Origin of the sequence: Paenibacillus sp. 102 (assembly GCF_039549175.1) — a bacterium.
Taxonomy (GTDB): domain Bacteria; phylum Bacillota; class Bacilli; order Bacillales; family Bacillaceae_G; genus Bacillus_A.
Genome location: NZ_JBCGHT010000011.1, coordinates 114,700 through 157,656, shown reverse-complemented (window position 1 = coordinate 157,656; position 42,957 = coordinate 114,700). Strand labels below are relative to the sequence as shown.

The 42,957-nt window shown below is 34.1% G+C and carries 45 protein-coding genes and 3 other annotated features (1 of these 48 only partly in view); of the genes, 38 read left to right on the top strand and 7 right to left on the bottom strand.

Going from position 1 to position 42,957, the window contains the following annotated elements; genetic code table 11:
* Positions 1–289 precede the first annotated feature (289 nt).
* Positions 290–670: a VOC family protein gene (locus tag AAIE21_RS20800; protein ID WP_241816274.1), complete on the top strand. Its 381-nt coding sequence runs from the start codon at positions 290–292 to the stop codon at positions 668–670.
* Positions 671–817: 147 nt separating this feature from the next.
* Here the strand turns inward: AAIE21_RS20800 and AAIE21_RS20795 are convergent, their stop codons facing one another.
* Positions 818–1,402: an HAD-IA family hydrolase gene (locus AAIE21_RS20795; RefSeq protein WP_343268533.1), complete on the bottom strand. Its 585-nt coding sequence runs from the start codon at positions 1,400–1,402 to the stop codon at positions 818–820.
* 227 nt (positions 1,403–1,629) lie between these two features.
* Between AAIE21_RS20795 and AAIE21_RS20790 the strand changes: the two genes are divergently transcribed.
* Positions 1,630–2,382 (top strand): phosphotransferase family protein, encoded by a 753-nt coding sequence (locus AAIE21_RS20790; RefSeq protein WP_343268532.1) that lies wholly within the window; start codon positions 1,630–1,632, stop codon positions 2,380–2,382.
* Between the two features lie 137 nt (positions 2,383–2,519).
* Here AAIE21_RS20790 and AAIE21_RS20785 read toward each other — a convergent pair whose 3' ends face one another.
* Positions 2,520–2,900: a VOC family protein gene (locus tag AAIE21_RS20785; protein ID WP_343268531.1), complete on the bottom strand. Its 381-nt coding sequence runs from the start codon at positions 2,898–2,900 to the stop codon at positions 2,520–2,522.
* Between the two features lie 306 nt (positions 2,901–3,206).
* Here AAIE21_RS20785 and AAIE21_RS20780 point away from each other — a divergent pair, with 306 nt between their 5' ends.
* Both AAIE21_RS20780 and AAIE21_RS20775 read left to right on the top strand, forming a co-directional pair.
* On the top strand, positions 3,207–3,698 hold the full coding sequence (locus AAIE21_RS20780) for a nitroreductase (RefSeq protein WP_343268530.1): 492 nt from the start codon (positions 3,207–3,209) through the stop codon (positions 3,696–3,698).
* 39 nt (positions 3,699–3,737) lie between these two features.
* A complete protein-coding gene (locus AAIE21_RS20775; protein ID WP_343268529.1) occupies positions 3,738–4,301 on the top strand; it encodes a GNAT family N-acetyltransferase in 564 nt (187 codons plus the stop codon).
* Positions 4,302–4,398: 97 nt separating this feature from the next.
* Here AAIE21_RS20775 and AAIE21_RS20770 read toward each other — a convergent pair whose 3' ends face one another.
* Together AAIE21_RS20770 and AAIE21_RS20765 are read right to left on the bottom strand one after the other, a co-directional pair.
* Positions 4,399–4,866, bottom strand: coding sequence for a GNAT family N-acetyltransferase (locus tag AAIE21_RS20770; protein WP_343268528.1), 468 nt, complete (start codon positions 4,864–4,866; stop codon positions 4,399–4,401).
* 40 nt (positions 4,867–4,906) lie between these two features.
* The gene (locus AAIE21_RS20765) at positions 4,907–5,326 is read right to left on the bottom strand and encodes an SgcJ/EcaC family oxidoreductase (RefSeq protein WP_343268527.1); all 420 of its coding nucleotides are present in this window, start codon (positions 5,324–5,326) and stop codon (positions 4,907–4,909) included.
* Between the two features lie 202 nt (positions 5,327–5,528).
* Here AAIE21_RS20765 and AAIE21_RS20760 point away from each other — a divergent pair, with 202 nt between their 5' ends.
* Positions 5,529–6,065 carry a GNAT family N-acetyltransferase gene (locus tag AAIE21_RS20760; protein WP_343268526.1) on the top strand — a complete coding sequence of 179 codons (537 nt, stop codon included), beginning with the start codon at positions 5,529–5,531 and terminating at the stop codon, positions 6,063–6,065.
* A 20-nt stretch (positions 6,066–6,085) separates the two neighbouring features.
* Entirely contained in the window at positions 6,086–6,610 is a 525-nt protein-coding gene (locus AAIE21_RS20755; RefSeq protein WP_343268525.1) for a cysteine hydrolase family protein, read from the top strand.
* A 132-nt stretch (positions 6,611–6,742) separates the two neighbouring features.
* Here AAIE21_RS20755 and AAIE21_RS20750 read toward each other — a convergent pair whose 3' ends face one another.
* The gene (locus AAIE21_RS20750) at positions 6,743–7,180 is read right to left on the bottom strand and encodes a YndM family protein (RefSeq protein ID WP_343268524.1); all 438 of its coding nucleotides are present in this window, start codon (positions 7,178–7,180) and stop codon (positions 6,743–6,745) included.
* 186 nt (positions 7,181–7,366) lie between these two features.
* Between AAIE21_RS20750 and AAIE21_RS20745 the strand changes: the two genes are divergently transcribed.
* From AAIE21_RS20745 to aroA, 6 genes are all read left to right on the top strand, one after another.
* Entirely contained in the window at positions 7,367–10,855 is a 3,489-nt protein-coding gene (locus tag AAIE21_RS20745) for a DUF4020 domain-containing protein (protein ID WP_343268523.1), read from the top strand.
* A 121-nt stretch (positions 10,856–10,976) separates the two neighbouring features.
* Positions 10,977–11,209: a binding site (T-box leader), on the top strand.
* Between the two features lie 56 nt (positions 11,210–11,265).
* Positions 11,266–11,499 (top strand) — a binding site (T-box leader).
* 139 nt (positions 11,500–11,638) lie between these two features.
* Positions 11,639–12,715, top strand: coding sequence for a bifunctional 3-deoxy-7-phosphoheptulonate synthase/chorismate mutase (locus AAIE21_RS20740; RefSeq protein ID WP_343268522.1), 1,077 nt, complete (start codon positions 11,639–11,641; stop codon positions 12,713–12,715).
* A gap of 9 nt (positions 12,716–12,724) precedes the next feature.
* Positions 12,725–12,959 (top strand) — a binding site (T-box leader).
* Positions 12,960–13,012: 53 nt separating this feature from the next.
* The gene (gene aroC / locus AAIE21_RS20735) at positions 13,013–14,185 is read left to right on the top strand and encodes a chorismate synthase (protein ID WP_343268521.1); all 1,173 of its coding nucleotides are present in this window, start codon (positions 13,013–13,015) and stop codon (positions 14,183–14,185) included.
* 16 nt (positions 14,186–14,201) lie between these two features.
* Positions 14,202–15,302 carry a histidinol-phosphate transaminase gene (gene hisC / locus AAIE21_RS20730; RefSeq protein ID WP_343268520.1) on the top strand — a complete coding sequence of 367 codons (1,101 nt, stop codon included), beginning with the start codon at positions 14,202–14,204 and terminating at the stop codon, positions 15,300–15,302.
* Positions 15,295–16,395 (top strand): prephenate dehydrogenase, encoded by a 1,101-nt coding sequence (gene tyrA / locus AAIE21_RS20725; RefSeq protein ID WP_343268519.1) that lies wholly within the window; start codon positions 15,295–15,297, stop codon positions 16,393–16,395. The genes hisC and tyrA overlap by 8 nt, the downstream gene beginning before the upstream one ends.
* A gap of 16 nt (positions 16,396–16,411) precedes the next feature.
* Entirely contained in the window at positions 16,412–17,701 is a 1,290-nt protein-coding gene (gene aroA / locus AAIE21_RS20720; protein WP_343268518.1) for a 3-phosphoshikimate 1-carboxyvinyltransferase, read from the top strand.
* Between the two features lie 267 nt (positions 17,702–17,968).
* On the opposite strand, the gene AAIE21_RS20715 is transcribed toward aroA, so the two are convergent.
* Positions 17,969–18,376 carry a hypothetical protein gene (locus tag AAIE21_RS20715; RefSeq protein ID WP_343268517.1) on the bottom strand — a complete coding sequence of 136 codons (408 nt, stop codon included), beginning with the start codon at positions 18,374–18,376 and terminating at the stop codon, positions 17,969–17,971.
* A gap of 467 nt (positions 18,377–18,843) precedes the next feature.
* Between AAIE21_RS20715 and AAIE21_RS20710 the strand changes: the two genes are divergently transcribed.
* The 5 genes from AAIE21_RS20710 (at position 18,844) to AAIE21_RS20690 (ending at position 26,495) form a co-directional block, all read left to right on the top strand.
* Positions 18,844–20,016: a GNAT family N-acetyltransferase gene (locus tag AAIE21_RS20710; RefSeq protein WP_343268516.1), complete on the top strand. Its 1,173-nt coding sequence runs from the start codon at positions 18,844–18,846 to the stop codon at positions 20,014–20,016.
* A gap of 129 nt (positions 20,017–20,145) precedes the next feature.
* On the top strand, positions 20,146–21,771 hold the full coding sequence (locus AAIE21_RS20705) for an ABC-F family ATP-binding cassette domain-containing protein (protein WP_343268515.1): 1,626 nt from the start codon (positions 20,146–20,148) through the stop codon (positions 21,769–21,771).
* A gap of 505 nt (positions 21,772–22,276) precedes the next feature.
* A complete protein-coding gene (gene ltaS, locus AAIE21_RS20700; RefSeq protein ID WP_343268514.1) occupies positions 22,277–24,244 on the top strand; it encodes a lipoteichoic acid synthase in 1,968 nt (655 codons plus the stop codon).
* A 201-nt stretch (positions 24,245–24,445) separates the two neighbouring features.
* A complete protein-coding gene (locus AAIE21_RS20695) occupies positions 24,446–24,613 on the top strand; it encodes a transposase domain-containing protein (RefSeq protein ID WP_343268513.1) in 168 nt (55 codons plus the stop codon).
* A gap of 202 nt (positions 24,614–24,815) precedes the next feature.
* The gene (locus AAIE21_RS20690) at positions 24,816–26,495 is read left to right on the top strand and encodes a DUF6044 family protein (RefSeq protein ID WP_343268512.1); all 1,680 of its coding nucleotides are present in this window, start codon (positions 24,816–24,818) and stop codon (positions 26,493–26,495) included.
* Positions 26,496–26,875: 380 nt separating this feature from the next.
* Here the strand turns inward: AAIE21_RS20690 and AAIE21_RS20685 are convergent, their stop codons facing one another.
* The gene (locus AAIE21_RS20685; RefSeq protein WP_343268511.1) at positions 26,876–27,703 is read right to left on the bottom strand and encodes a peptidoglycan-N-acetylglucosamine deacetylase; all 828 of its coding nucleotides are present in this window, start codon (positions 27,701–27,703) and stop codon (positions 26,876–26,878) included.
* 243 nt (positions 27,704–27,946) lie between these two features.
* On the opposite strand from AAIE21_RS20685, the gene AAIE21_RS20680 reads away from it, so the two are divergent.
* From AAIE21_RS20680 to AAIE21_RS20580, 21 genes are all read left to right on the top strand, one after another.
* Entirely contained in the window at positions 27,947–28,957 is a 1,011-nt protein-coding gene (locus tag AAIE21_RS20680; RefSeq protein ID WP_343268510.1) for a S66 family peptidase, read from the top strand.
* Positions 28,958–29,058: 101 nt separating this feature from the next.
* Positions 29,059–29,724 (top strand): hypothetical protein, encoded by a 666-nt coding sequence (locus AAIE21_RS20675; protein ID WP_343268509.1) that lies wholly within the window; start codon positions 29,059–29,061, stop codon positions 29,722–29,724.
* A gap of 295 nt (positions 29,725–30,019) precedes the next feature.
* Positions 30,020–30,721 carry a nucleotidyltransferase domain-containing protein gene (locus tag AAIE21_RS20670; protein WP_343268508.1) on the top strand — a complete coding sequence of 234 codons (702 nt, stop codon included), beginning with the start codon at positions 30,020–30,022 and terminating at the stop codon, positions 30,719–30,721.
* A gap of 14 nt (positions 30,722–30,735) precedes the next feature.
* The gene (locus tag AAIE21_RS20665; RefSeq protein ID WP_343268507.1) at positions 30,736–31,290 is read left to right on the top strand and encodes a GNAT family N-acetyltransferase; all 555 of its coding nucleotides are present in this window, start codon (positions 30,736–30,738) and stop codon (positions 31,288–31,290) included.
* A gap of 62 nt (positions 31,291–31,352) precedes the next feature.
* Entirely contained in the window at positions 31,353–31,853 is a 501-nt protein-coding gene (locus AAIE21_RS20660) for a GNAT family N-acetyltransferase (protein ID WP_343268506.1), read from the top strand.
* Positions 31,854–31,875: 22 nt separating this feature from the next.
* Positions 31,876–32,001 carry a hypothetical protein gene (locus AAIE21_RS20655; RefSeq protein ID WP_343268505.1) on the top strand — a complete coding sequence of 42 codons (126 nt, stop codon included), beginning with the start codon at positions 31,876–31,878 and terminating at the stop codon, positions 31,999–32,001.
* Between the two features lie 15 nt (positions 32,002–32,016).
* Positions 32,017–32,166 carry a hypothetical protein gene (locus AAIE21_RS20650; RefSeq protein WP_343268504.1) on the top strand — a complete coding sequence of 50 codons (150 nt, stop codon included), beginning with the start codon at positions 32,017–32,019 and terminating at the stop codon, positions 32,164–32,166.
* 134 nt (positions 32,167–32,300) lie between these two features.
* Positions 32,301–32,819: a DinB family protein gene (locus AAIE21_RS20645; RefSeq protein WP_343268503.1), complete on the top strand. Its 519-nt coding sequence runs from the start codon at positions 32,301–32,303 to the stop codon at positions 32,817–32,819.
* A gap of 93 nt (positions 32,820–32,912) precedes the next feature.
* Positions 32,913–33,851 carry a DMT family transporter gene (locus AAIE21_RS20640; RefSeq protein ID WP_343268502.1) on the top strand — a complete coding sequence of 313 codons (939 nt, stop codon included), beginning with the start codon at positions 32,913–32,915 and terminating at the stop codon, positions 33,849–33,851.
* A 57-nt stretch (positions 33,852–33,908) separates the two neighbouring features.
* Positions 33,909–34,142, top strand: a complete 234-nt coding sequence (locus AAIE21_RS20635; RefSeq protein WP_343268501.1) for a hypothetical protein — start codon at positions 33,909–33,911, stop codon at positions 34,140–34,142.
* Positions 34,143–34,443: 301 nt separating this feature from the next.
* Positions 34,444–35,172 carry a histidine phosphatase family protein gene (locus AAIE21_RS20630; protein WP_343268500.1) on the top strand — a complete coding sequence of 243 codons (729 nt, stop codon included), beginning with the start codon at positions 34,444–34,446 and terminating at the stop codon, positions 35,170–35,172.
* Between the two features lie 147 nt (positions 35,173–35,319).
* The gene (locus AAIE21_RS20625; protein ID WP_343268499.1) at positions 35,320–35,721 is read left to right on the top strand and encodes a GNAT family N-acetyltransferase; all 402 of its coding nucleotides are present in this window, start codon (positions 35,320–35,322) and stop codon (positions 35,719–35,721) included.
* A gap of 129 nt (positions 35,722–35,850) precedes the next feature.
* Entirely contained in the window at positions 35,851–37,065 is a 1,215-nt protein-coding gene (locus AAIE21_RS20620; protein ID WP_343268498.1) for a GNAT family N-acetyltransferase, read from the top strand.
* Between the two features lie 205 nt (positions 37,066–37,270).
* Entirely contained in the window at positions 37,271–38,077 is an 807-nt protein-coding gene (locus AAIE21_RS20615; protein ID WP_343268497.1) for an AAC(3) family N-acetyltransferase, read from the top strand.
* Between the two features lie 3 nt (positions 38,078–38,080).
* Positions 38,081–38,794, top strand: coding sequence for a phosphopantothenoylcysteine decarboxylase domain-containing protein (locus AAIE21_RS20610; RefSeq protein ID WP_343268496.1), 714 nt, complete (start codon positions 38,081–38,083; stop codon positions 38,792–38,794).
* Positions 38,795–38,867: 73 nt separating this feature from the next.
* Positions 38,868–39,062 (top strand): HAD family hydrolase, encoded by a 195-nt coding sequence (locus AAIE21_RS20605; RefSeq protein WP_343268495.1) that lies wholly within the window; start codon positions 38,868–38,870, stop codon positions 39,060–39,062.
* On the top strand, positions 39,046–39,519 hold the full coding sequence (locus tag AAIE21_RS20600) for a tetratricopeptide repeat protein (RefSeq protein ID WP_343268494.1): 474 nt from the start codon (positions 39,046–39,048) through the stop codon (positions 39,517–39,519). Before AAIE21_RS20605 ends, AAIE21_RS20600 begins: the two co-directional genes overlap by 17 nt.
* A gap of 14 nt (positions 39,520–39,533) precedes the next feature.
* Complete coding sequence (locus AAIE21_RS20595) at positions 39,534–40,601, top strand: hypothetical protein (protein WP_343268493.1); 1,068 nt, start codon at positions 39,534–39,536, stop codon at positions 40,599–40,601.
* Positions 40,602–40,883: 282 nt separating this feature from the next.
* The gene (locus AAIE21_RS20590; RefSeq protein WP_343268492.1) at positions 40,884–42,359 is read left to right on the top strand and encodes an aminotransferase class I/II-fold pyridoxal phosphate-dependent enzyme; all 1,476 of its coding nucleotides are present in this window, start codon (positions 40,884–40,886) and stop codon (positions 42,357–42,359) included.
* A 33-nt stretch (positions 42,360–42,392) separates the two neighbouring features.
* Positions 42,393–42,749, top strand: a complete 357-nt coding sequence (locus tag AAIE21_RS20585) for a CidA/LrgA family holin-like protein (protein ID WP_343268491.1) — start codon at positions 42,393–42,395, stop codon at positions 42,747–42,749.
* Positions 42,750–42,772: 23 nt separating this feature from the next.
* Positions 42,773–42,957, top strand: the start of a protein-coding gene (locus AAIE21_RS20580) for an LrgB family protein (protein WP_343268490.1). Its footprint extends 487 nt past the window's final position; only the first 185 of its 672 coding nucleotides appear in the window; it begins with the start codon at positions 42,773–42,775; its stop codon lies off the right edge, out of view.

Here is a 42,957-nt window from a genome sequence, read left to right as displayed (position 1 = left end):
TAAAGATAACTCTTGTTTTTGATGCATATTCATAAAAAGCACGTCACCCTTTCTCATTAACATAAGAGAATAGTAACGTGCTTTTAACTTCAAAAATAGTCTAAATCCTTAAGTTGATGGATGTGGGATGCTACCCCTAAAAAATAAGAGATAAGAAATACATAAAGCCTCTAGAAACATTAAAAAATGTTAGAAATCTAAAAAATTTTTAATCATAAAAACACTTTGAAGAGAATGCTAGGTCGTATATACTGAATACAATTGAAGTAGAAGAAGGGAAGAAAAGATGATGATTCATAAAGTCGGTCAAATTATGTTATATGTAAACAATCAAGATGAGGCTATACAATTTTGGACAGAAAAAGTAGGATTCCACTTAGTTTCCGATGAAAATAACGGTCAAGGGTTTAGGTGGATTGAAATTGCGCCAACAGAGAAAGCTGAAACGAGCATTGTGCTACATAATAAAGAGTTAATTGCAAAAATGCAGCCTGAATTAAACTTGAATACACCATCCATGTTGTTTTTCACCCAAGACATCGATAAGTTATATAAAGACTTTGTAGGGAAGGAAATTACAGTCGGGGAAATTGTAAATATGCCGTCTGGTAGAGCTTTTAATTTTGCTGATCATGAGGGGAATTATTTTGCAATTATGGAGAAAAAGTAATTGTCGATTGGAAATGATATTATGTCGTTTTAAAGAATGTTAAGATCCTGCTTTACAGGGTCTTATTTTATTAGGCTCTGTTAATGAATTATGTTGATAATAATACAGTAAAAGAACCAAACTTTAGTCCTTTTACTGTATATATTGTTAATCGGCCACTTGTTTCGTTAACGAAATATCAATATTAAAAAACTCTGAGTAGTCCTGTAAATGATAATCAGCTAAATCACTTTGACTTTGAAATATGCATGTTGAAATTCCTAATTCTTTAGCGGGTAATAAATCTAATTCTCTGTCTCCAATAACTAAATCGATTCTGTGTTTTGTGTGTAAATGAACATATGCTAATGGATTGGGTTTTCGAGGAAAACCATCGTCAATCGTAACCATATCAACGAAGTATTTATCCCATCCGTAGTACTTTAATATGGCTAAAACTCCGTCCCTATGCTTATGGGTCATAATTACATTTTTATTTGCGAATTTTAAGATTTCTTCTACATTATCAAATGGTTTCATCTCTTTTGGAGATAGTTTCTTCTGTAGAGTTTTTATTTCTTTTTCTTGATTGCTGGAAATGTTATAGTAATCAATTGCATGGGAATACGAAATTTTTAACTTTTCATAGATTTCCTGTTTATCCACCTCATCTCCTAAAACTTGAGAGAGTATTTTGGTATACGCAGGATAAGTATCAAATAATGTGCCATCAAAATCCCATAAAATGTTCAATTAAACCACCCTTTTTATAATTATATCAGTATAAATTCGTCAAGCTAACGTAAACTCCTTCATTTATAAACCTACTAGAATGGACGAATAGGGGATAATCCCAATTTAAGCTCAAATGTAGATATTCTGAGTTTAATATAAGGGGGAAGGTTTTCACTATAATTACATCGAATTTATGAGATGTAATGTAGGACATTATTGTAATTTATCTTAAGGAGAGGGACTAATTGAACCTAGGTAATCCAATAGCTATAGGAAATACAGCTCAGATATATCTTTATGATAATAAAATTGTAAAAGTGTTTAAAAAACACTTTCCAAATACAGAATCTTTATATGAGGCAAAGAAACAAGAATACGCTTATTCATGCGGGATTCACGTCCCAAAGGTATTTGAAGTTACAGAGATAAAGGATAGACAAGTGATTATAATGGAATATGTAAAAGGGAAAACAGTAGGTAATCTCTTAATTCAAAATATGGAACGAGCTGAGCATTACATAAGTATTTGTGTTAATGCACAACAAAAGGTGCATGCTGTTGTTTCTGAATCGGATTTACTTGAACCGATGTCAGAAAAGCTACGTCGGCAAATTGAATCAGCACAGAATTTAGATGAGAAACAAAAGAATAAGTTGTTAAGGAAATTAGATTCAATAGTATTTGAACCTAGGCTATGTCATGGAGATTTTCATCCATTTAATTTGATTATGAGTAAAGATAACATGAAAATTATTGACTGGGTTGATGCTAGCTCGGGAGATATTTGCGCAAATGTATACCGAACATATTTATTGTATGCCCAGTCTTCAGTAGAATTAGATGAAATGTATTTACGTATATATTGCAAAAATGCTGGACTATCAAGGGGTGAAGTTTTGGAGTGGGCTCCTATTATTGCTGGAGCAAGATTGTCAGAAAAAGTGTCTTCAGAAAACATAGAACAGCTAAAGAGTTTAGTAGACCAGTATTGTCATTAAGGAAAATGATAGAACTAGCATTTCTGTAATAATCAAGCTTTTTAATGTGACAGTACTAGATAAAAAAACCGTTCAAATTTTTTGAACGGTTTTTTTATTGTTATTTTATTTTTTAACTTACTTATTAACAAGTCATGCTAGATAGTTATTTCGATTTGATTCCCTTCTGGATCACTAATTACACTCTCATAATAGCCATCTCCAGTGAAGCGTGGTCCATTTAACACGGGGTATCCAGCTTCATGTAATGTTTTTGTTAGCTGATTCACATTTTCTTCACTGCCAACGGAGAAAGCGATATGGGCATATCCAATTAAATCAGGAGTAGGCTTGTTTTCTATTCCTTTTTTTCGCATAATTTCGAGGCGTGCTCCAGATTCAAATGTAATAAAATAAGATTCGAAGTGTTTGGCTTTATTGTGATATAAAGAATTTGCTTCTCCATTAAAATATTGTGTATAGAAAGTGCGCATTGCCTCTAAATCATTTACCCAAATCGCTATATGTTCAATTTTCATTTGTTTCACCAGTCCTATTCTTATGTAAATTTAAATAAATTTAGCCTAATATTTATGGGCTAATAATAATTAGTGGAGATGAAAAACACCGATTAGAGTTTCACTTTATGAAATTTGAATTAATATGTCAAAAAATAAGGATGGATGCTGGAAGAAATCAATTGTAAATATAGAAATGAAAAAGTTATTTAGCAAAGATTTATGTTAATTTTCTGATGTGGGAATACATAGAATTTGTAATAAAATGAGTCTTTTACATAATAATAAAAAGTTTCTGGTAATTACAAGTGAGGAGGGAGAGAATTTATGGGTCAATATGAACAAATGTTATTAGTCGGAGCAATTATGTCTATTATACTATCAATTATGATTTTAGGGTCATTATATTATAATCCTCGTTTATGGCTAAATGACTATCCTAAGGATATTCAAAAAGCTGTTCTGCCAAAAACAATTGATGAAAAAAGACAAACTTTATATTTTGGAATTGTATATAATTTAATTCTTTTCGGAACACCGTTGATTTCAACTTTTTTACTAAATCAACATGAGAAATTATTGTTTATAGATGCTTTTTTGCATTCTTTTGGAATATTAATGATTTTTAATTTGGTGGATTTACTCATTATAGATTGGCTGATATTTTGCTGGATTACTCCGAGATTTGTTGTTATTCCTAGTACAGAAGGAATGAAGGGTTATAAAAATTATAGGATGCATCTAAGAGGAGCAATGATTGGTACCCCTTTTCTAATAATAGTTAGTTTATTCATTGCAGGAATTGCTATGAATATTTAGTATGAGGAATATATTATATTTTATTTAGAGGAGATAAGAATGGCCATTTTGATTAGAAAACTAGAAATAAAGGATTTGAATGAAACCCCTGAAATTGATGATAGTTTTACGGTTGATTCTAAGCTAGTTCTTTCATTAAGGGCGATGGATCAACGAATAGAATACACAGTGCAAGAAATAACAAGCTATGAGAAAAATTATTCAGAAGATAGATATATGGAGGATCAAGAGGGTGATTTAGATTATAGGGAATATGTTAATCATCCAGATAAAATAATTTTTTTGGCGTTTATGAATCACGAAATGATTGGAATAATTATATTAAAGAGGAACTGGAATGGTTTTGCTTACGTGGAAGATATAAAAGTAGATAAGCAGTTTAGACAGCTTGGAGTTGGCAGAAAATTAATTGAGCGGGCGAAACATTGGGCGAAATCCTGTAAAATGCCAGGAATTATGCTAGAGACACAGAGCAATAACGTTAGAGCATGCAAGTTTTATGAGAGTTGTGGATTTGTTATAGGAGGCTTTGATTTTTTTGTATATAAAGGCATGAATGAGCAAAGTGATGAAGTTGCGATATATTGGTATTTGAGATTTTAAGACAGTCCGATATAACCTATAGTACTCCACAAGAACAAAGAGTGTCTTTAGGACTTTTACTGGCACTCTTTGTTTGTTATCATGCTCAATAAAAACTCTAAATGTACAAGGAATATGTTAATTCACCGTATGTGAGAATTTCATCATCAGTGAACCCAAGATTTGAATAGAATTTTTTACCTGAATCATTTTCAGGGTGCACAGTTAAACGAATGCGATGACAAGATGGATGAACGGTTTTTATATGGTTAATTAATTCTTTTATTGCAGTAGCTCCAAACCCTTTTCTTTGATATCCTTTGTCGATAAAAAAATGAAACAGCCAAAAGTCCTTTTGACAATCCGGTTCGTAGTGCAAATTAAAGAAACCAACCATTTTCTCATTATGATAAATTCCAAAAGGTTCAATCATCCTATCATCCGGCCTAATATATGCTTTAGCAAGTGCAATCGCAACAGGTGGTGTAACTTCAGAAACGAACCTTTGTTGTTCAAGATTTACAGAAAGATTAAGAGCTTCTCGCCAGTTTTTAGAAGTTATTTTTTTTAGATTTACGTAAGGCATGAGTCGTAACCTCCAGTTTAAATAGGGGGGATATGAAGTTCTATTGAACGAGCGTATTTTGCCCAGCAGCAATTTTCCATATTTCTTTTTCTTTGACCATCACATAAACAGCAAGACTGCCTTGCTCACTTTCTATTATTTTCCCTTCAGAGGTTGTTGAATATTGTCTAATATGTGCGACAACTACGTCGGAACGTATAAATGTAATACTTTCAACTACATAACAAGCATATGAATCACGAAGAGGTCCCGCTAAAAGAACTTTGTGCGTCTCATTGATTTGCTTCCAACCTGATAGTTTTTTGCCAAGCACATTGACCCATGTGGCATTTAAAGTGAAGTGACGATCTAATTCATCCGCATCATGTGCATTAAATGCACTCTCCATTTCGGCGATCGTTTGCCGGATTGCATGTATTTCTTCTTGTTGTTGTTCTTTTGAATCAAAAGCTTTAGACATATTTATTCCTCCTATGTTGGTTTGATATCTATAGATTACTAAATTAAAGTTTTTGTAACATCCAGCAAGAGTAGTATTTTTTTTGAATAAAAACTGATACGAAGGTATGATGGCAAGGCGGTGTATCGTATTCACTGTCTAATAAAAGGAGTAAACTCAATGAGTCTAGAATATTATAATGTTATGAATAAAGAGGTGAAATATGTTATTTCAAAAAGGTGAATTATTGATTAGATATGTTATAGAAGATGATGCAAATACCATATCAAAATGGCTAACCAATCCCGAAGTTTTACAATACTATGAAGGACGAGATAACCTACAATCTTTAGAGCAAGTACGCAAAAAATTTATTTCTTATTCAATAAGTGATGTGAAAAGATGTTTAGTAGAATATGCAGGGAAACCAATTGGCTATATACAAATTTATCCCGTAGACTCAGAATGGAAAAATCTATATGGTTACGTAGAAAATCAAAATATATGGGGGATGGATCAATTCATTGGAGAGCCAACATATTGGAATAGAGGAATTGGTACAGAGCTTGTGAAAGCTGCGATTACATATATCATCGATGAATTAGAGGCAGAAGCAATTGCGATGGATCCAAGAGTAAGTAATGAACGAGCGATTCATTGTTATGAAAAGTGTGGATTCCAAAAGGTGAAAATTTTAAACGAACATGAGCTGCATGAAGGGAATTTAGAAGATTGCTGGATGATGGAGTATAAAAAATAAGCGGCGAGGAGTTGTGTGGAATGAAGAAGGCACTTTTAGTAATAGATGTGCAAGAAGGTATGTATACAGCAGGTGGACCAGTATACAAAGGGCAGGAGTTATTAGAAACGTTGCAAGAGTTAATTCAAAAATGTCGATTACATAAGATTCCTGTTATATATGTACAGCATAATGGACCCAAAGGTCATCCGTTAGAAAAAGGAAAATCGGAATGGAATATTCATTCTGCTATTGCACCGAAAGAGTGTGACATCATGATCGAAAAAGAAACACCAGATTCTTTCCACAATACGGACCTTCGTAAAGTACTACAGGATAAGGCGATTGAGCATTTAATCATTTCAGGAATGCAAACAGAATACTGCGTGGATACAACAACTCGCAGCGCTTTTAGTGAAGGGTACAGAGTAACTTTAATTAGTGATGCACATAGTACCTTTGACTCGGAGCAATTGCGTGCAGAAGAAATTGTTAAGCATCATAATGCAGTACTGGGTGCATTTGCTGATATTGTGGATTTAAAAAATATAAAGATAGAAGCATAAGATCGAATGGAGAGGAAGTAGTGACAACGGGTGGCGGAATGGTTCCGCAATTTGTTATGAAGCAATATTACGACAAGAATAGTTAATGAAAAAGAAGGATGTCATGATATAGATTGTGACATCCTTCTTTTCTTATTTTTTCTTATCTTTATCTAAGATGTTTTGTTCTTCAGCAAATTCAGTTCCGTATGCGAATCGGCCATTCATATTAATTCGTTCACCTTTATGTCTTTCATGCGTATGAGAAAAACGATGCACAAATACTTCAGATAATGTAAAGATAATCGCGGATAGAATACTCCCCCATGCGATTTGCATGTAATTGTCCAATAAAATGTTACCGAAAATCCACACGCTTAAATAGGTCAACAAAAAGTCGGCCATAATCGCAGCGGAATTGCCAACGCGGTCCAAAATAATTTTATCAACAAACATATAAGAAACAATTGTTACAAACAGGCTAAAGGAAATAACATCAACAAATGTTGCATCGAAAAACAAATCAAGTCCAATAGCAAAAGCAATGATACACGAAATAAATTTGATTAGTACAATTGTAAAATTGCTCAAAATGCACACCTCCTGTTTTTACATAGTTTTGGTATAAAACGCGAAGTTCATACATTTCTTATGGAAGTACATGAATGTAAATAAATTTTTTCACGTTAAACATCTTGTCAAAATATTAAAAAAATAAACAAAAAATGTTATAGTAAAATGAGAGCGTATGACATTTTTAGGTAAGGGGGGATCCAAATGTGGATTACTTCAGAAGTAGAAATTCCAGATGAACTATTTGATAATCTTGAGCAAGGAAGGCTTGTATTATTTGTCGGAGCAGGAGTTTCTATGAAAGGGAAATCAAACTTACCAAATTTCGATGATTTAGTTGATGAAATTGCGGAAGCTTTATATGTTGAAAAGCGTGAAAATACGGAACCGCATGATTATTATCTTGGAAAAGTTGCGAAGACGAAAGATGTACATCAAGTTGCACAAGATCTTGTTGATGTGAAAAATTCGAAACCGAATCCATTGCACTATGCAATTCCACGGCTTTTTTCAGATGATATTGATGTTCGCATCGTTACTACAAATTTTGATCAGCATTTTACAAGTGTAATTCGAGAAATGAATCGAGATATCAATATATATTACGCACCTGCACTTCCAACAGGTAGAGCGTTTAAAGGTTTAGCGTATATACATGGCAATGTAGAACAAGAAAAAGAAAATTTAATATTAACGGATGGTGATTTTGGAAGGGCTTACTTAACAGAGGGGTGGGCAAGAAGATTTTTAGTTGATTTATTTTCAAATTATACAGTGTTATTCATCGGATACAGTCATAATGATCCTGTCATGAAATATTTAGCAACAGGTTTACCACCGAGTACAAGACGTTATGCATTTGTTGCACAAGGAGATAATACATATCACTGGGAGCATTTAGGGGTAAGGCCAATTGTTTATCCAAATAAGGCGAACAATCATCAAGCGCTTGTTAAGGCCGTAAAGCGCTGGGCAGAATTAATGGGAGATAATTATATTACAAAAAGGATGCGGATTCGCGATATCGTGACAGTCCCACCATCAGTTGAACAAGAGCAATTATCATATATAAAACAGTCAGTAAAAAAAATTGAAACACTCCGATATTTTATCGAATTTGCTCGCGATTATGAATGGATAGAATGGTTAGAGGCAGAAGGGAAGCTCCAAAATTTATTTTTACTTTCTGCTATTCATAATGAAGAGGATGAGTTGTTGGCGGAGTGGCTCGTCAAACAATTTCTTTTTAGTCATCAAAAAGAATTATTTCAGCTTATTTATAAAAATCACTCGAAAGTTTCTCCTTTGTTATGGCGAACCATTTGTACGTATTTAAACGAAACAAAAGAGCCAATTGAACCGCTATTATTTGCAAAATGGACATTACTTTTATTAGAAACAGCAGAAAAAAATAGCAGCTCTATAGAATTGGTTTCATATTTGTTACATAAATGTTTCTTTCCTGAACATAAAGAAATTTTCGTATTATTGCTGGCGTTTATTTTGGATGGGAAAATTAAATTAAAACGTGTGAGAAGATGGGAACACGATATGCAAGATTCAATTGAATTAGAAGAGACAAGTCGTTTACCGGTTCCTGTATATTCATTTGTACAAAAAATTTGGGATGAAAGAATGAAACCGCATATTGCGTATTTTGCCGATCCAATTATGGTTATGGGGTTGGAAAAAATGCAGATGTTATTTTTAAGACAAGCTGCACTGCAGAAAAAGGATGGTGTGACATATAATACAGTTGAATTTTCAGATCATGATTTACAGCCAAAAGATTTTACATTTTTAATTCGTATTGTAAAAGAATCTCTCACTTACTTATGTGAAAATAATAAAGGAAAGGCAAACTACTATATCGCTCAAATGTTCGAAACAGATAGTATATTACAAAAACGAATCGCGATAGCTGCGATGAGTAAAAACTCATTTGTAACTGACGATGAAAAAGTTAAATGGCTGTTAGAACAAAAGTTATTGTTACATGTTACATATAGGCATGAAGTATTTGAATTTTTAAAGAAGCATTATTCATTTGCTTCCGAGAACAGAAAGCAAGAAGTGTTACAAAAACTTATGAAACACCTTGTTAATGAGAGGGCTTTTGATGCGTGTCTTGTTATGGATTTACTTTATACTTGTGATCCAAATAGTAATTGTACAGCAGGGGCATATGAAAAAATGAAACTAAAACATCCTCATTTTTCCCCAGAACGTTACGGTAAAAAGCCAGTAGAGGATGCAGTACAAAGTATTACATGTAATGTAACGGCTGATGGGTTATTGCAGTTGAAAGGCCATGAAATGATGAAACAAGTTAAGCTTTTTTCTCATGACGGTATTTTTGAACAACGTCATTTTTTAGAAATGTTATCAAAAGCATGTAAATTGAATATAGAGTGGAGTATTTCGCTCGCCTATCAATTAGCAGGGGAGGATAAGGTAAGTAATGAAGTATGGTTTGTTTGTATTCGGGCATGGAGGAATAACCGCAAGCTTACAAATCAACAAATACAGAAAATCATTCCACTCTTGCAACAGTTTGTAAGAAATGTATCTTTTCATTGGTTAATTAGCAGTTTTCTTTATGAAATCAGCAATCGGTTAGAAGAATTTCAAGAGGATAGTATACGTGTTGTGAAACGTTTTGCCTTTTCTTTATTTCCTCAAGTAATGAAAAGTGATCCGAATTTCAAGATAGAAGAGCATGATTTTTATAATGAGTCTATTCAACATCCTATCGGAAAGATGACGTCAGTATTATTAAAGCTACTTGCATATGACCACTTATACGATCGGAATATTCACGAATACTTGTTTTTATTTGAAGAACAAATGAGAGCATGTTCACAGAGTACAAATTTCATGTTTGCACGATTAACCGCAGATATAACATTTTTATACCATATTGAGAAACAATGGTGTAGAAAAAATATGCTGCTGTATCTCGATTTAAAAAAACAAGAAAAAGCAACAAAATATGCATGGGCAGGACTCTGCTATACACAAATAAATTTACCGTTATTTACAGAGATAAAGCGATATATTAAATATGCAGTCGAACATTTATATTTGTTACATCCGCATACAAAAGAAGTATTCTTAAAGTGGCTCAGCTTTGTTTTTATTAAATGTGTATTATATTGGGATCAACGAGCGGATTGGTTATATCCACTTTTTATACAGGAAACGGAAAATGACAAAATTAAGTTTATGGAACATTTATGTTATTATGTAAAAACATTAAGTGCAAGAGAACAACATAAATTTTGGACAGCTTGGTTAGCTGGATTTTTAATTGAACGTCCAAAAATGAGTTCTATAACCGGTAGGGAATATGTCATGTTTTTACGTTTTGTATTATGTATGGATGAAGTTGCAGAAAAAGGGTTACAAACGATTCTTAGTCATTTCTCGCCACCATCAGGATGTTACGATCAAGCAGAAATGAAACAACTATTTTTGGCTATTTTGGAAAAGAAAAAGAACATAAAATATCATGTAGAAGCATATGGCAAGTTGTTTTTTTCATTATTGCAAAACCTGCATGAGGCAAGTTCTTTTGAAGGTGAAATCATTGAAATTAAACAATTACTAACAGAGTACCAAGTAGAGAATGATTTACTAAAATCTATTCAAAATGAAATGATTCGTATTGGAATTGTAATTACAAATGGATAAGGTTGATTATAGGGAAAGAGTGGATTTTTTTAAAATAAGATAAAAAGTTGTTGACAGTATTTAAAAAAGCATTCTATAATACGAATCATAACTTATTCAATTTCAAAAACATTTGAATAAACAAAGTGCAATGAAGAGATCACAGTAGTGAGGATCTTACTGTAACAGAGAGCTGATGGTTGGTGTGAATCAGTACAGGGATAATCATGAATTACAGTCTTGGAGCATCTTTTTCGTAGTAAAGATTTGTTTTCTTTATGAAGGAAAGGCGGTCAAATGATCGTTAACAGTGAAGAGAGGTAGACGAAATAAGTCTACAACTAGGGTGGTACCGCGATAAATATCGTCCCTACTGATTGGATCAGTAGGGACTTTTTGTATTTTTTGTGGTATGGCTTGAAAATGGAATATAACATGCGGTGAAAGGAAAAGAAGTAGTAGTTGTTTCCCTGTAACAGAGAGCTGGTGGGTGGTGCGAACCAGTACAAAGACAAGTGCGAATTACAGTCCTGGAGCATCTTTTTCGTAGTAAAGATAACGATCTTTATGAAGGGAAAGACGGTCAAATGATCGTTAACAGTGAAGAGAGGTAGACGAAACAAGTCTGCAATTAGGGTGGTACCGCGATAAATATCGTCCCTACTGAGTAGATCAGTAGGGATTTTTTGTACACAGAAAAGGCGGTATCGATCTCATATTAAGTTTTTGTAAATTTTCAATTCAGAAAATAGGGAATTTTTATTCTCTTGCAATAGTTTTAAACATTAAAAGGAGGATTTTAAAATGGCAAATCATGAGTTAGAACAATTACGTAAACAGGTGGATGAAATCAATTTACAGTTACTAGAGCTTTTAAATGAACGAGGTAAAATCGTTAAAAAGATTGGAGAACAAAAGCAAGTGCAAGGTACGAAACGTTTTGATCCAGTACGTGAGCGTGAAGTGCTGGATATGATTGCGGAACATAATGAAGGTCCATTCGAAACTTCAACAATTCAACACATTTTCAAAACAATTTTCAAAGCGAGTCTGGAATTGCAAGAAGATGACAACCGTAAAGCATTACTTGTTTCACGTAAAAAGAAAAAAGAGAATACAATTGTTGATGTAAAAGGTGAATTATTAGGAAATGGAACGCAAACGTTCATCATGGGGCCTTGTGCGGTAGAAAGCTTAGAGCAAGTTCGCCAAGTAGGGCAAGCGATGAAACAGCAAGGATTAAAATTAATGCGCGGCGGTGCTTTCAAACCGAGAACATCACCATACGATTTCCAAGGATTAGGTGTAGAAGGGTTACAAATTTTACGACAAGTAGCTGATGAATTTGATTTAGCGATTATCAGTGAAATCTTAAATCCAAACGATGTAGAAATGGCTCTTGATTACGTTGATGTCATTCAAGTTGGGGCACGAAACATGCAAAACTTTGATCTACTTAGAGCAGTAGGGAAAGTAAATAAACCTGTATTATTAAAACGTGGTTTAGCAGCGACAATTGACGAGTTCATCAATGCAGCTGAATACATTATTGCGCAAGGAAATGATCAAATTATACTATGTGAGCGCGGTATCCGCACATACGAAAGAGCAACGCGTAATACGTTAGATATTTCAGCCGTACCAATTTTAAAGAAAGAAACACATTTACCAGTTATTGTGGACGTAACACATTCTACAGGACGCAGAGATTTATTATTACCTACTGCAAAAGCAGCATTAGCAATCGGAGCAGATGCAGTTATGGCAGAAGTTCATCCAGACCCAGCGGTTGCATTATCTGATTCAGCGCAGCAAATGGATATTCCAGAGTTCCATAAATTCATGGAAGAGTTAAAAGGATTCAAAAATAAATTATCTTAATTTCATATTGAATATGCGTTGAAAGGGAAACAGTAGTGCTTATCTCCCTGTTTATAGAGAGCTGATGGATGCTGAGAATCAGCACAAAGATAAGCATGAATTACAGCCCTAGAGCATCTTTCTCGTAGTAAAGATAATTGTCTTTATGAAGGGAAAGACGGTCTAGTAGATCGTTAAAAATGATAAGAGGTAGACAAATGTAGTCTACAATTAGGGTGGTACCGCGATAATCATCGTCCCTACTGAGCGCTCAGTAGGGACTTTTTTGTACAAAAAAATAATAAAGGGGTAAGAGAAATGAGATACATTACAGCCGGAGAATCACATGGTCCGCAATTAACGGTTATTTTAGAAGGTATACCTGCAGGATTATCGTTACAAGCAGAACATATAAATAAGGAATTATTAAGAAGACAAAAAGGGCATGGTCGCGGGAGACGCATGCAAATTGAAACAGATACAGTAGAGATTGTAAGTGGTGTGCGCCATGGGATGACTCTTGGTTCACCCATTACATTAATCGTAAAAAATGATGATTTCAAACATTGGACGAAAGTAATGGGAGCTGAACCAATTTCAGAGCAAGAAAGTAAAGAAATGAAACGCACGATTACAAAGCCACGTCCAGGACATGCAGATTTAAACGGTGCAATTAAATATGGTCACCGCGATATACGAAATGTTTTAGAGCGCTCTTCTGCAAGGGAGACAACTGTAAGAGTAGCAGCAGGCGCGGTTGCAAAACAAATTTTAAAAGAATTAGGTGTACAAATCGCTGGGCATGTTCTTGAAATTGGCGGAGTTCAAGCAAATCGGGTAGATCAATTACCAATAGAAGAAATCCAAACCATTACGGAGAATTCACCTGTTCGTTGTCTAGATAAAGAAGTAGAGCAACAAATGATGGATGCGATTGATACTGCGAAAAGTAGTGGAGATTCAATTGGTGGAATTGTCGAAGTTATTGCAGAAGGAATGCCAATCGGCGTTGGGAGTTATGTACATTATGACCGAAAATTAGATGCAAAACTTGCGGGCGCAATTATGAGTATTAATGCTTTTAAAGGTGCTGAAATTGGAATTGGATTTGAAGCGGCAAGAAAGCCAGGAAGTACGGTTCATGATGAAATTCTTTGGGACGAAGAGAAAGGTTATACAAGAAAAACAAATCATGCAGGTGGATTAGAAGGTGGTATGACAACAGGAATGCCGATTGTAGTGCGAGGTGTTATGAAGCCAATTCCTACATTATATAAACCACTTGCAAGTGTAGATATTGATACAAAAGAAGCATTCCAAGCGAGCATTGAACGGTCTGACAGTTGTGCAGTACCAGCTGCAAGTGTTGTAGCGGAAGCTGTTGTTGCATGGGAACTTGCGGATGCATTAGTTGAACAATTTGGAAAAGATCGCATGGAATTAATCGAACAAAATATTATACAGCATAACAAGTATGCAAAAGAATTTTAAAAAGGATGGATTACGGATGAAGGTAAAAGAGCAATTATCATCATTACAGCCATATAAACCAGGTAAATCAGCGCAGCAAATGAAAGAAGTATATGGGAATCATTCGTTTGTAAAACTAGCATCAAATGAAAATCCATTTGGTTGTTCACCGCGTGTTATGGAAGAATTACAAAAAGCGTGGCAGGAACAAGCCTTATATCCAGATGGAGGAGCTGTAGAACTCCGCCAAACAATCGCAGAAAAACTACAAGTTCATAAGGAACAAATTATATGTGGAAGTGGACTCGATGAAGTCATTCAAATTATCAGCCGTACTGTGCTTTGCGAAGGCGATAATATTGTTACAGCGGGAGAAACTTTCCCGCAATATCGTCATCATGCAGTGATTGAAGGATGCGAAGTAAAAGAGGTTCCATTAAAAAACGGATCATATGACTTAGATGAAATTTCTGTAGCTGTAGATGAAAAGACAAAAATTATTTGGATTTGTAATCCGAATAATCCGACGGGCACATATATTGATGAGCAACAGTTAAATGAATTTATTAATAGTGTGCATGACAGTGCGCTAATCGTGATTGATGAAGCGTACTATGAATATGTCACAGCAAAAGACTTTCCAGAAACAATACCATTATTGAAAAAACATAAAAACCTTCTTATATTACGAACATTTTCTAAAGCATATGGTTTAGCGTCATTTCGCGTCGGGTATGCAATTGGACAGGAAGAATTAATTGAGAAATTAAATGTCGTACGTTTGCCGTTTAACGTATCTTCATTAGCACAAAAAGCAGCAAAGATTGCCTTAAGTGATGAGTCGTTTATTGAAAAGATAGTACGTGTTAATAAAGAGGGGCTACAGCAATACGAAAGTTTTTGTAAGGAAAATGAAATTCCATTCTATCCGTCGCAAACAAACTTCATCTTCTTGCCGGTAGATGATGCTGGAGAAATGTATGAAGCTTGCGCACACACAGGGTTTATTATTCGTCCGTTCCCAAAAGGCGTTCGTATTACAATTGGAACAAGGGAACAAAATGAAGGAGTGATTTCAGTGTTAAAACAACACTTTGAAAATAAAAAACATAAGTCTCGAGATGAGGCCAATGTGTAAAAAAGTAGTATTAATTGGAACAGGATTAATAGGAGGCTCTCTCGCATTAGCAATTAAGAAAGAGCACGATGTAACGATAATAGGTTATGATATATTTAAAGAGCAGGTAGAGCGTGCGAAAGAATTGCATGTAGTAGATGAAGTGGCAATAGATTTACAGCGTGCATGTGAAGAGGCAAATTTAATTGTTTTTGCCTCTCCAGTTGAAGAAACGAAGAAGTTATTACACAAACTAGCGTCATTTCGTTTACGAGATGATGTAATAGTGACCGATGTTGGAAGTACAAAAGGAACAATTATGAATGAAGCGGAAGCTTTATTTTCAAAGAAAGTTTCTTTTATTGGCGGACATCCGATGGCAGGGTCTCATAAAACTGGTGTCGAAAGTGCAAAGGCGCATTTATTTGAAAATGCATTTTACATTTTAACACCGATGAATCATGTGTCAAATGATCAAGTGGAAGAGCTAAAAGTGTGGTTAAAAGGAACAGGATCACATTTTCTCGTCTTAAATACAGAAGAACACGATTATGTAACAGGAATCGTTAGTCATTTTCCTCATCTTATCGCGGCAGGCTTAGTAAAACAAGTCCAGAAACATGCAGGAGATAACCCGCTCATTCATCAATTAGCTGCTGGTGGATTTAAAGATATTACACGTATCGCATCTAGCAGTCCGAAAATGTGGAGTGACATTGTAAAGCAAAATCGTGAGCATTTAATGGTATTATTAAAAGAGTGGGTCTCTGAAATGGAAGAGTTATATAAGACGATTTCTATAGGAGATGCAGGTGAAATACAAAACTACTTTGCAGATGCGAAAGAATATCGTGATTCTTTACCAGTGAGAAAAAGAGGGGCTATTCCTGCCTATCACGACTTATACGTCGATGTTTTAGATAAAGTAGGGGCATTAGCTCATATTACGAGTATTCTGGCGCGCGAAGAAATTAGTATTACGAACTTGCAAATATTAGAAGCGCGAGAAGGATTGCTTGGGGTGTTACGAATTAGTTTCCAAAGAGAAGAAGATCGTATGAAAGCAAAACTAGCGCTTGGAAAAGAAGAATACCAAACATATGAAACAATTTAAATGAGAAGGTGAAAACGTGAAAGACAGAACTATACAACCTGTTAATAACGGATTGAATGGAACCATTACAATTCCTGGTGATAAATCCATTTCACACCGCGCTGTTATGTTCGGCGCAATTGCAGAGGGAAAAACAACAATTAAAGGCTTTCTACCTGGTGCAGACTGTTTAAGTACTATTTCTTGCTTTAAAGAAATGGGAGTAGATATTACGCAAAACGGTGATGAAGTTACTGTAATCGGAAAAGGAATTGAAGGTTTACAAGAACCAAAAGCTGTATTAGATGTTGGTAATTCTGGAACTACGATACGTTTAATATCGGGAATATTGGCAAACACGCCATTCTTTTCTTGCGTACAAGGAGATGCTTCTATCGCAAAAAGACCGATGAAACGTGTAACAGATCCATTAAAGCAAATGGGTGCCCGCATTGATGGCCGAGAAGATGGGACGTACACACCGCTAATAATAAGAGGTGGAGTGTTAAAAGCAATCCAATACACTTCCCCAGTTGCAAGCGCACAAGTAAAGTCAGCTATTTTACTTGCAGGTCTTCGCGCAGAAGGTGTAACAGCTGTTACAGAACCGCACATTTCACGAGACCATACAGAAAGAATGCTAGAGGCGTTTGGTGTTACAGTAACTCGTGAAGGGAAAACTGTAAAACTAGCAGGTGGCCAAAAATTAACTGGAACAGATGTTCAAGTTCCAGGTGACGTATCATCAGCGGCATTTTTCTTAGTAGCAGGAGCGATTATTCCAAATAGTAAAATACAATTACAAAATGTAGGAATGAATCCGACTCGTACAGGTATTATAGATGTTTTAGAGAGAATGGGTGCTACGTTCACTGTAGAACCAATTAACATAGGAGCATCAGAACCAGCTGCCAACATTACGATTGAAACATCTTCACTAAAAGGAATCGAAATTGGCGGGGATATTATTCCAAAGTTAATCGATGAAATTCCAATTATCGCATTAGCAGCAACGCAAGCTGAGGGAATTACGGTTATTAAAGATGCACATGAGCTAAAAGTAAAAGAAACGAACCGTATCGACACAGTTGTTGCCGAACTAACGAAACTAGGAGCTCGTATTGAAGCAACAGATGACGGAATGATTATTTACGGTAAATCAACTTTAAAAGGCAATACAGTACATAGTTACGGTGATCACCGCATCGGAATGATGCTTGCGATTGCCGGCTGTATAGCTGAAGGAAAAACAACGATTCAAGATGCAGAAGCAGTAGGTGTATCGTATCCTACGTTTTTCGAAGAACTTCAAAAGTTAGCTATATAATACGAAGTAATTAAAACTGTAGAGAGTTTTTTCTCTACAGTTTTTCAATTTCTCAATCATCGAATACAGGGTATTTTCATTTATGAAGATCTTTTTCATCATATCTTAAATTAAATTCAAAAGGATGTCTTTTTATTCCGTGACACCTGGATTGCAGATGAAATAGGAAGTGGAAATGTCACTTTTCAGGTAACATTTTCATTGACAAGATCTTTTTTCAACAACGTAAAAACGTCTATAACAATCATTTGTTATAGACGTTTTTGATTAATTCGTTGGAGATGGAAATCTAGCTCCTTCAAAACGTGTAATGCTATTAAGTAAATTGATTGTACCAGCTACATTAGAAATAAAAAATACCTCAACAATATCCTCACATTTTAGCTGTGTAATGGTAGAAACGGAAATGATATTTTTAATCTCTATATTTGCTCCAAAGAAATCATTATCAGCAGCCACTTCATGACCATTTACTTGAATGCTTATTCTTCCTCTGTAGGCCTCATTGAAATTACTAGGTGCGAAAAGAACACTTGCAGTCAATGAGTACACACCTTTTGTTTCAGGAATAAACATGGATGCAGCTGAGTTAAATTCATTTGCTAAATCAAATTGTATATTAGGATATAAGACTTTAACTGTAGTATTGGCAGGTACTTGTTGAAGTGTAGACATGTTGACGGTTCTAAATGCTGATGGCCTTGTAGACTCGGAATTTTCTCCTCTAAGACTTCTATTTCTTCTTTGAGAAAGGAAGTCTCGATTTGCACTCAATCTATTTAATTTATCGTAATAAGAACTCATAATTATTTATTCTTCCCTTCTTTATTTATCCAGCTATTTGCGAGCAATAAGACCTCCACCTCAAGATTTGGAGAAGCACAAGAAGGTAGGTGGAGGATCAACTGTCCGTAAAAGCTTGATTGGTGAGGGTTAATAAGCAGTGGGAGGTGAAGAAACCTCCTACTGAGTAAAGTTTTACTTTATATGGTATACAGGGGACGTGATAAAAGTGATTAGTAGGTACAGTTTTTTGTTTTATATCAAGATATTTATATATATTCCATCGACCTTTCTAATTTTTTGATAGGATTTTATCTGTATGAGTACGAATGTAATAAAGGGGATAGGAGGAGATATTCATGAAAGTAGTTGAATTAGCAGAGTACCAATATAAAGAAGCGATTGCCTTATCTGAATATGCTTTTCAATATAAAGTACCGGAAGGTCAAATTGAACAGCGCCTTACATTAATGAAAAAACATCATCAACTGTTTGGGATTTTAGAAGAAAATCACCTTGCAGCAAAATTGCATCTTCTTCCGTTAGAAATAAATATTGGTGATGCAATTTTTAAAATGGGTGGAATTGCAGGAGTAGCGACATATCCGGAGTATAGACGGAATGGACATGTAAAAGAACTATTGAAGCATGTGCTGCAAAAAATGAAACAAGACGGATTTAGTGTATCTATGTTACATCCATTTGCGGTTTCATTTTACAGAAAGTATGGCTGGGAACTATTTGCCAACCGTGTCATCTGTTCAATGACGAAGAGTGATTTAGTAATGCAAAAGCATGTAAAAGGAAATATAAGACGCTTTAACAAAGATAATCATCCAAATGAAATTGAGGTAATATATGAAACGTTTGCGAAACGTTTTGCTGGGATGCTGGTTCGTAGCCGTGAATGGTGGAGGCAGGCAGTTTATCATGATTGGACGGCAGCGGTCTATTACAATGAAGAAAATGAAGCTACTGGCTATATGCTTTACAAAATAAATGATTCAAAAATGACAGTGGAAGAATTTGTACCACTAAATCATGAAACTAGAAGTGGACTTTGGAATTTTATTTGTCAACATGACTCTATGATTAAAGAACTTAAGATGATATTAAGTGAAACAGAACCATTACTTTATACTTTACAAGAGCCACGGGTTAAAGCTGAAGTTACTCCTTATTTTATGGCTCGAATTGTAGATGTAGAGCAGTTTTTAAAGGGATATCCATTTGTTTGGAATAATCAACAAAATGATATCATTTTACATATTTCAGACTCATTTGCCTCATGGAATAATGTGACGGTTCAATTACAGAATAAAGAAATAGTAATTGTTAATAAGGAAGAAGCAGAAAGATTGAAAAATAGGGGAATTCATTTAAATATAAATGATTTATCAGCAATGGTATTCGGATATAAGCGCCCGCTAGAGCTATACGAAATTGGTTATGTTTCAGGAACAGAGGGAGAAGTAAAAGAGCTTGAACATTTGATTCCATTACATAGGCCGTTTCTCTATGATTTCTTTTAATTGTTTTTTATTTACAATAGAAAATTTCAGTTGCTGAAATAGAAAGATGATTAGATATACCTTTAGGTGGCTAAATATGTTATAGTAAGTGAAGTATGTATATAAAAGTATCGAAATTGGAGGAAACACATGATTACAGTTAGTAACGTAGGATTGCGCTTTGCGGACAGAAAATTATTTGATGATGTTAACATAAAATTCACACCAGGTAACTGCTACGGTTTAATCGGAGCAAATGGTGCTGGTAAATCAACATTTCTAAAGATTTTATCTGGAGAAATTGATCCATCAACAGGTGATGTACATATTACGCCAGGTGAGCGTTTAGCAGTATTAAAACAGAACCACTTCGAATATGAAGAATTCCCAGTGTTAGAAACAGTTATTATGGGACATACACGTCTTTACAAAGTAATGCAAGAAAAGAATGCGATTTACATGAAAGAAGATTTCAGTGATGAAGACGGTATGCGCGCTGCAGAACTTGAAGGTGAGTTTGCTGAGTTAAACGGTTGGGAAGCTGAATCTGAAGCTGCAATCCTTTTAAAAGGGTTAGGCATTGGAGAAGACCTTCATGATAAAAAATTGTCAGAATTAACAGGAGCAGAGAAAGTAAAAGTGTTACTTGCTCAAGCTTTATTCGGTCAACCTGACATTCTATTATTAGATGAGCCTACCAACCATTTAGACTTAAAAGCAATTCAATGGTTAGAGAACTTCTTAATGAACTTTGAAAATACAGTTATCGTTGTATCCCATGACCGTCACTTCTTAAATAAAGTATGTACGCACATGGCGGATCTTGATTTCGGTAAAATTCAATTATATGTTGGTAACTATGACTTCTGGTATGAATCAAGCCAATTAGCATTAAAACTAACACAAGATGCAAATAAGAAAAAAGAAGAGAAAGTAAAAGAGTTACAAAACTTCATCGCACGCTTTAGTTCAAACGCATCTAAAGCGAAGCAAGCGACTTCTCGTAAAAAATTATTAGATAAAATTACATTAGATGATATTAAACCATCATCACGCCGTTATCCATTCGTTGGCTTCACACCAGAGCGTGAAGTAGGAAATGACTTATTAACTGTAGAAGGTCTTTCAAAAACAATTGATGGAGAAAAAGTGTTAGATAATGTGTACTTCACATTAAATAAAGGTGATAAAGTTGCATTTATCGGACGTAATGATATTGCAATGACAACATTATTTAAAATTCTTATGGGAGAAATGGAGCCAGATAGCGGTTCATTTAAGTGGGGCGTTACAACATCACAAGCTTACTTCCCAAGAGATAACTCTAAATACTTCGAGAACAGTGAATATAACTTAGTTGAATGGTTACGTCAGTTCTCTCCACAAGATGAAACAGAAAGTTTCTTACGTGGATTCTTAGGTCGTATGCTATTCTCTGGTGAAGAAGTAAAGAAAAATGTTTCTGTATTGTCAGGTGGAGAAAAAGTTCGTTGTATGCTTTCTAAAATGATGTTAAGCGGAGCAAACGTATTAACACTTGATGATCCAACGAACCACTTAGACCTTGAGTCTATTACAGCGTTAAACAACGGTTTAATTGCATTTAAAGGAACATTACTATTTACATCTCATGACCATCAGTTCGTGCAAACAATTGCAAACCGTATTATCGAAGTGACGCCAAACGGTGTAATCGATAAAGAAGCAACATACGATGAGTTCTTAGAAAATGGAGAACTTCAAAAGCAAGTAGATGCAATGTATAACAAAAAATAATCTACAATGTAAAACCCTCAATCTTACGATAAGATTGAGGGTTTTTTATTTTTTAACAAACATTTTATAAGGAATAATAAAGAAAAGTTATGGATATAAATCATATTATTTTTTTGTAAAAATGAATAATTATAGAAGATAAGAAGTAGTCGAGAACTTAACATACTTAATACATGAATAATTTAGTAACAACAAATCCAATTGGTAATTTTGGAAATAAGAATATTTGCGAAGTAGATTATAAAGGTTTATAGTAGTTGTGTCTTGTTACACGGATGGTATTTAGATTGTAACGGTGAAAAATGTTACAAATGCATTTCATTAAATATATATCTAAGTCAACATATTTCATAAGAAATAGTTGAATAAATAAAAGCTACAACTTATAATTACTAATATTCTTCACATAGTTAAATAATTTGGTAGACTGTTTGGAGAAGACACATTGAAAAAGAGAGATAGACTTATAAAAAATAAGCCTTGGATAATTAAAAGAGGTGGAGAGATGAAACACTTATTATTAAAGAGCAAGCGTGTGTTAAGTAATCATTTTGGATTTTTTATTTTTGCGGTTGTTTTATTCTGGTTAAAAACATATGGAGCGTATGTGACAGAATTTAACTTAGGTATATCGAACACAATCCAAAAATTCTTGTTATTTTTCAACCCGTTAAGCTCAGCAGTTCTATTTTTAGGACTTGCATTATTTGCAAAAGGGAAACGATCTTATATTTGGCTAATTATTATTAATTTGCTAATGTCCGCTCTATTATACGCAAACGTGGTGTATTACCGTTTTTTCAGCGATTTTATTACGTTCCCAACATTAACACAAACGAATAACTTCGGAGAATTAGGCGGAAGTATTCTTGCATTATTACAACCTTATGATCCATTGTATTTCTTAGATACAATTATTTTACTTGCATTAGTAATAGCGAAAGTTGCTAATCCAAAACCAATTCGTGTTGCAAAGCATAAACTTGCGCTTGTATTTATCGCAGCAATTTTAATTTTTAGTGTGAATTTAGGTTTAGCAGAATCTGATCGTCCTGAATTACTAACAAGAACATTTGACAGAAACTATATTGTGAAATATTTAGGTGCATACAATTATACGATTTATGATGGGATTCAAAGTATGAAGGCATCAACAGAACGAGCTTTAGCTGATGGAGATAGTATGACAGGTGTTCGAAACTATATCACATCAAACTATGCAACTCCTAATCCAAATTATTTTGGTAAGGGAAAAGATATGAACGTTATCTACATTCATTTAGAATCGTTCCAAAACTTCTTGATTGATTATAAACTGAATGGGCAAGAGGTCACACCATTTTTAAATTCATTTACGAAAGATGCGAATACACTGTATTTTGATAATTTCTTCCATCAAACAGGACAAGGTAAAACGTCTGATGCGGAGTTCATGTTAGAGAATTCAATGTTTGGATTACCACAAGGATCTGTATTTACAACGAAATCTCATAATACGTATCAAGCTGCACCAGCTATTTTAGGACAACAAGGATATACATCTGCAGTATTCCACGGTAACTATAAAACATTCTGGAATCGTGATGATGTTTATAAATCATTTGGCTTTAATAAATTCTTTGATGCGACGTATTACGATATGAATGATAGTGATGTTGTAAACTACGGCTTGAAAGATAAACCATTTTTTGATGAGTCGATTCCATTGTTACAAACATTAAAGCAACCGTTCTATGCGAAATTTATTACGTTATCAAATCACTTCCCTTATCCAATTAATAAGGAAGAAGCGACAATTGAACCAGCAAAAACAGGTGATTCATCTGTAGATACGTATTTCCAGACAGCACGTTATTTAGATGAAGCTGTAAAAAGTTTTATGGATTATTTGAAGCAATCTGGTTTATATGATAACTCTATTATTGTTATGTATGGAGATCATTACGGTATTTCAGATAACCATAATACAGCAATGTCGCAAATAATGGGTAAAGAAATGAATTCATTTGAAAATGCACAACTGCAACGTGTACCATTAATTATTCGTGTACCAGGTATGCAGGGGGGAGTTCAGCATCAATATGGTGGAGAAATTGATGTACTTCCAACGCTACTACATTTACTAGGTACGGATACAAAAAATTACATCCAATTCGGTACGGATTTATTATCACCAGACCATAAACAAGTTGTGGCATTCCGTAATGGTAACTATGTAAGTCCGTCCGTTACTGCACTGAACGGAAAGTATTATGATACAAATACAGGAAAACCAGTAGAAATAACAGATGAAATTAAACAAAATGAACAAATGGTTCAGCAGAAACTTAAGTTTTCTGACCAAGTTGTAAATGGTGATTTACTCCGATTTTACACACCGGAAGGATTTACGCCAGTAGATCGTTCGAAATATAATTATAATCATCGTGATAAAAATAAGACGAAAGTAAAAACTACGCAGCAAGAAGGTTAAACGTAATATAGTAATGTTAGTCTCCTTATAAGGATAAATATCCTTATAAGGGGGCTTTTTATTTTGGAGCACGAGGTAATTTCACATACCGTATTTGTAGAGTATAATCACTATATGAAAAGAGTTCAATTATTGCACAATGTAGAAACAAAAATTTGGACTTAATTTTATAGGAGATACGGGATGCTATATTAGTAGAAAGTGATTGAAACCGCAAAAGAGAACAATTTAAGTCCCTATCATTATCTTCTTTATTTGTTTGAAACACTCCTCAATATCAATTTAAACAATCAAGAAGAAATTGATAAAGTCTTGCTGTGGTCAAAAGATTTCCCAACTAGATGCAGAGTACCGAAAAAAGTGAAGTGAACAAAAAATAACTCCATGTTACTTTCACTACAGAACAAGTAAGTAGTAATATAATGAAACATTTCTTTTCCTTACTTTAACAATAAGAATAGATTTTTTTGTTTATAAAAAATTGATAGCAATTTGATTACCAAGGGGATAATTTCTTTCGTTTTGGAAATTTTATTAGTAAACTTTTTAAGAATTTCTTGAGGTGTAGTGAATGATTTCAATCCAGAACAACCAAGAAAAAAAGTTACTTGTTTTTGCATCAATTATACTCATTCTTTATTTGTCTCCTTTATTTATTCTTGGAGAAAATGCGCATATTCGCGTTCATGATAATCTTGATTCCAATTTGTCCTGGTATAAGGTTTTGGCAAGGAGCGGGGAGATAATAGGTCCGATTGATGCTACAATTCCACAGGTGATAAACAATCAATTATCAAGAAACGCATTTAGCGCGGAATTTAGTGGTATTGTTTGGTTGTATGTTTTTTTTCCAAATATGGTTGCGTATGCATTAAGTCAGACGATTACAAGAGTGGTTGCTTTTATAGGGATGTATCTTCTTTTAAAACATCATTTTTTACCTAGAGAGGAATGGATGGTCATTTCGGTTGGAGTTTCATTGGCTTTTGCTCTTACTCCTTTTTGGCCGTCAGGAATGCTTAGTACTCTCGGGATGCCTCTTGCACTTTGGGCATTTTTAAATATTCGAAAAGGGGAAAGATCGTGGAAGAACTATTTCGTACTCACTCTTATTCCTCTATATTCGAGTATTGTTTTAGGTTTTTTCTTCTTTTTAAGCGGGATGGGGATTCTTTGGTTAGTGGACGTAGTAATAAAGAAAGAATGGAACTTTCGTTTTCTTTTTTCAATTGTTTATATGACGCTCATTTACATGATTGTAGAATATCGCTTAGTATCTTCCTTCTTCTTATCCACTGCACCTAACAGCAGAGATGAATATTTTCATGCAAGATTATCGTTATGGCGGTCTCTCCGTCTTACAGTGAAAAATTTTCTTTTAGGACATAACCATGTTATGACAGTCCATACATTTGTTATTTTACCTGTCATATTTATTGCGTTGTATTTTATCATTTCCAAGAGGCGATGGAAGCAAGAAAAAATCTTTGTTTTTTTGTTTTGGTTTAACATAGCATTGTCAATTTGGTATGCTTTTTGGTTTTATAAAGGTTGGCTTCCATTAACAAAACGTTTTCACATTTTGGATACGTTTAATTTTGCACGTTATCATTTTTTGCGCCCGTTAGTTATTTATGTTTTATTTGCTCTTGGATTAAAAGTTTTATGGTTACAAGGGAAAATATGGAGACAAGCTGTGACAGGTTTTGTGATAGCTCAAATTATTTTGTTAAGCTTTTTTAATGAGGAAATTATTTTTCAAAGTAAATCTTCAGTAAAGGAATTTTATGCAGAAAAACAATTTCAGGAGATAAAAGAGTATATCGGTTTACCTTTGGAGCAGTACCGTGTCGCTAGTATTGGTTTACATCCTGCTATCGCTCAGTACAACGGATTTTATACACTTGATACATATAACAATTTTTATCCGCTATCATATAAATATGAATTTCGAAAAATAATCGAGAAGGAGCTAGCGAAAAATAAAACGATTCGTACGTATTTTGATGAGTGGGGTGGCCGCTGTTATATTTTCACCGATGAACTTGGAAAACACTATATGTTTAAGAAAAACTCGAAAAAACGCTTGGGAAATTTACAACTAAATATAGAGCATTTTAAAAAGATGGGTGGTCGATACATGTTTTCTGCTGTCCCTATTGAAAATGCAGTAGAAAACAATTTATCCCTTGAGAACGTGTTTACATCAAAGACATCCGCTTGGAAAGTTTATTTGTATAAAGCGATATAGATGAGTGAAATAGATTGCCTCTCTCGATGTAAATTCATAAAAACCAAACTAATATTTAGATGCAATATTAGTTTGGTTTTTACTACTTCGTATTAAAATAAATGATGAATTTCTATATAAGCCTTTCATTCAGAAAGTAACGAAAGAAATTTCATAAAACTCTAATTTTTTTGTTTCAATTTAATATAGAATTTGTAGTCTGTATCATGTGCCATTATGATACTTGACGTTTACTTTGAAAATACAACATTTGGTGATTCTGATTTTGCGGTAGTAGGGATTTTAATAAGCCAAATTGCTAAATTATTGGCCTCTATTTTCTAAATAGATAAAAAGAAAAAAAGACGTAATTACCTTTATAGGAAATTACGTCTTTTCTATTATATACGTTTATCGTGCCAGAAGTTTAACGGGAAATGTTCATCTTCTTGATAACTTTCCAGTTCATAACCTTTTTCTTTTAGACCTTTAATAATAGCAGGTACTGCTTTTACTGATTGAGGATGAATATCATGCATAAGAATAACCTCTGTTGGATCGTTTGCACCAGCTAGAACGTTTTGTACAATTTGAGCAGCAGCTGCATCTACTGGCATCTTATTATATTTCCAGTCTAAAGAGTCAATTGTCCAGTCCCAAACTTTTAAACCATTTTCAACAACTTTATTGCGAAGCGCTTCATTTAATCCTGGCATGGATCCGTAAGATGGACGAGTTAATACTGGTGATTTTCCGATAACCCCAGCGATTAAGCTTTGATCTTCTTTCATTTCATCTACATAAAGTCCCTCTGTATAAAGCTTTTTGTAGTTATGTGTCATGCTATGCATGCCAACATAATGCCCTTCAGCGTCTTCTCGTTTTACAAGATCAGGAAATGCTTTAACATTTGCTCCAATAAGGAAAAATGTTGCTTTTGCCTCTTCTTTTTTTAACATTTCTAGAAGCTCAGCAGTGTATTTTCCAGGACCATCATCAAATGTTAAGTAAGCAACTTTTCTAACTTGCCCGTTATATTGCTTTGGAGCTTCTTTCGGGGCTAGAGCCGTTTGAATTTCACTTACAAGTTGAACAGATTTCGTTTCATCTTCCGTACTTGCTAAAGCAATATGAGTTGATCCATAAACTGCTTCGTATAAAAATAATACCCCAACGCAAATCAACAATGCTCTCTTTACTAAAGTTGTCATCCGAATTCTATTGTACATAATTTTCCTTCTCTCTATAATAGTTCTACTCTACTATATTAGCAATTTTAGGTAGGTAAATGCAAAACAAATTGCAAAAAAGGTGTGCAAGATTTTGTTGTGTAGCAGTTTTTATAATGAAGGTTTTTGATGGAAATGTAACGAATATAGAAGGGATAATGATGACAAGTAGCTGTCGTTCATTATCAAACTGACTATATTAAATTTACTCTAGGTACATAGGAAAATACGGGAGAGATAAAGATGATAAAATATCCGTTCTTAAAAAAAGGGGCAACGATTGGTGTAACAGCACCTTCTTCAGGTGTAAACGAAGAATTACATAGTATGTTTAAGCAAGCTTGTGAAGGTATGGAAAGAAAAGGATATAAAGTTGTTTGCGGAGAAACGGTTTGGACACAAGAGAAAGCTAAGTCTTCTAGTGCTAAGACGAGGGCAAATGAATTGATTGAAATGATGCAAGACGAGAATATCGATATCATAATTCCTCCTTGGGGCGGGGAACTGCTAATTGAAATGTTAGACAAAATTGATTTTGACAAGATAAATAAGAAGTGGATATTAGGATACTCGGATGTAAGTGTTTTATTATTAGCAATTACTTTAAAAACTGGAATAGCGACTGCTCATGGGACAAATCTAGTAGATTTAAGAGGAGAATACTCCGATGAAACAACAGCAATGTGGCAAAGTGTTTTGTCAACGGAAACTTCAATTACCCAATATTCTTCAGAGAAATATCAAATGAAATGGCAACATAGTAATCCATCTCCATGTGTTTTCCATTTAACAGAAAATACAAACTGGAAAACAGTTTCAACTGACAAAATAAAAATGAAAGGTCGATTACTTGGTGGCTGTATTGATGTGATTAGACATCTCATTGGTACACCATTTGGTAGAGTACAAGACTTTAGGGAGAAGCATTTTGATAACGAACCTTTAATTTGGTATTTGGAAAATTGCGACCTAACTACTACAGATTTACGACGTTCATTGGTTCAAATGAAACTAGCAGGTTGGTTTGATAATTGTTCAGGTATACTATTTGGACGTAGCTCAGCAAACCATTCAATCGATGGTTATACTGTTGAAGATGTATATGGAGAACTTACTGATGAACTTCAAATTCCAATTATTTATGATATAGACTGCGGTCATCTCCCACCGCAAATCACTTTTATAAATGGAGCATTCGCAGAAATTGAAGTTGGAGATGGTAAAGGAGTCATTATACAGCATTTTAAAAAGTAAAATACGAAAAAAGTCACCACTTTTGTAGGTGGTGATTTTTTACATCTCAAAATATCAACAATTTATATGAACAAAGCCAAAATGAAAAAGGTGTGATAAAAGTGAAAAAACTAGCTTGTTTACATGCTCATCATTCAAATATTGAGTATATAGAGAGGGCATTTGAATTATTTGAGATAGAATTGATTCACTTTGTAGATCCCATATTATCTAAGAGGATGGAAAGTGATAAAGGGTTTGGAAGAAAGCAAGCCCAAAACAAGTTGAAGGATCAGCTGAAGTGGATAGCAGAAAGTAATATAGATGCAGTTTTAATTACATGTACAAATTATATTACGCTAATACAGGAAGAAGAGTTTTTACATGCAAAACCTCTTTTGAAAATTGATGAACCATTCTTTGAAATGATATGTAATGTTGAAGGGCCGCAAACGATATTATTTACAAATCCTAGTACTGTCCCTGGGACGATGGAACGTCTGAATCAATATGCACAGCAAAAACAGAAATTTATAGATATTAAAGTAAGAATTATTGAAGATACTTTTGAATTCATTATACAGGGACGTAAAGAAGAATATGATGATAAAGTGAGTAAGTATATATATCAGGTCATGAAAGATGGAAATCAAACGGTCTCTGTTGCGCAATTATCAATGGTAGATGCTGCTAAGAAGTGCGAACAGGAAACAGAGAAGAGAATAATCACTCCATTGGATGTTTTGGCCGAGTACAGTTTGAACCGAATAAAATTAAGGGGAAAGTGAGAAATATAAGATGAAATAAATCAAAATTCCTTCTTTAGTTAAGTAAGATATTTAGGTGCATCTTTTCATAAAAATATCTTACTACAGTAAAAGCTTGATTGGCCATGAAAACAACCAGTAGAGGATGAAGAAATCACTTTATATAAAGTGATTCTGCTTTTAGGTATGATTAATTTCACATACCGTATTGAAAGAAGAAAAAAAACTAGGAAAAGAAGAAATAGTGTCGAATATATCGTAAGTACATATTTTAGGCAAGGAGAAATAAAAAAGAAAATGAAAGAAGGAGAACAGCATGAAAGCAATCGACGCTGCACAAAAAATTATCGAATCACAATTTTTAAATTGTGATGTTGCTTTATTAGGAGGAAGTGTTGCAAGGGGAGAAGCAACAAAAACATCTGACCTTGATCTTGTAATATTAGATAGTAGTCTATCTCATTGTTATCGCGAATCTTTTGTTAGTAACGGTTGGCCAGTTGAAGTATTTGTACATAATTTTAAAACATATAAAGAATATTTTAAAAGTGACTGCAAGCGAGGAAAACCTACTTTACCACAATTAGTTTCAGAGGGCATTATTTTAAAAGGGGAGATGGGAACTGTAACGAGATTAAAACAAGAAGCACAGCAATTATTAGATAAAGGTCCTGAAAAGTGGACAGAAGGGCTTATGAGACAGAAACGGTACTTTCTTACGGATGCATTAGACGATTTTATTGGGGCAACAAAGAGGGAAGAGGAATTGTTTATCGCGAATCTTCTCGCTGATTTAGTTCATGAATATGTTCTTAGAGTAAACGGACAATGGATGGGGAATTCTAAATGGTTTATTCGAGTTTTAAGAAAATATGATGAAACATTTGCGGAAGAGTTTGTAGAGGCTTTTGATCATTTTTATAGAACTGGGGAGAAGATGAAGCTTATTGATTTTATAGAAAGAACGCTAGAAAAATATGGCGGCAGGTTGTTTGAGGGGTTTTCAGTGGGAAAATAAGGGGAGATGGAAAAATGAATGTACCAGTTATTGTATTAAGAGAACTTTCATTAGATGATGTAGAAGATCGATATCAATGGTCATTAGATAAAGAGGTAACAAAACATTTAGTTGTACCCGATCAATATCCACCATTTACGCGTGATGAGACCAAAAGATGGATTGAGATGTGTATGAATCGAGAAAATGGGTATGAACAGCGAGCTATTGTTTCTGAGGATGGTGTGCATATTGGGTGGGTTGATTTAAAAAACTTTGATAAAACGAATAAAAATGCTGAATTAGGAATTACAATTGGGAATAAAGAATATTGGGGACGCAAATATGGTATCGCAGCGTTATACAGCATGTTACAAATCGGATTTTATGAGTTTGGTTTAGAGAAAGTGTGGCTACGTGTTGATGCCGATAACATAAAAGCAATTAAAAGCTATGAAAAAGCTGGATTCGTTTGTGAAGGAATCATGAGAAATGATAGATTGCGAGAAGGTGTATTTATTAATCGTTATCGCTTTAGTATGTTGAAAGAAGAATATGAAATTATTAACAAGAAATATTGTAACGTATAATATTATTATGTAAACAAAAGTGTGTTGAATTTAGAAACTTAATGATGAGAGGATGTATATAAATGATTCGAGTTTTATCAGACTTAGATGCAGTACAATATTGGGATTTACGTTTACAAGCATTGCAAGTAAATCCAGACGCCTTTGTAACAACGTATGAAGAAGCGATGCAAAAAGAAAATCCCGTGGAGGAAGTTGCTCAAAATTTAAATTCAAAAACGAGTTACACATTCGGTGCTTTTAATGAAGAAAATAGATTGCTAGGTGTGGTCACGTTGCTTACGGAGCAAAAAGCAGCTTATCAACATAAAGGACATCTTGTTGCGATGTATGTGGATCATCAAAGTAGAGGGAAAGGTTTAGCAAAAGGTTTAATTCGAGCGTTAATTGAAAAAGCAAGAGAACTAGAAATAGAGCAAATTAATTTAGGGGTTGTTTCAGATAATGAAGTAGCGAAAAAACTGTATCAATCAATGGGTTTTACGACGTATGGAATAGAAAACAAGGCGCTAAAAATGAATGGTATATATCGTGATGACGAATTAATGGTTTTATTTCTCTAAAAGTATAAAAAAGGAGTAGCTGATGTGTAAAAGCAAGAAGCGAATTGCACTGTTTGTCGCGTTAATTGTTTTTATTGCTAGCACACTGTATCAAGCTGTTTGTGTAAATGTGTTTATAGATATCCCTAATTTACCGAAAGCATTATAGGAACTTAAAATGTCAATGGCTCTTAAAAATACAAATAATCGAAATATGAAAGAAGAATTGGAGCAGATGAGTAAAAATGGTAAAAAGATAATAAAAAATGGAAATTTAGGCACTCTGCCAGTATTACAATTTTTCGCTACAAATAATGGCTATGAAAATTGGTAGAAGACGCAGAATGAACTGTCAAACATATCTTCACGAACGGAAAAAGTTATATTTCCAAGTACAACTCATTATATGCATCATGAACAGGCGAATGAGATGGATGAAAAAATAAAGAGTTGGATGGGAGAATTACAATGAAAGATTTATATTTAGAAAGGGACATGAATCCGCACGTTGCAATATTATATGCTACTGTAAGTGACACATTCAAAAGATTAAGAGACTTAGTAGAAGGCGTGGGAAAAAGAGAACTATATTATAAAGGTCCTGCTAATGATGAGAATAGCATTGGACAATTGCTGCAACATTTAGCTGTTGTAGATTTACATTGGGTATTTCGTCTGAAAGGTGTGCAAGTTCCAATGTCATTACAAGAAAAATATGGTCCTATGCTCGATGAAAAAGGAGAATTACCTAATATCAAAAAAGGTTCTTTGCAAGGACTCATGCAAGATTATCGAGATGTTCAAAATATGTTTTATGATGAATGTATGAAACTAACAGAAGTAGATTTAACCCGCGAAGTCTATTATGAAAAAGGTCAAACGGCTACGATTAGGTGGGGGATTTGGCATATAGCTGATCATAACCGCTATCATCAAGCTCACATAAGCCGATTGCGAAAATTGTATCGACAAGAAATAAACGTATAAAAACACCATTTTTAGTATGAAATTTTCGAATTTTATTTTAAATGAATGGCATTCTGTTATATAGTAGAAGAAAACTGTATAAGGGGTTTTAGGATGAAAGCAATTGCAGCGGGGGTATTGGCATCGTTTTTCTTTGCCTTTACGTTTATTTTAAACCGTGCGATGGACTTACAAGGGGGAAGCTGGATTTGGAGTGCATCACTACGGTATTACTTTATGGTTCCGCTACTTGTCATAATTGTCATGTATAGAGGAAACTTAAAGCAACTCTTTCAATATATGAAAAGTAATCCGAAAGAGTGGCTATTATGGAGCATTGTCGGTTTTGGTCTTTTTTATGCACCACTTAGTTTCGCAGGTGCATTTGGACCAGGATGGCTCGTTGCTTCAACGTGGCAAATTACAATTATAGCAGGAATTTTATTAACTCCATTATTTGCAACAAATTCACTACATAAAAAAATTCCAATGAAAGAATTAATGATGTCTGCTGTCATATTATTAGGTGTTCTTCTTATGCAAGTAGAACACGCTTCTTCATTAGGGATTCGTGAAACCGTTTTATGTGTCGTTCCAGTAATAGTAGCAGCGTTTGCTTATCCACTTGGAAACCGAAAAATGATGCAGGTGTGTAAAGGAGAATTAGATGTCTTTCAGCGCGTTCTCGGAATGACATTAGCAAGTTTACCGTTCTGGTTTTTGCTATCTGGATATGAGGTTGCAACAAGTGGATTACCATCAAGTAATCAAGTCTTTCAATGCTTTATCGTAGCGATTAGTTCTGGTTTAATTGCTACTGTATTATTTTTCTTTGCAACTGATCTTGTAAAAGATGATCCGCAGAAATTAGCGACTGTAGAAGCAACACAATCCGGTGAAGTTTTATTTGCATTACTAGGAGAGCTAATCTGGCTATCAGCTCCATTTCCATCATCATTATCATGGATTGGAATGAGCCTTGTTGTTGTAGGAATGATTTTGCATAGTTATGTTGCAGTTGTTATGAAAAAGGAAGAAAAGATAACAGCGTGAATGAATATTAGCTCTTTGAAAATAAAGAGCTAATATTTTTTATATGGAGGAAATTACATGGAATTAAAAGAATTCATTCATTTTCTAAATAGATTAGAAGAAAATCATATATTCTATAAACTAAGTAAAATGAGAAGAGAAAGTGTTATGGTTGAAGTGGCTGTACCAGGCCAACGATGGGAGATTGAATTTATGGAGGATGGCACAGTTGAGGTTGAAAAGTTTATTGTTGATGGGAATTTTTATGATGGGAGAGAGATTGATTTCCTGTTTGCAGATTTTAGTGATTAAGTAAAGAGATTAGCAAGATTTCAAGATAGATAACAATAGGACTGACCTTTCATGTTGCAGTTGTTATGAAAAAGGAAGAAAAGATAACAGTATAAAAAGAGTGAAAAGGAATTGATTTATAATTGTGGAGTCGGTTCCTTTTTTTGTTGCGTTTTCATAATATATAATATGAATTTATATAAACTAAAATTATAATATATTAGTAAATGAAGCAGATTTTTATGTTTACTGAGATGCCTTTGGGTTTGGTAAGGAATGAAGACTTTAAAATAAATGAAGTAGTCTAAAGGGAGAGAAATGAATGAGAAATATGGAAAAAGATATGAATATAACACATAAAAATAAAGATAACATCGTTACGTTATATGTTACGAGACATGGCAAAACGATATTAAACACGAATAAACGTATACAAGGTTGGGCAGATTCCCCATTAGTAGAGAAGGGAATTGAAGTAGTGAAAGGTTTAGGAAATGGATTACAAGATATACCTTTTGTTGATGCTTATAGTAGTGATAGTGGCCGTGCAATTGAAACTGCTAACTTAGTATTAAAGTATAGTGGACAGTCAAAGTTAAAACTTGAACAACGGAAAGATTTGCGTGAATTGAATTTTGGGATTTTTGAAGGCGATAAGGTTGAAAATATGAGGCAGGCTATTCAAAATGTTGCCGGTGTTAAAGATATAACTGAATCAATGGAGCTTTCTATTAAAGAATTTACGAATTTTATTGCAGAAGCAGACTCTACAAAACAAGCGGAAAATTGGGAAGTATTTTCAACTCGTATAAAAAAAGAAATCGATATAATTAGTGAAGATAGTGCCAAAAATGGGGGAGGTAACGTTTTAGTCGTATGTCATGGACTGATGATCACTGCATTAGTAGAAATGCTTGATAGTAGTAAAACAAAAATGGGGGTAAAAAATGCAAGTGTAACTAAAATTCTCTATAAAGATGGAGAATATACAGTAGAGTCTGTCGGTGATATGAGTTATGCTGAAAAAGGAAGCGAAATTGTGGAATCATGAAAAGTGCAATAGAGTGTTAGAATGCGAAAAAGGCAGATTTCTTACAGAGGTAAGGGTGCCTTTTTCTTTCATTTTACTGAATTTGGAGCGGAGTGTTTTACTGTTCATGACTAGCGGAATAATTTTGGATTGTAAAGGAGGAAAAATGTGGTGATTATTGCGCGAAATCTAAGTGAGGATACAGTGGTTCTGTTATTAAAATATGCAGTGGGACCCCAGGAAAAAAGCTTACAAAAAGCTATAAAGTTCTATGAAGAAAATAGAAATACTGCACTATATCATTATAAAGCGATAGCTTGTATTGGCGTGGAATTTTATGCTGAAAAACAAGCGAGAATATGCCATATAGCAGTTTCGCCAAATAGTCGTTATAAAGGAATTGCTTTCGAAATGATAAAGAAAGTGATTCATATGCATGGATTAATTTATGTGGAAGCAGAAACAGATGATGAAGCGGTAGGATTTTATAAAAAGTGCGGCTTTACCATTACAAGTTTAGGAGAGAAGTACCCAGGTGTAGAAAGGTTTCACTGTTATTGGGTGAAATAATAGGAGTGTTAATTTGAAAGCGTAGTCTTTATGATGCTATATGCTTGTTTTCGGTAACTTTTGTATATACTAACTAGATGATAAAAATAAGAAGATATTTTAGTTTGTATGACAAAGGGGCAAATAGGAATGAATAAGAAATACTATAAAGGTTTAATTATGCGACCAATTAAGGAAAGTGAAGTAGAACAGTTTTCAAACTTAATGAAATATGTGTTTCAAGTTTCTAAAAAAATGATTAATGATGAAGAGAAAATGGTACAAAAGAAAAGTCATCAGTTAAAGCCAGGGACTGCGTTAGGCTGGTTTGATCACGATAAATTAATTTCTCAAATTGTTGTTTTGCCATTTCAGGTGAATATTCATGGTGTGATTTATGAAATGGGAGGAGTTACTGGAGTTGGGACATATCCAGAGTACGCAGGGCATGGATTAATGAACTCATTAATGAAAGAAAGCTTAAAAACGATGAGGGAAAATGGACAGTATATTTCTTATTTATTTCCTTACTCAATCCCTTATTACCGGAAAAAAGGATGGGAAATTATTTCTGATATCATCGAGTATCAAATTAAAGATACACAGCTTCCTAAGTATCGTGGCAACATTAGTGGTCGAGTAAGAAGGGTCGGACTAAAAAGTAAAGAAAAAGAAAAAATTTATGATGAGTTTGCTAGAAAAACAAATGGGGCAATGGTCCGAAATACACTTGCCTGGGAAGAACGATTTCGTGAGGAAACAATTGATTTGCAATTAGCAATTTATTATACAGATGAAGATATTCCACATGGATATTTATTTTATCGTGTTCTTGAGGAGAAATTTTATATAGAAGAAATGATTTACATAAATGAAGAGGCGAGAAGAGGGTTATGGAATTTTATTAGTGCACACTTTTCGATGGTGTATTATGTAAAAGGAAAAACATGTGTTCATGAACCGGTTGCTTTCTTACTTGAAGATAGCGAAATCAAACAGACAATTGCGCCTTACTATATGGGAAGAATTGTGGACGTAATTGGTTTTCTGAAACAATATCCATTTAAACGTGTGAAAAATGAAAAACTAATTTTACATCTAGATGACCCTATGTTGGAATGGAATAAAGGGACGTTTTCTTTAGAGTGGAATTCTGACAAACAATTACATATAACATATGAGAAAGAAATGAATGATATGAAGGGAATGTCATTAACGATTCAAACATTAGCAACTATGTTGCTAAGTTATAAAAGCCCTGCATTCTTGTATGATATCGGAAGAATAAAAGGACCTTATGAAATGGTAGAAGTACTGGAGGATGCTATTCCGGATTCACCACCCTGTTTTTTTGATTACTTTTAAAACAAAGAAATCTCTCCAAAGTAATGTATGATTTACTTTAGAGAGATTTTTTTATTCTTGCACTTAGTGTTGTTTAGATTCTTTTAAATAGAGTTAAATATGGATTTGTTCAGATTAAAAATTAAGAAAAATATGATAAAATATTAGGTGTGAGTTCAAAATTTAAGTTTATAAGAGTTGGGATAAAGCAGACGGGGGAATAATAATGAAAATAACTGACATAGTAGCGGAAACCAAGCTGCCAAATACAATTAAAACGATAACAAATGATTTAAAAGCGTTAGGGTTAAAAAAAGGAATGACAGTGATCGTCCATTCTTCTTTGAGCTCAATTGGATGGGTATCTGGTGGAGCAGTTGCAGTTGTTGAAGCTTTGATGAACGTAATTACTGAAGATGGTACAATCATCATGCCAACGCAAACGTCGGATTTATCAGATCCGAAAAATTGGGCAAGACCACCTGTTCCGGAAAATTGGTGGCAAATTATTCGGGAGAATGTACCGGCATTTCATCCAGATATAACCCCAACACGTGCAATGGGGCAAGTTGTAGAATGTTTTCGTACATATCCAAATGTAAAACGTAGCAATCATCCATTAAATAGCTTTGCTGCTTGGGGGGAAAACGCAGAGGCTATTACAAGAGAGCATTCACTTTCCATTAGTCTTGGAGAGTGCTCACCATTAAAGAAAATATATGATTTAGATGGATATGTATTGTTGCTAGGTGTAGGCTATGATTCTAATACGTCGATTCACTTATCTGAAATACGTACAGGAGCACGTGAATTAATAAAAGTTGGAGCACCAATTATAGAAAATAACGTAAGGGTGTGGAAAGAGTTCGACGAAATGGACTATGATTCTGATCTATTTGTTGAGATTGGAAGAGAGTTTGAGCAAATGACTGCTGTAACAATTGATAAAGTTGGAAATGCAACGTGTAGATTAATGAAACAACGAGAAGTTGTTGACTTTGGTGTACAATGGTTTCGTTCGAAAAATAAGTAAGGGATGGTTATGATGAAGGGGAAAAAGATTTTAATTACGAGTGGTGGATGTTTAGAAAAGTGGGATCAAGTGCGTGGTCATACGAATTTAGCAAAAGGTACAATTGGCAGAATACTTGCTGAAGAAGCGATGTCAAAAGGAGCGCATGTTATATACTTACATGGTTATTTTGCTGAAAAGCCGAATGTTATAAGTAACCAATTAGAATTACATCCATTCGAAGGTATCATTGATTTACAAGATAAAATGAAAAGTATTATTACACATGAGAAAATCGATGCAGTTATTATGGCAGCTGCTGGATCAGATTGGATCGTTGATAAAATTTGTGATCAAGATGGAAATGTACTTGATATGAATGGGAAGATTTCAAGTGACATAGCCCCAATTATTCATTTTCAAAAAGCGCCAAAAATATTAAAACAAATTAAACAATGGGATCCGGAAACGGTTTTAGTTGGATTCAAACTTGAAAGCGATGTCAATGAGGTAGAGCTAATTCAACGTGCAAGTGAAAGAATGGGGCAGGCGAGAGCAAATCTTATGATAGCAAATTCTCCGCATTCGTTATATTCACATGCAGCCATTCATCATGTGATTGGAGAAGATGGAAATGTTGGTTTATGTGAAGGGAAAGACGAAACGGCGAAAGAGATTGTAAATAGGTTAGAACAGTTATGCAATCGTGTAGAAGAGGGGAGTTTGAATCGTTTTTAAAAAGGAGCGGTGTTCATGCTTTTTAAAAATATAGAAGTTATTGTATTAGATTTAGATGGAACATTGTTAAATAATGAAAAGAATGGCATTTGGTGATGATTGGAATGATATCGGCTTGTTCAAACAATGTGGTTATCCGATTGCAATGGAAAATGAAATTTCAGAGTTAAAAGAATTAGCATATTATATTACGGATAGCAATGAAGATGACGGTGTAGCATCTATTCTGGAACAAATAAGGAGCGATGCAGGTGAAACAGTTACTTGAGCAAGCGATTCAACTCCGGGATGAAAAGAAATATGAAGAATCAAGAGACATATTAGTCAGTTTAGCGAACTTAACTCAAAATCCGGAAGTCTTCTATCAATGCGCATGGACACATGATGCGATGGGACTTGAAACAGAAGCTGCTTCATACTATGAACAGGCAATTGCTAACGGACTTACAGGGGAATCACTATGCGGGGCATACATTGGACTCGGAAGTACATACCGCTGCATTGGTGAATACGATAAAGCGATGGTTACGTTAGAAGCTGGACTCAAACAGTTTCCGGATAGCGATGCGATGAAAGTATTTCTTTCATTAGCGAAATATAACGTAAAAGCCTATGAAGAAGCAATGAAATTATTGATTGAAACTGTTGTAAAACTTGAAGGTGTAAAAGAATATGAAAAAGCTATCTCATTTTATAAAGATCATTTGCATAAGGTTTTCAAATAAAAAGGAGGGAGTGCATGAATAATTCAATTTCGCGTACAAGAAGAAATAGTTCGATTGGTTTTATAGCTTTAATTGTAATATCAAATTATCTAGCATACACACTTCCTATTGTGCCGGCTGTACCGAAAGAAATGGTGCTAGGATCTTTGTTAGATTTTCTTATTGTCATTCCAGTCATTACGTATTTTTTTATTATACGTAAACGCTACTCATTAACTTATATGTTCCCGGTTATAATTGCGGGATATCTTGCCGCAAGATTCATTATTCCAAGCGATTATTTACAGTCTTTTTCATTTGTTTCTTATATTTTAGTTGCAGGGGAAATTGCTTTTTTATGTTTAGAGCTATTTATATTGTATAAGATTGCAAGAAAACTACCTAAGATTATGAAAAGGTATAAAGAATATAAATTAGAATTTCCAACTTTCTCATATGCAATTGACAAAGCATTCGATGCCACACTAACAAGAAACGTAGCGGTAAATGTTATTGTATCAGAATGTAAATTACTATATTATGCTTTATTTTCTTGGCGTACAAAATCTCTAGAAAATAAAAGTACTTTTTCATATCATAAAAAAACAGGAGCAATTGCATTTTATATCATGTTAATTCATGCAACATTAATTGAGAGTGTTGGATTTCATTATTTACTTCATCAATGGAATCCGGTCTTAGCTTGGATTTTACTCATTTTAAATATATATGGAATATTATATTTTTTAGCTGAGATACAAGCAATCCGTAAAAATCCATATATCTTGACAGAACAAGAAATTATTATCCAAGTTGGATTAGGTAAAAAAATTATTGTACCATTTGCTCAAATAGAAGAAATCACCTTTTATAAAGGTGATGTATTAACAAAAGAAGAAGAGAAAGACGTATTTGAAGCAACTATAATGGAATTTATTAAAGAACCAGCTACATTTGAAATAAAGTTAAAGGCACCATTAAAAGCACAACTACTATATGGATTTTCTAAGACAGTGAATCGTGTACATGTAAATGCGGATGATGAGCGGAAATTCTATGAAATAATTGCCGGAAAATTAGAACAAAGTAAACGGAATGAATAACGAGGAGATACAAATACATTTGTTATTAGAGGGATAATCGCTAAAAAATGAACCGAAATCGCATTTCAGGAACTTGTAAAAAGGGACCGGAGATGCGTTTTTTTGTTTTAAGAAATTATCATATTTTTGAAGTTTAATTAGGTTGGTTTATATATATGAAACTTTTTAAGTAAGTGGATGGCGAAAATATTATCAAATTGGATGTTTGTTTCTTAGAACTATTCTTTATTATAAGAAGAGAAAGATATATTAAAACTATTTTTTTAGGGGTGAATACTAAAAATGTGTTCTCAATTTAAAACACCATTGTTTACTGCACTTGTAGAACATGCACAAAAACAACCAATCCAATTCCATATTCCAGGTCATAAAAAAGGAAAAGGGATGGATCCTGAATTTAAAGGATTTATTGGCGAAAATGCTCTTTCCATAGATTTGATTAATATAGCTCCATTGGATGATTTACATCATCCAAAAGAAATAATTAAACAGGCGCAGGATCTTGCTGCTGAAGCATTTGGAGCTGATTATACTTTCTTTTCTGTTCAAGGAACAAGTAGTGTCATTATGACGATGATAATGAGTGTATGTGGGCCAGGAGAGAAGATTTTAGTCCCGCGCAACGTACACAAATCTATCATGAGTGGTATTATTTTCTCGGGTGCAACGCCTATTTTTATTCATCCTGAGATTGACAGGAATCTTGGTATTTCACACGGGATTACACCTGAATCTGTAGAAAATGCGTTGGAACAGCATCCAGATGCTAAAGCTATACTTGTAATTAACCCTACTTATTTTGGAATCTCTGGAGATTTGAAAAAAATTGTAGATATCGCTCATACACGCGATATTCCAGTTTTGGTAGATGAAGCGCATGGTGCTCATATACATTTCCACGATGAACTTCCTTTTTCAGCGATGCAAGTAGGTGCGGATATGGCATCGACAAGTGTGCATAAATTAGGGGGATCACTGACACAAAGTTCTATTTTAAATTTACAAGGAAGTCGCATTTCGCCAAAGCGTGTACAAGCAGTCTTAAGTATGTTAACGACTACATCAACTTCTTACATTTTGTTAGCTTCTTTGGATGTGGCGAGAAGACGACTAGCGACTGAAGGACAAGCTTTAATAGAAACTACGATTCGTTTGGCCGAACAGACTCGTGCTCAAATTAATGAAATTGACTACCTGTACTGCGTTGGGCGTGAAATTTTGGGGACAAGTGCTGCTGTTGCTATGGATCCAACTAAACTCTTAATTTCGGTAAAAGATCTTGGCATTACTGGCTATAATGCAGAAAAATGGCTCCGAGAAAAGTTTAATATTGAGGTTGAGCTATCAGATTTGTATAACATTCTTTGTATTATCACACCTGGTGATACTGAACAAGACTTATTAAAGCTTGTTCGTGCGCTGAAAGAACTGTCGGTTACTTTTGAAAATCAAATAAATGTAAATACAAATACGTCTGTATTATTGCCAGATATTCCAGTACTCGCGTTAACACCGCGTGAAGCATTCTACGCTGAAACTGAAATGGTTCCATTTGAAGAAGCGGTAGGGAGAGTTATGGCTGAATTTGTTATGATTTATCCACCCGGCATTCCTATTTTCATTCCTGGCGAAATTATTACGAAAGAAAATCTAATATACACGAAAAAGAATAAGGAAGTAGGTCTTCCTGTTCAAGGTACTGAAGATTTTGAACTGAAAACATTTCGTGTAATAAAAGAGGATTGTATTTTAATTTAATCGGTAAGAAGTTAAATGTCTGGAGGGATCTAGTTGAAGTTCATCGTATTTTTACTTCAGATAGGAATGTTATATATGTTTAGCTTGGCCGGAGAATGGATACAGAAGACGTTCAATCTGGCGATGCCAGGGAGCTTAATAGGAATGATAATGCTTTTTCTTCTGCTTTATTTCGGTGTTCTACCGGTGGGTTGGTTTGAGTTAGGTGCAGAAAAATTAATCGTATTTTTACCTTTATTTTTAATTCCTTCTACAACAGGATTAATGGAGTATGGTTCCTTTTTTGTTAGTAAGGGAAGTATAATGTTCTTTATTGTAATTTTAAGTACTTTAGTAACATTGCTCATTTCAGGGTATATCAGTCAATTCTTGGTGAACTCCAAAAAATAGAAACGACAGGATGAGTTTTTAATATGAGTTGGATTATTATAACTGTTATTTTATATGTATTGGCAACGAAAATATATAACAGGTTTGCGTCTCCTTTTACTTTACCAGTGTTAACAGTTACAACAATTATGATCTGCTTGCTTCTCATTTTTGAAATTTCCCATAATTATTATGAGGAAAATGGTGGGGATTTGCTTTCTGAATTTCT

Bases quoted from the DNA above. Each gene is read 5' to 3' on its own strand.
- AAIE21_RS20665 (WP_343268507.1), top strand. From the start codon at position 30,736: ATGAATGTACCAGTTATTGTATTAAGAGAACTTTCATTAGATGATGTA.
- AAIE21_RS20800 (WP_241816274.1), top strand. From the start codon at position 290: ATGATTCATAAAGTCGGTCAAATTATGTTATATGTAAACAATCAAGAT.
- AAIE21_RS20690 (WP_343268512.1), top strand. From the start codon at position 24,816: ATGATTTCAATCCAGAACAACCAAGAAAAAAAGTTACTTGTTTTTGCA.
- AAIE21_RS20605 (WP_343268495.1), top strand. From the start codon at position 38,868: ATGAAAAGAATGGCATTTGGTGATGATTGGAATGATATCGGCTTGTTC.
- AAIE21_RS20745 (WP_343268523.1), top strand. From the start codon at position 7,367: ATGTGGATTACTTCAGAAGTAGAAATTCCAGATGAACTATTTGATAAT.
- AAIE21_RS20660 (WP_343268506.1), top strand. From the start codon at position 31,353: ATGATTCGAGTTTTATCAGACTTAGATGCAGTACAATATTGGGATTTA.
- AAIE21_RS20610 (WP_343268496.1), top strand. From the start codon at position 38,081: ATGGTTATGATGAAGGGGAAAAAGATTTTAATTACGAGTGGTGGATGT.
- AAIE21_RS20740 (WP_343268522.1), top strand. From the start codon at position 11,639: ATGGCAAATCATGAGTTAGAACAATTACGTAAACAGGTGGATGAAATC.
- AAIE21_RS20670 (WP_343268508.1), top strand. From the start codon at position 30,020: ATGAAAGCAATCGACGCTGCACAAAAAATTATCGAATCACAATTTTTA.
- AAIE21_RS20620 (WP_343268498.1), top strand. From the start codon at position 35,851: ATGAATAAGAAATACTATAAAGGTTTAATTATGCGACCAATTAAGGAA.
- AAIE21_RS20630 (WP_343268500.1), top strand. From the start codon at position 34,444: ATGAGAAATATGGAAAAAGATATGAATATAACACATAAAAATAAAGAT.
- tyrA (WP_343268519.1), top strand. From the start codon at position 15,295: ATGTGTAAAAAAGTAGTATTAATTGGAACAGGATTAATAGGAGGCTCT.
- aroC (WP_343268521.1), top strand. From the start codon at position 13,013: ATGAGATACATTACAGCCGGAGAATCACATGGTCCGCAATTAACGGTT.
- AAIE21_RS20595 (WP_343268493.1), top strand. From the start codon at position 39,534: ATGAATAATTCAATTTCGCGTACAAGAAGAAATAGTTCGATTGGTTTT.
- AAIE21_RS20770 (WP_343268528.1), bottom strand. From the start codon at position 4,866: ATGCCTTACGTAAATCTAAAAAAAATAACTTCTAAAAACTGGCGAGAA.
- ltaS (WP_343268514.1), top strand. From the start codon at position 22,277: ATGAAACACTTATTATTAAAGAGCAAGCGTGTGTTAAGTAATCATTTT.
- AAIE21_RS20780 (WP_343268530.1), top strand. From the start codon at position 3,207: ATGGGTCAATATGAACAAATGTTATTAGTCGGAGCAATTATGTCTATT.
- AAIE21_RS20615 (WP_343268497.1), top strand. From the start codon at position 37,271: ATGAAAATAACTGACATAGTAGCGGAAACCAAGCTGCCAAATACAATT.
- AAIE21_RS20715 (WP_343268517.1), bottom strand. From the start codon at position 18,376: ATGTCTACACTTCAACAAGTACCTGCCAATACTACAGTTAAAGTCTTA.
- AAIE21_RS20765 (WP_343268527.1), bottom strand. From the start codon at position 5,326: ATGTCTAAAGCTTTTGATTCAAAAGAACAACAACAAGAAGAAATACAT.
- AAIE21_RS20635 (WP_343268501.1), top strand. From the start codon at position 33,909: ATGGAATTAAAAGAATTCATTCATTTTCTAAATAGATTAGAAGAAAAT.
- AAIE21_RS20645 (WP_343268503.1), top strand. From the start codon at position 32,301: ATGAAAGATTTATATTTAGAAAGGGACATGAATCCGCACGTTGCAATA.
- AAIE21_RS20760 (WP_343268526.1), top strand. From the start codon at position 5,529: ATGTTATTTCAAAAAGGTGAATTATTGATTAGATATGTTATAGAAGAT.
- AAIE21_RS20705 (WP_343268515.1), top strand. From the start codon at position 20,146: ATGATTACAGTTAGTAACGTAGGATTGCGCTTTGCGGACAGAAAATTA.
- AAIE21_RS20755 (WP_343268525.1), top strand. From the start codon at position 6,086: ATGAAGAAGGCACTTTTAGTAATAGATGTGCAAGAAGGTATGTATACA.
- AAIE21_RS20685 (WP_343268511.1), bottom strand. From the start codon at position 27,703: ATGTACAATAGAATTCGGATGACAACTTTAGTAAAGAGAGCATTGTTG.
- AAIE21_RS20590 (WP_343268492.1), top strand. From the start codon at position 40,884: ATGTGTTCTCAATTTAAAACACCATTGTTTACTGCACTTGTAGAACAT.
- AAIE21_RS20785 (WP_343268531.1), bottom strand. From the start codon at position 2,900: ATGAAAATTGAACATATAGCGATTTGGGTAAATGATTTAGAGGCAATG.
- AAIE21_RS20655 (WP_343268505.1), top strand. From the start codon at position 31,876: ATGTGTAAAAGCAAGAAGCGAATTGCACTGTTTGTCGCGTTAATTGTT.
- AAIE21_RS20680 (WP_343268510.1), top strand. From the start codon at position 27,947: ATGATAAAATATCCGTTCTTAAAAAAAGGGGCAACGATTGGTGTAACA.
- AAIE21_RS20640 (WP_343268502.1), top strand. From the start codon at position 32,913: ATGAAAGCAATTGCAGCGGGGGTATTGGCATCGTTTTTCTTTGCCTTT.
- AAIE21_RS20650 (WP_343268504.1), top strand. From the start codon at position 32,017: ATGGCTCTTAAAAATACAAATAATCGAAATATGAAAGAAGAATTGGAG.
- AAIE21_RS20710 (WP_343268516.1), top strand. From the start codon at position 18,844: ATGAAAGTAGTTGAATTAGCAGAGTACCAATATAAAGAAGCGATTGCC.
- hisC (WP_343268520.1), top strand. From the start codon at position 14,202: ATGAAGGTAAAAGAGCAATTATCATCATTACAGCCATATAAACCAGGT.
- AAIE21_RS20775 (WP_343268529.1), top strand. From the start codon at position 3,738: ATGGCCATTTTGATTAGAAAACTAGAAATAAAGGATTTGAATGAAACC.